Origin of the sequence: Mesorhizobium delmotii (genome assembly GCF_900149755.1) — a bacterium.
GTDB classification, from domain to species: domain Bacteria; phylum Pseudomonadota; class Alphaproteobacteria; order Rhizobiales; family Rhizobiaceae; genus Mesorhizobium; species Mesorhizobium delmotii.
This window is the reverse complement of the sequence record NZ_FUIG01000041.1, coordinates 1-54201: the sequence shown is the minus strand read 5'-3', so window position 1 is coordinate 54201 and position 54201 is coordinate 1. Positions and strand designations below refer to the sequence as shown.

Here is a 54201-nt window from a genome sequence, read left to right as displayed (position 1 = left end):
TTTAGCCATGGAGCCGCACCCAGTTTTGAATGGTGGCTGACTGGAACTGTCCACGTATCCGAGCGTGGTTTGGAGAGTGTGGATGCAATTCAGTGCTTCTTGGCGTGAGCGCGGACTTCGGCAAGCACCTCGTCGAGCAACTCAGGATTGGGCGGTAGCATCTGCGTGTCGTAGATGGAGATCATACCTTGTGTCTGGCCGGCAAGTTCAGGCAGGCCTTTCCGCGCCTTCTCATCAAATCCGTCAACATAAAACAGGAAATGCTGCCCGGTTAGGACGGGTACACCACATCCTCCCATGATCAGCGTGGTCGTAGAGATCGTACCATTCGCTTCCGGCTTGCCCTTGAACACCTCGATTGTCTCGTAGCGTACGTTAACCAGTATCCGGCCATCGCCCGCGTCGGCTGGGACATCCCCAAGCTTTGTTGAACTAAGCTCCGTGGCTGTCACCCGGCCATGGAACACCAAGGCCGCCTCTGCAAATGCTCGCTGCGGCGTCCAGCCGGCAGGCATGGAACAAGCGGAAGCGATCCCGGGCAAGACAGCCGCGCCTAGGAGCGCGTGAGCAAGAGAGGCCGGAAACCCGAAACGGTTACCCATGTCTACTCAAACCTCTCCGCAATATGATGCTCTTCGGCGAGGTCGGAGAAGCGGGTGAACTCGCCCTGGAAGGCGAGGCTGACCGAGCCGGTCGGTCCATGGCGCTGCTTGGCGACGATGACCTCGGCCTTGCCGCGCATCTCGTTCATCTCGTGTTCCCATTTGATGTATTCGTCGGTGCCCGGCTTCGGCTCGCGGTTCTTCAGATAATATTCCTCGCGATAGACGAACATCACCACGTCGGCGTCCTGCTCGATCGAGCCCGATTCACGCAGATCCGAAAGCTGCGGGCGTTTGTCGTCACGGCTTTCGACCTGGCGCGACAGCTGCGACAGCGCGATGATCGGCACGGCAAGCTCCTTGGCCAGCGCCTTCAGGCCGGTGGTGATTTCGGTGATCTCCTGCACGCGGTTCTGCGAGGATTTGGCGCTCGAACCCTGCATCAGCTGGATATAGTCGATGACGATGACGTCGAGGCCGCGCTGGCGCTTTAAACGACGCGCGCGGGCAGACAACTGAGCAATAGAAATGCCGCCGGTCTGGTCGATGAACAGTGGGATCTTCTGCATGGTCTGCGAACAGGCGACTAGCTTTTCGAAGTCCATCTCGCTGATCTCGCCGCGACGGATTTTTGACGACGGGATTTCGGTCTGCTCGGAAATGATGCGGGTGGCGAGCTGTTCCGATGACATTTCGAGCGAGAAGAAGCCGACGACGCCGCCATTGGCCGCCTTGAACGAGCCGTCGGCCTGTTGCGCCGGCACATAGGCCTCGGCGATGTTGAAGGCCATGTTGGTGGCAAGCGATGTCTTGCCCATGCCGGGGCGGCCGGCGATGATGATCAGATCGGACGGCTGCAGGCCGCCCATCCGGCGGTCGAGATCGCGCAGGCCAGTGGCGACGCCCGACAGGTGCCCGTCGCGCATATAGGCGGCGTTGGCCATGTCGACGGCGGTTTTGACCGCGTCGGTGAAGCTCTCGAAGCCGCCATCATAGCGGCCGGTTTCGGCCAGTTCGAACAGGCGCCGCTCGGCATCCTCGATCTGCTCGGACGGCGACATGTCGACCGGCGCATCATAGGCGATGTTGACCATGTCTTCGCCGACGGTGATCAGCGCGCGTCGTGTGGCCAGATCATAGATGGCGCGGCCGTAGTCGGCGGCGTTGACGACGGTGACCGCCTCAACGGCCAGCCGCACGACATATTGCGCGACCGTCATGTCGCCGACCTTCTCGTCGGCCGGCAGGAAGGTCTTCAGCGTGATCGGCGTCGCTATCTTGCCCATACGGATGAGCTCGGCGGCTACTTCAAAGATCTTGCGATGCAGTGGCTCGTAGAAATGGCCGGATTTCAGGAAGTCCGAGACGCGGTAGAAGGCGTCGTTGTTGACGAGGATGGCGCCGAGCAGCGCCTGCTCGGCCTCTATGTTGTTCGGCGCCTCCCGATAGAGTGGTGTTTCCGCCACGCCGAATTTTCGCGCTGCCTCTGCCATGATGTCCCCGATTTCGATCCCGGTCTTTCGATATCAGAACGGGATAAGTCGGTGATGACATATCTGCATCAGTCCCCGTCCAATCAGCTTTGGTGCCCGCGATTCACAGCCGAGGTTTTTCGGTGGAAAGAATCTTGATTGACTCGAATCAAGACGGCGAGCCTAGCCGTTCTCGGGCGAGAACAAAACAGGAAAATAGCTGCCAATCACTCCGGCAGCGCGTCGCCCCAGCCCAGCCGCCGGGCGGCCTTGAACACATCGCCGTCGCGCTTGGTGAACAGTTTCTCATCGGCACTGCCGTCCTTTTCGCAAAGTTTCAGCAGGACCTTGCCGGAGCCCGATTTCGGCAGTGCGATCACACGTGCCTGCGGTGGGGCAACAGCTTGGCGGGAGGCGGCGACGTAGATGAATTTCTCGTCCTCCCATGGCACGTCGGCGTCTTTGGCCAGCCGGTGCAGGCGCGAACGCGCGACGCGCTGCGAAAAATGGCACCAGTCGGGCGGCACGAGCGGGCAGGGCGCCTCATGCGGGCAAGGCGCAAGCACATGCGCGCCCGCCTCGATCAGCTGCCGGCGCACGGCAAGAATGCGCTGCCATCCGGCCGGCGTGCCCGGCTCGACGACCAGCAGCGTGTCGTCGCTCAGGTGCCAGAGCCGGTCGATGAGTTTTGGCAGCGACGCCGGTCCGATCTCGTCCAGCACATAGGCGCAGGTGACCAGCTCGGCCGGCTTGAGATCAGCAGGGTCGATGGTGACATCGCCGGCCAGCCAGGCGATCCTGGCCGTCATCGCCTCAGTGGCAAGCGCCTCGCCGACCCGGCGCACCGCGGCGCTCGCCTCGATCAGCACCGCCTGCTCGAGGTCGGGCCAGAGATCGAGCGCAGCCCAAAGCACGGTACCAGGGCCGGCGCCGACATCGAGCAGGGTTTTGGGCGCATAATCGGGCCTTGCCTCGCTGACCGCATCGAGGCTGGTACGGACGGCGGCATAGGTCGCCGGCAGCCGCGTCGCCAGATAGGCCTTGACCGCCATCTCCTCGGCCATGTGCAGGCGCCCATCGCGCAGTTCGGCGCGGTAGCGGTCCGACAGCGTTTTTGCCGCTTGCTTCAGCGTCGGCAGCGGCACTTTTTCGAGGAGGCGCTCGACGCCCTGTCGAAGCGGGATAGGCAGTTCCATAGCTCAGGCACCCCGAGGTGCGAGCAGGATGACCGAAGCGCCAACGATGCAGAGCGCGGAACCGGCGAGGTCCCAACGGTCGGGGCGAACGCCTTCCACCAGCCACAGCCATCCGAGCGAGGCGGCGATGTAAATGCCGCCATAGGCAGCATAGGCGCGGCCCGCCGCGCTGATGTCTACCAGCGCCAGCAGGAAGCCGAACAAAGCGAGCGAGACCAGGCCCGGCGCCAGCCACAACGGTGACTTTTCCAGCCGCCACCACGCCCAGATCGAAAAGCAGCCGGCGATCTCGGCAAGGGCAGCAACGATGTAGATGAGATAGGTCATGAAAAAAGGTCTCGCGGCGGCGACGAGACCTTTTTCAGCGTGCGGGCCGGCAATGGCAAGCGGCAATGGCGTGATCGCCGACAGTCTATTCCGTATCAGCCACCTTGCGGCGCCGCGAGGGCTTGGCGGCAGGGGCTTTTGGGCGATGTCCCATGTCGCGCATCTCCAGCGCCTTCTCGCATTTAGCCATATAGTCGCGAGACATCGGCAGCGTGTCGTTCTTCTTGGCAATCTGGATCTGGAAGATCACCAGATCCTGCCAGCGGAAGGCTGCTTCCGAGGCCCCCAGGTAGAACTCCCACATGCGGCAGAAACGCTCGTCATAGATCGCCTTGGCCCTGTCGCGATTGGCGGCGAAGCGCTCGCTCCAATGCCTCAACGTCTCGGCATAATGTAGCCGCAGGATTTCGATGTCGGTGACGATGAGGCCCGACTTTTCGATCGCAGGCATTACTTCAGAGAGCGAGGGTATGTAGCCGCCGGGAAAGATGTATTTGCGGATGAAGGCGCTAGTTGCCCACGGCGCGCCGGAGCGGCCGATCGTGTGCAGCAGCATGACGCCGTCCGGCTTCAAAAGCGTCGCCGATTTGTCGAAGAAGGTGCGGTAGTGGTTGACGCCGACATGCTCGAACATGCCGACCGAAACGATGCGGTCGAAGCGCTCGTTGAGCTCGCGATAATCCCTCACTTCGAAATGCACGCGGTTTTCCAGGCCCTGCGCATGGGCGCGGTCGGTGGCGACGCCATGCTGTTCGGTCGACAACGTCACACCTTGCACGTCGACGTCGAAGGACTTGGCGAGATAGATGCCGAGCCCGCCCCAGCCGGAGCCGATGTCGAGCACCGTCTGGCCGGCCTTCAGCCTGAGCTTGGCGGCGATGTGGCGCTTCTTGGCGGCCTGGGCCTCATCGAGCGTCATGTCCGGTTGCTCGAAATAGGCGCAGGAATACTGCATATCCTCGTCGAGGAAGAGCCGGTAGAGGTCGCCCGACAAATCATAGTGGCGCTGCACGTTACGGCGCGCGCGCGCCGCCGTGTTGATCTGCTGCAGGCGGCGGAAGGCGTGGCGCAGGCCCTCGATCGCCTTCGACCAGGTGGCGTCGATGCCGCCGCTACCCATGTTCTGGAAGGCGATGCGCATCACCCCCAGCACGCCGCCCTCGAGTATGTCGAGTTCACCGTCCATATAGGCTTCCGGCACCGCCAGCATCGGATCGAAGGTGATGGCGCGCTCGGCATGCGCGGTCTTGATGTGCATGTGCACCAGATCGCCGCTGCCGTCGCCGAAGATCACCGAGAGGCCTTTCGGTCCGGTGACTTTGAGGTTGCCGGTGCGCACCAGGCGGTCGAAAATGCGTTTCAGCAGAATATTCATGACCAATGTCCCCTCTCGGTCAGACACGCTGTCTTGGCGCATGACCCCGAAAATCGAAATCGATTTTCGGAAAGGATCATGCGCCAAACCAAAGTTCTACAGCATCCTTTCCGCGTCCAAAGGACGCGCGGCGCTGTAGTCTGCCTCAACATATAGGGGTTCGAAAAGTTCCTTTTGGCACAAAAATGCCCAGGCGAGGGGCCCGGGCATTGGTCCAGAAATGACTGGAAGCCGACGAAACGTTTTAAAGCGCCGCTCTGACGCTTGTGACGTGCAATCAGCCGTTGTCTTCGCCGCCTTCGAACTCGGCATTGGGGTCGAAGAAGTTGTCCGGGCGGGCATTGTCGTTGATGTCTTCGCCATAGATGGCTTCGGCGGTGGTCAGCGTCTCGCCCTTGGCTTGGCGCTCGGCTTCGTCGGCCGTGCGGGCGATGTTCAGCGTGATGGTGACCTCGACTTCCGGATGCAGCGCGATCGCCACATTGGTAAGGCCGATGGTCTTGATCGGCTGGTTGAGCAGGATCTGGTTGCGGTTGACCGAGAAACCTTCCGCCGTCAGCAACTCGGCGATGTCGCGGGTCGACACCGAGCCGTAAAGCTGGCCGGTTTCGCCGGCCGAACGCACCGCGATGAAGCTCTTGCCGTCGAGCTTTTCCGAAATCTGCATGGCTTCGGACTTGCGCTCGAGGTTGCGGGCTTCGAGCTGGGCGCGCTGGCCTTCGAATTTCTTCTTGTTGGCTTCGTTGGCGCGCAGCGCCTTGCCTTGCGGCAGCAGGAAGTTGCGGGCGAATCCATCCTTGACCTTGACGGTATCGCCCATCTGACCGAGGCGGGAAACGCGCTCGAGAAGAATGACGTCCATGGTTTTGTTCCTTCGTTTGGGCGCCAAATCGCTGGCATCGACGCCGAATTGTTTGGAACAGGTCAGGAAGCTGAGGGCGTCGCCGCCTGTGTCGCTGTCCTGCCTGTCGCGGCAGTTAGAGGTCTTCACCTCAACCCGGGATTTGATGGCAACCCCGCGGCGCCCGTCGCCGTGGGAAAAGCGGGCGGCGAACCGCCCGCTGAAAGAGTGCTAGCGAACCACGTAGGGCAGCAGGCCGAGGAAGCGGGCGCGTTTGATCGCCTTGGCGAGCTCGCGCTGCTTCTTCTGGCTGACGGCGGTGATGCGCGACGGCACGATCTTGCCGCGCTCGGAAATGTAGCGCTGCAGCAGACGTACGTCCTTGTAGTCGATCTTGGGCGCGTTGGCGCCGGAGAACGGGCAGGTCTTGCGGCGGCGGTGGAACGGGCGCCGGGTCGGGATCTGGTTGATGTCGACCATTATTCTGCACCCCCTTCAACACCTTCGCGCGGACGGCGCGGACCACGTTCTGAACTGGCGTCGCCACCGAAGCTGCGCGGCGGGCGATCGCCACGGTCGCCGCGATCGCGGTCGCCGAACGAGCGCGGGCCGCGGTCACGGTCGCCGAAGCCGCCGCGTTCCGAGCGCTCCTCGCGCTTCTGCATCATCGCCGACGGGCCTTCCTCATGCGCATCGACCTTGATGGTGAGGAAGCGCAGCACATCCTCGGACAGGCCCATCTGACGCTCCATCTCGTTGAGTGCGGCCGGCGGGCAGGTGATGTCCATCAGCGTGTAGTATGCCTTCCTGTTCTTGTTGACCCGGTAGGTGAGGGACTTCAGTCCCCAGTTCTCGACCCGGCCGACGGACCCGCCATTCGCGGAGATGACGCCCTTGTACTGTTCGACAAGCGCATCGACCTGCTGCTGCGAGAGGTCCTGCCGGGCAAGAAACACATGTTCGTAAAGAGCCATATTGTTCTATTGCCTTTCTTCGTTTCTCTCCCGGTTCCCGGCGGCAAAAGCCTCTGCAACTTCTCTGACCCGCCGATCCCTAGGGGGCGGGGAAGAAAGGAGCATGACGAGACGGTCGAGAGCGGAGACACGGGAGGCGGAAGCGCTTCTGGCTCCACACGAAGGTTTTCGAAAAAACCTCCGGCCCTCCGTTCAGCCCCCAGCAAGGACCGGCAGATTGCGGGCGTCTATACAGGAATTTGGCCGCAAGGCAAGGGCGAGCCGAAAATCCGCCGCCGCGAGGGCGACATGTCGCGGCATCTTCAGCTTGTATGCGGAACGAGCTTCTTCACCGTTTCCGGGAAGAAATCGGGCGCTGCGCGGCGCTTGCCGAACATCATGTCGTATTGCAGCAGACGGAAATCGCGAATGGCCGGGTCGATTTTCTTCTTGCGCGCCCAGTCCGGCGTGGCCTCGCCCGCCGGCGTCATCAACAAATTGCGGTCGACGACGCTGTAGCGCTTGCGCATCTGGCCGAGGAAGCCGGTGTAATAGGGGTGGCTGATCCCGGCCGTGGTCAGGACATGGTAGGGCAGAAAGACTGGACTGACAGTGCCCATGTCCGCGACCGGACCGGTGCGGTTGGACCATACGATCAGCGGTGTTCGGTGATGCAGCAGCATCTGGTCGGGCGGCTCCTTGCGTGGCGCGACGTTATCCTTGAGGAAGCCGGTCTCGACATAGACAGGACCGAGCGGCGGCAGATGGTCGCCGAAGAAGGCGATGACCGTCGGTCGCCGCCGGTTCTTCGCCCATTCGATGAGGCGCTCGAGGCTCTTGTCGGCGTCGGATGCGCCTTCGGTGAAGCTCAGCAGCGAATCCTTTGCCCACTGGCTGGTCGGAGCCTGCACCTTGTGGGTCGGATTGTAATAGCGATTCGGTTCGTAGGGTCCGTGGTTTTGCAGGCTGACGGCGAAGTAGAAGAACGGATCGTCCGTGGCGTCGGCTTCGCGGATGATCTCGTCGGTCATTGCCGCGTCCGACGCTAGCGGCCCGCGCTTTTCGAGATATGGCATGTTTTCTTCGGACTTGAAGTCATCGAAGCCGAACTCCGCATAGACCGGCGTTCGGTTCCAGAACCAGCTTGTGCCCGGATGGATGGCGCGCGTCTCATAGCCCTGGCTCTTCAGGAACGTCGCCATCGACGGCACCGGCGCGCGGACATATTGCTGGTAGGGGATGCTGCCGGCCGGCAGGAAGGCGTTGGAAAGGCCGGTCAGCGCCTCGAACTCGACATTGGCGGTCATGCCGCCGAATTCGGGCGAGAATACGTGGCCAGAGCGCAGCGCCCGCACGTTGGGAATCGGATCGGGCATGATGGTGACGCCGGGCAGTTCGGTCGGATCCCAGAAGGATTCGCTCATGACGATGATGATATCTGGCTTCTCGGTCGGTACCGATGCCTTCACATCAGGCCTTTCGATCGCCGCGATCGCCTTGTCGGAGTAGCCGGCAGGCGCGGGGACATGGGCCATCGGCACGTTGAGCGCGAAGGCCAGTGCGAAGCCGTTGGAGGCGTAATTTTCCTTCTGGTCCCACATGATCGGGATGATTTGCAGCCGGTCGCGGGTCCACGAGAACGTCGCGTAATCCATGATCGACACGAAGAAGGCGAGCAGCGGCACGGTCAGCGTCAGCCTGGCCAGCCGCCCCTTGCGACCGAGCGCCGGTACCCGGCGGCGCCACAGCCGCCAGCCATAAACGAGCAGCGAGAGGCTGCCAACGATGCCGACCGCCAGAGCGATGGCGGTTCCCGGACGTTCGCGCACCAGAAGCGGCATCAGCGCTACGATCTGGCGTGAATAGAGGAAATCGGTCGGATAGAGCGGATCGCCGAGATAAAGCGATTTCTGATGGCCGACGAAGGCCAGCGCCAGGGTCAGCGGCGCGACGATAATTAGGCTCTGGTGGCTGCGGCCGAGCACTGCGTCGAGGCCGATCAGAATCAGCGCGAAGATGATGATGGTGGTCCAGCCCGGCTTGAAGGGCTGCAGGAAGAATGCGACGGTACCGGCAAAGTCGCCGCGCACGATCAGTTCGATCGCAAAAACCAGGATGGTGGCGGCGAGAAGGCTGACGAGGCCATAACGGATAACAGGCCATTTCCGGCCCGGCAGATAGCCGGTGGCCGGATCGCCTTCCAGAAACTGTGGCGCGGCTTTGCCAGCGCCCTTCCTAGTCCTTGCCACCTTACAATTCCCCCGACCATACACAAAAGCGTCATTGAGCTGTCATCGATATGTCACGAAAAGCTAGCGCCTGTGGCTGAAATAAGAAGAGCCAGCAAACGAATCGTGAGCGATTTTCATCATGAGTGATCGATAAAAAGCCTTTTGGAACAGGTACTCGGCCAGCAATACCGAGCCGGAGTGGCCCGGGTCGGGCCGATACCGGACTTGACTTGCCCGCCCGCCTTGCGTCACAGGCAGGAAAAAATCAGCCGGTTGGGAGCCACACATGGCCGTTGCATTCACCTTTCCGGGACAGGGCAGCCAAGCTGTCGGCATGGGCAAGGACCTCGCCGACGCCTTTCCGGAATCGCGGAAGATCTTCGAAGAGGTCGACGACGCGCTCGGCGAAAACCTGTCGAAGCTGATCTGGGAAGGGCCGGAAGAGACGCTGACGCTGACCGCCAATGCCCAGCCGGCGCTGATGGCTGTGTCACTTGCCGCGATCCGGGCGCTGGAATCGCGCGGCTTCTCGCTGAAGGACAAGGTCGCCTATGTCGCCGGCCATTCGCTCGGCGAATATTCGGCGCTTGCCGCCGCCGGTTTCGTTTCGGTCGCCGATGCCGCCCGGCTCTTGCGTATCCGCGGCAATGCCATGCAGGCGGCAGTGCCGGCCGGCGAGGGCGCCATGGCGGCGATCATCGGGCTGGAACAGGCCGATGTCGAAGACGCCTGCGCTGAAGCGGCCAAAGGTTCAGCCAAAGATTCAGTTTGCCAGATTGCCAACGACAATGGCGGTGGCCAACTGGTGATCTCCGGCGCCAGGGCGGCGGTCGAACTGGCGGCGAGGCTGTGCACGGATAAAGGCGCCAAGCGGGCGCTGATGCTGCAGGTCTCGGCACCTTTCCATTCGGCGCTTATGGCACCGGCGGCCGAGGTCATGCGCAATGCGCTGGCCGAGGTCACGAAGAACGCGCCGTTGGTGCCCGTAGTCTCTAACGTGTCGGTCACCCCGTCCAGCGATCCGGACGCAATCGCCCGCCGCCTGGTCGAACAGGTGACCGGCCGCGTGCGCTGGCGCGAAACGGTGGAGTGGTTCGGCGCAAATGGCATTGCGACACTTTACGAGGTGGGCGCCGGCAAGGTGCTGTCGGGACTGGCGCGGCGCATCAACCGCGATATCGCCACCGGCGCTGTCGGCACGGCGGCGGATGTCGAGGCGGCGCTGGCGGCGCTCGCATAACCGCCGAGATTTGACCCCACCCGTGTAGGGTGTTCTCTTAGATCAGGAGACAAGACATGTTCGAATTGACCGGCCGCAAGGCGCTCGTCACAGGCGCATCGGGAGGCATCGGCGAGGCTATCGCCAGGGTGCTGCATTCGCAGGGCGCCGTTGTCGGCCTGCACGGCACCCGCGTCGAAAAGCTGGAGACGCTGGCGGCCGAGCTCGGCGAGCGGGTCAAGCTGTTCCCGGCGAACCTTTCCAATCGCGACGAGGTCAAGGCGCTCGGCCAGAAGGTCGAGGCCGATCTCGAAGGCGTCGACATTCTCGTCAACAATGCCGGCATCACCAAGGACGGTCTGTTCGTACGCATGGCGGACGCCGACTGGGATACGGTGCTCGAAGTCAATCTGACCGCCGTGTTCCGGCTGACCCGCGAACTGACCCATCCGATGATGCGGCGCCGGCATGGCCGCATCATCAACATCACCTCTGTGGTTGGCGTCACCGGCAATCCCGGCCAGACCAATTACTGCGCCTCCAAGGCCGGCATGATCGGCTTTTCCAAGTCGCTGGCGCAGGAGATCGCCACCCGCAACATCACCGTCAACTGCGTCGCTCCGGGCTTCATCGAATCGGCGATGACCGACAAGCTCAACGACAAGCAGAAAGAGGCGATCATGGCAGCGATCCCGACACGGCGCATGGGCACCAGCGCCGAAGTCGCTTCCGCCGTCGCCTACCTCGCTTCCAACGAAGCTGCCTATGTAACCGGCCAGACCATTCACGTGAATGGCGGCATGGCGATGATTTGACAGTTGCGGGAAAACACCCCTTTTCGCCTTGGAGCCAGGCCGATTTTCGTGTAATGCGGCCCGCAACCCGGCGGTTCGGGCAAAAACCGGTCCGGTGCTGTTGCGTTTCCGGCCGGACCATCTTTCAGCTTGATTAGCGGCATTCTGCCCGCTAACGAAGACAGACAAACAAAAGACGAGGATGCCCAAATGAGTGACACCGCAGAGCGCGTCAAGAAGATCGTTATCGAGCACCTTGGCGTCGATGCCGACAAGGTGACGGAGCAGGCGAGCTTCATCGATGATCTGGGCGCGGACAGTCTCGACACGGTCGAACTCGTCATGGCGTTCGAAGAAGAATTCGGCGTCGAGATCCCGGACGATGCGGCCGAAACCATCCTGACTGTTGGCGATGCGGTGAAGTACATCGATAAGGCTTCTGCCTGACGCTATTTGCAGTCATCACCGAGGAGGACCTGCGATGAGGCGTGTCGTCGTCACGGGCCTTGGGCTGCTTTCGCCCTTCGGCGTAGGCTTCGAGCATGGCTGGAAGGAGCTTCTTACCGGCCGCAGCGCAGCCAAGCGCATCACCGAGTTCGAGGTGGAGGATCTTGCCTGTAAGGTCGCCCACGTCATTCCGCGCGGTAATGGTGAGGACGCCACCTTCAATCCCGAGGCCGTTCTCGAGCCGAAGGAACTGCGCAAGATCGGCGACTTCATCCTCTACGGGCTCGCGGCCGCCGACGAGGCGCTGAAGGATTCGGGGTGGGCACCGAAGACGCATGAGGAACAGTGCGCCACCGGCGTGCTGATCGGCTCCGGCATCGGCGGCATCGAAGGCATCGCCGAGAACGCGTTGATCCTGAAGGAGCGCGGACCGCGCCGCATCAGCCCGTTCTTCATCCCCGGCCAGATCATCAATCTCGTCTCCGGCCAGGTTTCGATCCGGCATGGGCTGAAAGGCCCCAACCACGCCGTCGTCACCGCTTGCTCCACCGGCGCGCATGCCATCGGCGACGCCGCTCGGCTGATCATGTGGGGCGATGCCGACGTGATGGTCGCGGGCGGCACCGAGGCGCCGGTGACGCGGCTGTCGATCGCCGGTTTCGCAGCCTGCCGTGCGCTGTCCACCGACCGCAACGACGCTCCGGAAACGGCCTCGCGTCCCTATGACCGCGACCGCGACGGCTTCGTCATGGGCGAGGGCGCCGGCGTCGTCATTTTGGAGGAACTGGAACACGCCAAGGCACGCGGCGCCAAGATCTATGCCGAGGTCACCGGTTACGGCCTGACCGGCGATGCCTATCACATCACCGCGCCGGCCGAAGATGGCGACGGCGCCTTCCGCTGCATGGTTGCGGCGCTGAACCGGGCCAAGCTGACGCCCGCAGACGTCGACTACATCAACGCGCACGGCACCTCGACCATGGCCGACACGATCGAGCTCGGCGCCGTCGAGCGGCTGGTAGGCAATGCCGCGTCGAAAATATCGATGTCGTCGACCAAGTCGTCGATAGGCCATCTCCTGGGTGCGGCGGGCGCCGCCGAGGCGATCTTTTCGATCCTCGCCATTCGCGACAACATCGCGCCGGCCACCATCAATCTCGACAACCCGGAGCGCGAAACGGCGATCGACTTGGTGCCGCACAAGCCGCGCGCCCGCCAGGTCGACGTGGCGCTGTCCAATTCCTTCGGCTTCGGCGGCACCAACGCCTCGCTGGTCTTCCAGCGCTACAATGGCTGACCGGTCCGCCGACCGGCACGGTCTATGCGTGCCGTCAATTTTGCCATATTCGCCCCTACTGTGCCCAAGGGGATTCGTTGCACGATCAAACGGTAGGGCGCCATGAGCACAAATTCGGCGGACAATGGGGAATTCGGGCAACGGTCCGCACCGTCGGGTCCGATCATGCCGAAGACGGCCAGCGAAGCATTGCGGCCTGAAGCCGGCACGCCGCCGCCCAAGCGCTCGCGCGCCTCGCGCAGCCAGTTCGTCGTGTTTATGAACTTCGTCATCTCCTTGGTGATGCTGTTGGTTCTCACGGCCGGTTTTGCATTGTATTTCGGCAAGCAGGAATTCAACGAGCCCGGCCCGTCGGCCAATGCCGACACCTTCCTGGTCAAGCCGAACACCGGCGTCCAGGAAATTGCAGAGCAGCTCGAGCGGCGCGGACTGATCAGCGACGCGCGCATCTTCCGCCTTGGCGTGCGTGCCTTTGGCAATGATTCGGAACTGAAGGCCGGCGAATACGAGATCAAGCCGCAGGCCTCCATGCGCGACATCATGGAGTTGCTGAAGAGCGGCAAGTCGGTGATGTATTCGCTGACCGTCCCCGAGGGACTGACGGTCGAGCAGGCGCTGCAGCGCATCGCCGATCAGGCAGCGCTCGACGGCGATATGCCGGCGACCATTCCACCCGAGGGCAGCCTTGCCACCGACACGCTGCGTTTCACCCGCGGCGCGACACGCCAGCAGATGGTCGAGAAGCTTTTGGCGGATCAGAAGAAGCTGGTCGAGGATGTCTGGCAGCGGCGCGCCCCCGATCTGCCTCTGGCCAATGTCGACGACTTCGTCATCCTGGCTTCGATCGTCGAGAAGGAGACGGGCAAGGGCGACGAACGCTCACGGGTCGCCGCCGTCTTCCTCAACCGGCTGGCCAAGGGCATGCGGCTGCAGTCCGATCCGACCATTATCTACGGTCTGTTCGGCGGCAAGGGCAAACCCGCCGACCGCCCGATCTACCAGTCGGACATCAAGAAGCCGACGCCCTACAACACCTATCTGATCAATGGCCTGCCGCCGACGCCGATCGCCAATCCCGGCCGTGCGGCGCTGGAGGCGGTAGCTAACCCGTCGAAGACCGACGACCTCTATTTCGTCGCCGACGGCACCGGCGGTCACGTCTTTGCCGCGACGCTCGCCGAGCACAATGAGAACGTCGCCCGTTACCGGGCGCTGCAGAAGAAGCTGGCCGACGAATCCGCCAAGGCCGGTGCTGCCAAGGCCGACGCCGCCAAGGTGGAAGGTCAGACCGATGCGCCGGTTGACGGCGGCGATGGCGATGCGGGAGCGGCGGCGCAGTAGCGCCGGACGGTTCTGGGATCGTCCCTCCGATTCGTTGACGGCAGCAGACGTGCTGATTTTGTGATCAGGAGCGTCTGCGTCCGATCCGGCGCGAAGAGGCGCTCCGGCATTTTGAAGCCGCGCATGATCTGGCCCGGAACCGCTTCCGGGATCATGCGCCAGGGGGAAGCAAGGGCATCATGAATTTGCAGAGCATGACAGGTTTTGCGCGGGCCGTCGCCGAACATGACGGCACGTCGATCGCCTGGGAGGTCAAGTCGGTCAACGGCAAGAGCGTCGAGGTCAGGCTGCGGCTGCCGCAGGGCCTCGAGCGGCTGGAGCCGGCCGTCAGGCAGACGGTGCAAAAGCGCTTTGCGCGCGGCAATTTCCAGTCAACGCTGACCGTCGGCCGCGCCGCCGGCCAGCAGGCGCAGCCCGTGGTCAACGAGGCTTTCCTGAGGGATCTGGCCGGGCTGGCCAAGCGGCTGCAGGAGCAGTTCGGCGCAACGCCTGCGACAGCCGACGGGCTGCTTTCGCTACGCGGCGTGCTCGACATCCCCGAAACCACCGAAACCGAAGAGGCGCGGGCAGCGCTCGACAGCGCGATTCTCTCGGCGCTCGAAGTGGCGCTGGGCGGGCTGGAGCAGGCACGCCAGGGCGAGGGCGCCGCCCTGCGCTCGCTACTGTCCGGCCATATCGACGCTATCGAGGCGCTGACGCTGCGCGCCGAGGCCGATCCGTCGCGCGAGCCGGCGGTGATCCGCGAACGGATTGCCGAGCAGGTTCGGCTGCTGATGGATGCCTCCGCCAATCTCGACGCCAGCCGGTTGCATATGGAAGCGGCGTTCCTGGCCACCAAGGCCGACATCCGCGAGGAGATCGATCGGCTGAAGACGCATGTGGCGTCCGGCCGGGTGCTGCTGGCAGGCGGCGGCGCCATCGGCCGCAAGCTCGATTTTCTGGCGCAGGAATTCAACCGCGAATCGAATACGCTGTGTTCGAAGTCGAATGCCGCTGCGGTCACCGCCATAGGGCTGGAACTGAAGGCGGTCGTCGACCAGTTTCGCGAACAGGTCCAGAATCTGGAGTAACCCTGATGGTCGCCAAGGAGCCTATGGTTGCCAGGGATTTGGGTTCCCGCATTCGCCGCCGGGGTTTGATGCTCGTGCTGTCGTCGCCGTCCGGCGCCGGCAAGTCGACGATCGCGCGCAATCTTCTGGAGAGCGATTCCAGTCTCGAACTGTCGGTCTCCGTCACCACGCGGCCGCGCCGCGGCAGCGAGATCGAAGGCGTCCACTATCATTTCCGCACCATGCGTGAGTTCGAGCGGCTGCGCGATTCCGACGAACTGCTCGAATGGGCCGAAGTGCATGGCAATTGCTATGCGACGCCGCGTGAACCGGCCGAACTGGCGCTGGCACAGGGCCGCGACATGCTGTTCGACATCGACTGGCAGGGCGCCCAGCAGCTCAAGGAGAGAATGCGCGCCGACATCGTCTCGATTTTCATCCTGCCGCCCTCGATGAAAGAATTGAAGGCGCGGCTGAAGCGCCGCGCCGAGGACCAGGAATCGGTGATCGAGACGCGTCTGAAGAACGCCCGCAACGAGATCGAGCACTGGAAGGAATATGATTTCGTCATCATCAACGACGATCTCGACCGTGCCTTCGCCGAAGTGCGCGGCATCGTCACCGCCGAGCGGCTCAGACGCGATCGCCGGCCCGGCCTGTTCGATTTCGTCTCGGGGTTGCTCGACGAGAAGACGGACTAGGGGCCGGCGCAATCACACCGCGTTGGTCAGTCGCACGAATTCCTCGACGCTCAAGGTTTCCGCCCGCCGCGTCGGATCGATGCCGGCGCGGCTGAGCAGGGCTTCGCCGCCGAGGCTCTTGACGCTCTGCCGCAGCATTTTACGGCGCTGGCCGAAGGCCGCTTCGGTGACGCGGCTGAGTTTCTTGACCTCGGTGGGCAGGGGACTTGCCCGCGGCACCAGATGCACCACCGACGACACCACCTTGGGCGGCGGCGTGAACGCCTGCGGCGGCACGTCGAAAGCGATTTTTGCCTCCGTCCGCCAGCCTGCCAGCACGCCAAGCCGGCCATAGGCATCGCTGCCGGGGCGGGCGACGATGCGCTCGGCCACCTCGCGCTGGAACATCAGCGTCATCGATGTGTAGAAGGGCGGCCACTCGGCGATGGTCAGCCAGCGTATCAAAAGCTCGGTGCCGATATTGTAGGGCAGGTTGGCGACGATCCTCACAGATCCATTGCCCCCATGTGCCCCTTTGGCAAGCGCTGCAAAATCCGTCTTTAGCGCATCGCCGGCAATGGTCTCGAGCCGGCCCGGATAGTGGTCTGACACCTCCGCGAGCGCTGCCAGGCAGCGCTCGTCGCGCTCGATGGCGATGACCCGACCAGCGCCGTGGGAAAGCAGCGCCCGGGTTAGGCCGCCGGGACCCGGACCGACCTCGATCACCGTGGCGTCCGTCAGATCGCCGGCGGCGCGCGCGATCTTGCCGGTCAGGTTGAGATCGAGCAGAAAATTCTGGCCGAGCGCCTTTTTCGCCTGCAGCCCATGGCGTTCGATCACCGCGCGCAACGGCGGCAGCCCGTCGATGCTCATGCGGCGGCAGCCTTCGTCCCGGTGCCGGCAAGCCTGCCGGCGAGCCTTAGCGCCGCGATCAGGCTGTCGGCCCGGGCTATGCCCTTGCCGGCGATATCGAAGGCCGTGCCGTGATCCGGTGAGGTGCGGATGAAGGGCAGGCCGAGCGTGACGTTGACCGCCTCGTCGAAGGCCAGCGCCTTGGCCGGGATCAGCGCCTGGTCGTGATACATGCACAGCGCCGCATCGTAACCGGCTCGGGCACGGGCATGGAACAGCGTGTCGGCCGGCAGCGGCCCGAAAGCGTCGATGCCCTCTGCCCTCAGCCTGTCGATCGCCGGGCGGATGATGCGCTCGTCCTCGGCGCCCATCGCGCCGCCTTCGCCGGCATGCGGATTGAGGCCGGCAACGGCAAGCCGCGGCTTGGCGATGCCGAAGCGATGTTCGAGGTCGGCGGCGGTGATGCGGGCGGTCGCGACGATTAAGTCCGTGGTCAGCGCTTTCGGCACCTCGCGCAACGCAATGTGGATGGTGACCGGAACCGTGCGCAACTCGGGACCGGCGATCATCATCACCGGCATCGCATCTGCGCCGGTGTGGAGCGTCGCCAGATGCGCCAGATATTCGGTGTGGCCGGGGAAATGGAAGCCGGCATCGTAGAGCGGCTTCTTGGCGATCGGGCACGTGACGACTGCTGCTGCGCGGCCGCCGAGGCAGTCGTCAACAGCGCGGTCGATCGCTTCGATGATGCCGGCGGCGTTGACTGGGTCCGGCCGGCAGGGGCCGTCGACGAAGCGGGCGACAAGCGGCACGACGGGCAGGGCGCGTGTAAAGACGTGCGCCGCTTTGGCTGGCACTGTCTCCGTGATTGGCACATCGGCGCCGAGCAGGCGCGCCCGTGCGGCGATCAACGCCGGATCGGCGATAAGATAGAAGGGCGGTACACCGGCGCTGTCGCGCGCCTGCCAGGCGGCAATGGCGATTTCCGGTCCGACGCCGGATGGATCACCGGCGCTCAGCGCCAGCGGAAGCTCTGCCTCTGGCGACTTCAGCGCTCGACGATGCGGGCTTTCTTCCGCAACTCCTCGACATATTTCTTGGAGATCTCGTCGGCGTCCTTGCCGCTCGAGCCTTCGCTCTGGAACACCATCTGGGCTGCCTTGTCGTCGGACACTTCGCGCGACGAGCAGATGCCGATGAACTCGACGCCGCGGTCTGTCTCCCGCGTGGCGGTGGCACCGCCGACCTTGGTGGCCTTGATCTGGTCGGCCCAGTCCGGCGGCAATTGCGGCGCCAGTATCCGGCCGAGATCGCGAACGGTGACGTCGATCAGGCCCTTGGCAAATTCGCGCGAGGTGTTGCAGCCGTTGAAGCGGGCGCGCATGGCGTCGGCCTCGCGTTTGCGCTTGGCCAGCGTCGCGCTGCGCTCGGCCGCCGGCACAACGAAGATGACCTGCTGCAGCATGTACTCCATGGCGGTCGGCTTGGTGCCGCCATTGTCGAGCATGCGCCTGACCACGTCCTGCTCGCTCATGGCGCCGCCGCTGTCGGAGCGATGGCGCGCGGTCAGCGCCTGGTTCCAGGCCATCTGGGAGCGGATGAATTCCTTGAAATGCTCCTTGCCGACGCCGGACTGCGCCATGACGCCGTCGAGTTGCTTGAGCTGCATCTTGTTGGTCGTGGCAAAGCGCTGATAGGCGGCGTCGACCTGGGCGTCGCTGATGCGGATGCCGAGACGCTTGGCTTCGGCGACGCGCAGCGTCTGCTCGATCATCTCCTCGGCGGCGTCGCCTTTCTTGCGCTGCAGGCGCAGGAAGGCAGCCCGATGCTGGATGTCGCCGGTGGTGATCGGTACGTTGTTGACGACGTATTTGATCTGGCTGGCGAAAGCCGGCGGCGTCATCATGGTGATCGAGGCCGAGGTCGCCGCCACCAGCAGCGCGAACCCTGCCGAAAAGAGGTATTTCCTCATCGAAAGCATCCCAATTCTATCTCGGTTCCGGCCCAATTCTATCCCATTTCGAGGGAGCTGGAATCCGTGCCTGCCCTATGCGGCGAAACGATGTCGTCAGAAGCGATGTGCGTCCACTTGGACGCACAAGATACGCTCTGACACTTTGAATCGTGCTTTCCGAAAATCAATTCCCGATTTCGGGCCGATGCGTTGGCCGGCCGCCCGTTCCGCCCGTCTGTTATTAGCCAGGCGCCTGCTACTGCACAGTGTTGAAGGAGCTTTGTGTCGAGCCGAAATCGCCGAGCGTGCGGAACGACAGGTTGAAACCGATGTTCTGCGACACTTCCTTGGTGCTCAGGTCGCGGGATTCCGAGAATGTCATCAAGTAGGTGAAGCATGAATCGCTATAGGCAAAGCCGACCCCGTCCTTGACCAGGACACTTTGCTCCAGATCGTAGGTGCCGGTACCGAAGACACGCCAGTTCTCGGCAAGTTGCGTCGAGGCGCCGAGCGTGACCTCGTGGCGATCGGTCGTGAAGCCATAGAGTGGCTGCGCCTGGATGAAGGCGTATTTGGCGCTGAACGAAATCGGCAGACCGGAATAGGCTGCCTTCACCTCGGCGCGGCGATTCTCGAAGCTCTGCTCGTCGAAGCGGCCGCTGACCGAGCCGGAAAGCCCGCTGGGGCTGTTGAAGCCGACAAGGCCGACATAATCGGAGGTCGCGGTCTCAAGGCCCGAATCTTCGCCGACGTTGACCAGGTCCGGCGCGGCGAAGGAGTTCTCGCCGTCAAGCTGGTAGGATTGGCCGAACAGCGCGTTGGTGCTCCAGCCATTGTCATAGGCGCCGGAATAGCGCAGCCCGACATTGGCACGCGTGCCGCCTTCCAAGCGGTCGTAACCGGAGAACTTGTCGCGCTCGAACAATGTCGTGGCGTCAAAGACGAAGCTCTGCGCGTCCTCATTGGGGACAGCGAGGCCGCCGACATATTGCTCGTTCGGACGCACGAACACCTGCGCCATCGGCTCGAAGACGTGGCTGGAACTGGTCGAGGAGAACAGCACCGGCCAACGCATTTCCAGCCCGGCGGTCGCCATGAACCGGGCCAGCGACGATCGCATATCGTCGTCGACGCCGAGGTTAGACGCCATCTGATTGACGGCATTGAGCGATCCCGAAGAGGCATTGACATAGCCGGCGTCGCCGCGCAGCGCCAGCAGCGGCGTCAGCAGCAGCCCGCCATCGGTGGTGAAGGTGCGCTTCCATTCTGCTTCGGCGGTGAGACGGCCTGACTGGCCCTCGATGCCGCGTACACTGGTCACGGAAGCAGCGTTGTTCGGATCGGCCAGGACCCTGTCCAGCCTGTCGCGGCTGATGGCCTGCGCGTTGACATTGAACGACAACTGCCCGCCGCCCACCGCCATGTCGGGAATGTAGGCGTAGTCGAGCGAGGGCAGCACCCAGGGTTGCTTGCCGGCGCGCGCGGTCGGATCGTCAGAGAGCGTCTCTTCCTGGACCTCGAAGCGCATGGCGCGCACGTCGAAATAGTTGCGGCCGTTGAGGCCGGTCAGGTAGATCGAGGAGTGATGCACGCTGTCGTTGAAGTCATCGATGGCGTAGGTGCGCGAGAAGTTCTTGTCGGTCTGCAGCAGGACATCCCAGCCGAAGTCCCAGCGCGGATTGATGGCGAACTGGCCCTTGGTGCCCATCATGCCGCGGAACTTGTTCGGGTCGCCGGCCGCACCCGAATCGATATTGTGCCCGTCGCTGTCGATGAACTCGTCGGGATCCACTTGCCGGATGCCGGCGATCTTCAGGCTGTACTGGCCGTTGTTGAAGCGCTGGCGCCACTCGGCTTCGCCGAGAAAGCCCTGCTTGGTGTAGCCGCTGCCGGTGACGGTGAGGTCGTAGGTCGGTGAGAGCGCGAAATAATAGGGGACTTTGACGCCGACGCCGAGATCGCTCTTGTAGGCGATGCCCGGTATCAGGAAGCCGCTCTTGCGCTTGACGGTCGGGTCGGCAATCTCGAAAGCCGGCAGATAGGCGAGCGGAAAGCCGAAGAACTCGAAATTCGAATTCTCGAAGCGAACCGTCTTCTTTTCGCCGTTCCAGATGATCTTTCTGGCCTTGATGCGCCAGGTCGGCGCTTTGTCCGGTTTGTCTTCGCACGGCTCGCAGGCCGTGTAGACGCCGTTGTGGAACGTCGTCAGCACCCCGCCCATGCGTTCCGCGCTTTCGGCGGCAAAATACGCCTTGTCGACGGTTTCGACACGCAGCGCGTTGACGAAGCCGTCGGCGAAATCGTCGGTGATGTCGACGTGCTGCGAATAGATCTTGGTGCCGTCGCTGTTGATCACCTCGACATTGCCGCTGGCGACGAGCCGCTTGGTGTTGCGATTGTATTCGACTCGCTGCGCGACGAGGCGGTTGCCGCCATAATCGATCTGGACGCCGCCGACGGCCGTCACTGTCTGGTTGTCGTTGTCATAGACCAGCGTATCTGCCGCCAGCAGCATTTGCGAGCCGGCGGGGACGTCGGCTGCCATGTCGCTGATATCCTGGGCAAAAGCCGGAGTATTCGGGACGACACAAGCGAGCAGGCATGCCAAGGCGCTCGCCCCATAGAGGCGCGCCAAACCGGCCTGCCTATGGATGCGCAAAACCGCCCCCCTCACTAGCCGTCTTCCTTGTACAGCAAGAAAGTCACCCCGAAGAACATAGCCACGACAACCGGAACCCATGCAGCCACGACTGTGGGTACGAATCCCGCCACGCCGAATGCCTTGACCAGCACTGTGACGACATAAAGCAGAAACCCGGCCAGGACGCCACCCAGAATCATCGTCGCGGATTGTCCCATCCTCGCAAATCGCATCGACACCGTTGCGGCGATCAGCGTCATGGCGACGAGAAGGAACGGCAGCGCCACCAGCGAATCGAACTGCATGGCAAAGGCATTTGCCTTGAGGCCGAAGGAGCGGGCAACCTCGACCTTGCCGGGCAGATCGTAGAAAGGGATGGTTTCCGGGCGCGCCAGCCTTTCTTGCACGAATTCGGGCTTGAGGTTGGTCGGCACCCGGTCGCTTGCCACCGATTGAATGTTGCCGTCTCGGAAAACCTTGACGTCCTGCAGTTCCCAGTAGCCGTCCCGCAAAAACGCATGCGCCGCGTCCTTGCGTTCGACGATGTCGCCTTGCGGGTTGAGGACGAAGAAGACGGCGTCGGCCATCTCCAGGCCCTGATTGAGAATGGCGCGCGCGCCGATGATGGTGTCGCCGGAACTGGTTTTCTGCCGGATCCAGGGCTCGGCGTCAGCCGAGACGGTGTTCGACTTGCCGGAGCGGAGCTCAGTTTCAATTTTTTCGGACCAGGAAAACGCATGCGCGGCGATCGGATTGATGACGCCGACCGACAACACACCGAACAGCAGCGCCCCGATGCAGCACGGCAGCAGGAATTGCCATGCGGACACGCCGGCGGAACGCGCGATGACCAGTTCATATCTGCGGTTGAGCGAGACCAGCGTCGCCATCGCCGAGAACAGGCCGACGAACGGCACCGTCTGCAGCATGATCATCGGCATTCGCAACCCTGAAATGGCGAACGCTGTGCCGTAGGTGAAACCCGGCAAGCCGGTCGTGCGGCCGGAAAGTTCGGTGAAGTCGATCAGGAACACAAGCGCCAGGAGGCCGATGAAGAACCAGATGGTAATCGTCACGTAGCGGAAGAAGAAGTATCTGCCCAGAGTCCAGCCCATTAGCGTGTCCAGCCCATTAGCCGGCCCCTTGGCCAGAAGCCCTGCGCCTGGCGAAGCGGAGCTTCAGGGCGCCCCAGCCGTCACTGATGCGGCCGGCGAAATTCGTCATCCAGTCGGCCCAGGCCACCGGCAGCTCCATGGTCCGGTTGGAGACGATGAACCATGTCGCGACTGCGGACGCCACGATAGGGACGCCGTAAACCATATAGGTGTATTGCGGAACGTTGTCGGCTTTGCCGGCGGCAAAGAAACCGAGCCAGCGTACGAAAAGCGCAATCGCGATGGCCGTGATCAGCGGATGAATACGCGCCTCGCGATGGGAGCGTGCGTCTCCCGCCACCGCAAGCGCGATCAGCGCGAAAACGAGTGAATAGGACCACTCGGAAAAACGCTGGTGGAGCTCGGCCAGGTACTTGTTCGGCCTTTTCTGGAACATCTTGTCGTTCGGACTGGGATTGAGCAGGTACTGGGTCGTCCGGTCCTTCGGCAAAAGCAATACGTCCGATGAGGCCGACATGAAGGCGGACAGGTCGAAGGCATAGGAGGTGAACCGGATGACCGAAAGATCGCCGGCCAGCGTTTCGCGATGGATAACGCCGTCGTTCATCATCAGCACCCTCTCGTCGCCGCTATCGATGATGGCGCCGCTCTTGGCGTAGTAGATAAGGTTGACGCCCTCTTCGCGTGAATCGGCGACGAAAATGCCGCCAAGGCGGTTGTCCGGAAGCCGCTCGCCAATCTGCAGGAACAAGCCGTCATCGATCTTGCGGAAGGTGCCTTCCTGGATGATCAGCGACAGAAGATCGGCACGCGAAGACGCCACCAGCTCGCGGTTTTTCTGTCGTGCATAGGGGTCGACGCCGTTGTCGACGGCAAACGAAAAGATGCTGGCCGCCAGCGCCAGGAGCATGATCGGCCTGACGATGGTCCAGCGCGAAGCGCCCGCGGCGTTCAAGACGGCAAGCTCAGAATCGGAATTCATCGCGCTCAGTGTCTGGGCGACCGCGACCACCAGGGCGAATGGCACGACGATCGGGACGATCGACGGAATGATCAGCGCAGCGACTTCGAAGAAGGTCAGCGCCGACTGCCCGCTGTCGGTGACAAGGTCGATGCGGGCGAGCACCTGCGTCGTCCACACGATCGCCAGCGTCCAGATGAGCGCTGCCAGGAAGACCGCCAACGCACGACGCATGATGTAGCGTTCAACGACCTTCATGAAGGCTTTTCTCGATTTTGCCGAACGGCATCATGCCTCCAGACAAGGTAGTCGCCCGGCGACGACTCTACAACCGGTCCGTTGGCGGTTCGATCTGGTTCCCGTCCCAGATCGATATTTCCGGTGGGACGGAGTGTCGGCGGCAATGGATAAGAAAGGGCGAACATCAATGGTTAACAACACGTTGCGGCAGGAAAGCGGGGCCGTGCCGCGACGAATCGCCATCGATTCCATCCGCCATATGGGTTCGGATTCCGGCAAAGTCTTGCCAAATGCCGGAAAACGACCAAATGTCGCGCCGATCACGGTCCTGGCCGGCGTAGCTGCGACGGCGGCGAGACGAACCCGAAATTGCCCGGCCTGTGGTTTACCGGCATGCGGCCAAGCATTCGCGGTTGCTTTGCCAAACGCACGAATTCAGGCCAACGCTATCGCGCAGGAGATCGTCAGGAAGGGGCGATGATTGAAAATTGGGGTGGTGCTTCCGGTCGGAAACAGCCAAATATCTAGTTTCGCCAAGGCACTCTCCCAAAATCCAACGCCGTTCCCGAAAGCAGGACATGATGACTTCGAGACCTTCGATCGCCTTCGCCAAATTCGCAGCGCCCAAGAAGGGCAGTGTCTTCGTGCTGGCGGCCAACGATGGCGGCCTCGGCGACGCGGCAAAGGCTTGCGATCCGGCAAAGACCCTGGAGCGGGCGTTTCCAGTGGCCGACTTTTCCGGCAAATTCGCCGGCCTGGTCGAAGTGCTGGCGCCGGAGGGCACATCGCTCGACCGGCTGGTGGCGGTCGGCGCCGGCAAGGTCTCGGGGCTCGACGACCATGCCTGGCTCAAGCTTGGCGGCACCATCGCTGCGTCCCTGCGCAAGGCGACAGAGGTGGCCGTCGTGCTCGATCTGCCGGGTGCTGACGTCGGCGGCAGGCAAGCGGCACAGCTTGCCGCGGGTATTCTTCTGCGCAGCTATGCCTTCGACAAGTACAAGACGAAAAAGGACAATGGCGACGGCCAGCGCGACGGCAACAAGGCCGAGCCCAAAAAGCCGGTCAAGGTGACCATCCACACCACCGATCCGGCGGCGGCGAAAAAGGCCTTCGCCGAAGAGGCGGCGGTGATCGACGGGGTGCTTCTGGCGCGCGATCTGGTCAACGAACCGGCCAATATGCTGGGGCCGGTGGAATTCGCCGCCCGCGTCAACGAACTGGAAGCGCTCGGCGTCACGGTCGAGATCCTGGTCGAGAAGGAGATGAAGAAGCTCGGCATGGGCGCGCTGCTCGGCGTCGCGCAAGGCTCGCCGCGTGGCGCCCGCCTGGCCGTCATGCGATGGAACGGCGGCAAGGCCAAGGACAGCCCGATTGCCTTCGTCGGCAAAGGCGTCACTTTCGACACCGGCGGCAATTCGATAAAGACGGCCTCCGGCATGGAGGATATGAAGGGCGACATGGGCGGCGCGGCGGCCGTGACCGGGCTGATGCACGCGCTGGCCGCCCGCAAGGCCAAGACCAACGTCGTCGGCATCATCGGGCTGGTGGAAAATGCCGTTGACGGCCATGCGCAGCGCCCCGGCGACATCGTCACCTCGATGTCGGGCCAGACCATCGAGGTGCTCAACACTGACGCCGAAGGCCGTCTGGTTCTGGCCGATGCGCTGTGGTACTGCAACGATCGCTTCCAGCCGAAATTCATGGTCAATCTGGCGACGCTGACCGGCGCCACCATGGTCGCGCTCGGCCAGCATTATGCCGGCCTGTTCTCCAACAATGACGAATTGGCGAACAGGCTGACGAGCGCCGGGCAGGCGACGCAGGAACGTGTGTGGCGAATGCCGCTCGGCACCGAATACGACAAGCTGATCGATTCGAAAAATGCCGACATGAAGAACATCGGCGGCCGCTATGGCGGCGCCATCATCGCGGCGCAGTTCCTGCAGCGCTTCGTCAAGGATACGCCCTGGGCGCATCTCGACATTGCCGGCACCGCGATGGGCGCGCCGTCCAGCGAGATCAACCAGTCATGGGGCTCCGGCTTCGGCGTCAGGCTGCTCGACCGGCTGGTGCGCGACAACTACGAGGGGTGAGGCCTTTCAAGGCGCGATCATGGCCGACGTCCTGTTCTACCATCTGACCGAATCGTCGCTAGAGGATGCGCTGCCCGGCCTGCTCGAACGCAGTGTCGATCGCGGTTGGCGGGCCGTGGTGCAGACCGGCACCGAGGAGCGGCGCGACGCGTTGGACCAGCATCTTTGGACGTTCAGGGACGATTCCTTCCTGGCGCATGCGACGGACCGCGAATCCTACCAGGCCGAGCAGCCGATCCTTTTGACGACCGGCCATGACAATCCGAACGAGGCGCAGATACGCTTTCTGGTCGACGGCGCGGTGCCGCCGGAGCTTACCGGTTATGAGCGCGCCGTGTTCCTGTTCGACGGCCACGATGCGGCCCAGGTCGAGGCAGCGCGCACGCACTGGAAGACGATGAAGGAAGCCGGCCACGCGGTCACCTACTGGCAGCAGTCTTCAGACCGGCGCTGGGAACGCAAGGCGTAAAGCTGCCGCGTTGGCTATCCCGATGCCGCTGGCAGCTATACCCAGAATGGCGGCGTAGAAGGCGACATGTAACCAGCGAGCGATGCGCTCTTGCCCCCCGGGCGATCCCTTGATCGGAAGCGGCTTCAGATCGAACCGCCGCCACCAGACGACGCACGGAGGAAACCCGCCTTGGTGGCCGCATCCATGGCCTTCGCTGCCTGAAAGCCGGAGCCTAGCAGAGCCAGAATCAGAATGGCGCTCAGCCAGTGAATTGAGACCGCTATCGTGCCGTAGCGATCAGCTCTGCTCTTCAGCATTTTCTTCTGCTTCGAATTTCTTCCGCAGCGCCTTCATGACACGGCCGGCCGTTTCGAGATCTTCGATGGGAAGACCCTCCGCGAGCGTGTTGACCCGTGGGTTGTACAATCTGATCGCGGCGTCATAGGTCTGCTGACCCTTGTCGGTGAGCACGACAAGCTGCGCGCGGCGGTGATGCGGATTGGGTTCAAACCTGACGAGCCCTTCCTTCGCCAAATCGTTGACGATGCGCTGCACGTTCTGGCGGTTGGCGCCGAGATCGCGTGCGAGCCACGCGACCGGCTGCGGGCGTTCGGCTGCGACAATGGCGCCGAGGATCTGCCAACGGGCGCTGGTCAGCCCAAGCGGAGCCACGAGCCGATCGCCCCACGTCAAAGTCAGGTTATTGACCCTGAACAGGCTGAGAATGAGATCGGTCAAGGCTTCATCCGCCGGCGTTCGATTTGGGGTCTTCGTTGTTTCGTCCATTTGTCACCATAGGATGGTATTGACATTATGATGTCAATTATTTATGCATGCATCACACCAGATCGACATCGTATAACCAAATTGGAAAGGAACCTATCATGTCTCTTATGCGCCCACTGGACCCTGCATTCCCGATCGAACGTCAGATCGCAATCGATGCTGCTTCCGTCGTGCTCGTGAACGTATTCACGCTCGACAAGGCGGACGAACAGACCTTTCTCCGAGCCTGGCACGACGATGCGCTGTTCATGAAACAGCAGCCGGGTTTCATCTCGACCCAGCTTCACCGCGCGGTCGGCGAAAGTCCTACTTATCTGAACTATGCCGTCTGGGGATCGACAGCAGACTTCCGGACTGCGTTCATGCATCCGGAGTTCAGGGCGAAACTCTCAGTCTATCCGGCTTCGGCGGTCGCTTCCCCGCACCTGTTTCAAAAAGTCGGCGTGGCGGGCGTCTGCCTCGCGTAGGCGTGGCGTCAGCAAGAATTCGAAGTCATCAAAATCGAAAGAAAAGAAAGGCAGGAGAGATTCCGTTGCGACTCCTATTCAACATTCTCGCTATCTCTGGTTCGGCGATGTTCGCCGGCGTCATGCTGACGATCGGAGTAACGTTGGGCGGCTACTGGAAGAGCCTTCCGGCTGCCGAATTCCTCGATTGGTTTAGCCAGAACGACCGGTTCATCATAAGGACGATCCCCCTTGTCGTCGTTCCGACCCTCATAGGCCTGATCGGTTCGCTCTGGCTCAGTTGGAGCGAGGGAGGACTACGTGCACTGTGGATCGGGGCGATCGCCTGTGTCGCTGCCGTTCTGGTTCTCACTATGGCCTGGTTCCTTCCGACCAACGCGCAATTCGCCACCAAGTCGATTCCCCTGGATCAGGTGCCCGCCCGGCTAGACACCTGGCTCATGGTCCACAACGTTCGAATCCTGCTCGCCACCGTCGCGTCGGTGCTCGGGATTCTGGCAGTCGCTCGGTGAAGGGCGGGACCGGCGCTGGGAACGCAAGGCGTAGTAAAGCCTGCCATCTTGGCTATCCGCAACCCGGGTAGATCGCTGAGCAATTGGCTCGCGACGCCGAAGAAAGCATCGGACCGAAACGTGGAAGAACCCTGAAGGGGGTGGTTTGCTGATCGTTGAGACGCGCTACAACTGAAGCCGTTCAGCCAAGTCAATGAAGTCGCTGGCCACCAAATCCCAGGCCTGATCAGGATGCAAGTCCGTGGTCTGCGCTAACCCGTGCTCGGTCGGACGCGGGACAAAGGCTGTTCGCAATCCGCATGCCCGAGCCGCTGCAAGGTCGCCATTGTGGGCGGCCACAAGACAGATCTCAGCTGGCTTCATTGCCAGGACGTCAGCGGTGCGAAGATAGGCTTGCGGCATCGGCTTGTACGCCTGCACGACTTCGGCGCCGAGGATTGCATCCCAGGGGATGCGACTACGCTTCGCCATGTTGAGCATGAGGACGATGTTACCGTTCGAGAGCGGCGCGATGATATAGCGGGCCTTCAGCCGTGTGAGGCCGGCCACCGCGTCCGGCCATGGCTCCAATCGGTGCCATGCCAGGTTCAGTTCGTCCAGTTCGGACGCTGGCACCGAAGCCGGGTCGATCCCGAATTCTGGCAAAACAGCTTCCAGATTCTCCCGATGCAGCACGTCGAGCCGTGTAAAAGGCCGCCGGCCGCTGCGCACCTCCTCCATCGCTGGGGAGTAACGGCGGCGCCACGCATCCGCGAAAGCAGTAGGAATGGCGGATCCTGCTCCATGCCGCTTCAGGAACGGTTCAGCTTCGCGCGCCACGCCGCTGCGCCAATCGACGACAGTGCCGAATACGTCGAATACCAAGGCACGTACACCATCCAATGCCATCACATTCGGCTCCTCGATCCGCACAATACATGACCGTCGCATTCGGGTGGCGAGCGCCCCTTGCGGCTGTCGCAAAAATCGGTCGCGAGATACCCACTTTTGCGAGGGACATTTGCGACAGGCAAACCATTGACCGGATGGACAGGGTGAAACTATCGCGAAGCTCAAGGATATTTGCGAAAGGCGACCGGCACTACTATTCCAGAATGACGACGGCTTCCACCTCGAAGAGCATGGGGTCAATTGCAAGCTTGGGAACGGGAATCAGGGTCTGCGCCGGCAGCGCCTCGCCAAACATTTTCTTGACGTTCTTGGTCAACACCTCAAGCTTGGACATATCGTGATCGACCACGAAGACCGTGAGCTTGGCGACCTGATCCGGTCTGGCACCGAGCGCATCGAGGGCGGTGCGCAAATTTGCGTAGGCCTGCCCGACCTGGACAGCGAAGTCGGGCGACAAGGCTCCCGTGCTGTCTTGGCCGCCCTGTCCGGAGATGTAGGCCACCCGGCCATCGCGGGGCGTGATCACCGCCGTGCTGTAGCCATTCGGCGACGGGTCGTAGAGGTTTTGTGGATTGACGATGGTCAGCTTGAGATCATTCTCATTCGCTGTCGTCGCAGTGGGAACTCCCATGGTCATGATGATTAGCCCTCCGATAAGCAGATGGTTGATTGCGCGTGACATGATTTTCTCTTGGCTCTGCGAGTAACGTATCCTCGCGGCCGGCATGATTGAACTTTAACCGTATCGCCCATACGATCACTCGTGCGACGTACGAGTCATCGTATGGTACGCCGTACGAGTCAATCGTTCAAGATCGACATTCGTCGCGTTGCCGGTCAAAATCGACGTTCTGAACAGCGAGGGGAGACGGATGGCTGCCAAACGCAGCGGCGCCCGGAGCAAACGAGGGATAAATGAGCGGCTCCAGCCCGTGCAGGAGCCGCGCAGTGAACCGCCGCTCTCTCGGGAACGCATCGTGGCGACCGCGGTAGAACTGCTGGACGCCCAGGGAGTCGACGGATTGACGATGCGTCGGCTGGCCGATCGCCTCGGTTCGGGCGTGATGAGCCTATATTGGCACGTCGACAACAAAGAGGATGTCTTTGATCTGGCGCTCGACTCGGTGCTCGAATATCGCGGACCGCAAATAGTTAAGTCTCGAGACTGGCGCGGAGAAGTCGTTCATATGCTCGAAGACTGGCGCGCCAGCATGCTGCGCCATCCCTGGTCGGCATCGCTGTTGCCGCGCCGGGCGCTCGGCCCGAATATCCTCAGTCGCCTAGAACTGCTGAGCAAGACCTTGTCCAGAGCCGGGGTTGCGGACGCAGATGTGAACGTCGCGATATGGTCGCTCTGGAACTATGTGATGGGCGCCACCATCACCCGGGCGAGCTTCGACCTCTCGGACGACGACAGGGCCGCCGCGCAGCAACGCCTTACACGTCTCAGCGAACGCTACCCGACAATCGAACACTCTCGTCTGCTGTTGGATAACGATTGGGGTGGCACCTTCCGGAAAGGCCTCGGTTTCCTCCTCGATGGCCTCCTCCAGGATGAGGCTGAACGGTAGCTTTGGGCTCAAAGCGACTGTCGCAAAATCCCCGTTTAAACGACAGTTTTTGCACCTGATTTTTGCAACGTCGCAGAAGAAGCCTCTACGGCAAGGTTTAGGGTTCCACAGCGGGTCGTGAGCCGAAATGCAAACTGAGACACTGCCCAGGGCACTTGACGAAAGGCCGGCCGCGCGCAAAACTGCTAAGATGTCAGACCAATTTTGGGTGTAGGTTTACATGCGAGCGCGCGGCGAACTGCCCAGGGCATCTGCCACGCGTGTGGCAATCGCCACGCTCCCGCCATTGGATCGCGGCAAGCAGGTCATGGAAGCGCTGGCCGACTATGTCGAGCGCGCTGCGTTGAAGAGCGGTGACCGGCTTCCGACCGAACGCGAATTGATGGCCGCGCTTTCCGTCGGGCGCTCGACGATACGCGAGGCGATGGGGCGTTTCGAAGCGCTCGGCGTCACCGAGACCCGTAAAGGCAGCGGCACCTATCTGCTCAAGCCGATATCCGCCGGCACGATCCATTTGCCGCTGTCGCTCGATACGGCAGAGCTGCGCGATGGTCTCTTGCACACCCTCGAGGTACGCCGCGGCATCGAGGCCGAGGCAAGCATGGTCGCGGCGCGGCGGCGGACTGTCGACGATCTGCGGACGATCGAGGAAAAACTCATCGAGATGGAGCGCGTCCATCTCGCCACCGGCACGTCGGGTCCGGAAGACCTGGCCTTTCACCTGGCCGTCTACGACGCCACGCATAACCCGCTTTTCCGGCAGCTCCTGGGGCAGATGCGCGAAGCGTTCGAGCGCTTCTGGGACCATCCTTTCGACCGGCAGGATTTCGCGCGGCGATCGTTCCCGTATCACCGCGAGCTTTTCGATGCCATCGTCGCCAGGGACGCGGAGCTGGCGCGCGGAAAAACGCTGAAGATCCTCGAGATCGTGGAAGAGGATATCGAGGAAATGTCGAAATGAACGGTCCCGATTTTTTCGACAAGGCATCGCTGATCACCGCGCATGACGAGGGCAACGCCTTCGATGCCGTCGTGCCGCCGATCGTGCAGACCTCGCTTTTCACCTTCCCGAACTATGACGAGATGCTCGAAACTTACCGCGGCGAAAAAGTGCGGCCGACCTACACGCGCGGGCTGAACCCGACCGTGCGCATGTTCGAGGAAATGCTGGCAAAGCTGGAGGGAGCCGAGGACGCGATCGGTTTTGCAAGCGGCATGTCCGCCATCTCGTCGGCAGTGCTGAGCTTCGTCGAACCGGGCGACCGCATTGTCGCGGTCAGGCATATCTACCCGGACGCGTTCCGGCTGTTCGGGACGCTGCTCGCGCGCATGCGCATCGAGGTGACCTATGTCGACGGGCGCGACGAAGCCGCTGTCGCGAGCGCCCTGCCTGGCGCCAAGCTGTTCTATATGGAAAGCCCGACCAGCTGGGTCATGGAAGCCCATGACATCGGTGCGCTCGCCGCGCTGGCAAAGTCCCGCGGCATCCCGACCATCATCGACAACAGCTGGGCCAGCCCCGTCTTCCAGCGGCCGCTGTCGCTCGGCGTCGATGTGGTGGTCCACTCCGCGTCCAAGTATCTGGGTGGCCACAGCGATGTCGTCGCCGGCGTGGTCGCGGGCTCGAAGGGCTTGATTGGCCGCATCCGCGGCGAAGCCTATCCATATCTCGGCGGCAAGCTGTCGCCATTCGACGCCTGGCTCTTGATTCGTGGCTTGCGCACACTGCCGATCCGGATGCGCGCGCATCAGGCCTCCGGCCTCGAAATCGCACGGCGCCTACAGGATCATCCGATCGTCGAGAAGGTCTGCCATCCGGGGTTGGCCAACCTGCTTCCTGCGGGGCTCACCGGCACGTCGGGCCTGTTCTCATTTGTCTTCCGCGACGGCATCGACATCCGGACGTTTGCCGACCGCCTCAAGCTGTTCAAGCTAGGCGTGTCCTGGGGCGGCCACGAAAGCCTCATCGTGCCCGGCGAGGTCGTGCTGCAGCAGAAGGCCCAACCCAATTCCGCGATGGCGTTCGGCGTCCATCCGCGGTCCGTGCGTCTCCATGTCGGCCTCGAGGGAACCGAGGCGCTGTGGAGTGACCTGGAAGCGGCGATCGACGCTTCCGAAGAAAAGACCTGAAGCAACCAGACAAGAAGGGAACGGAAAATGAAGAAGCTTCTTATCGCCGCATTCGCCACCGTACTGATGTCGGGTGCTGCACTCGCCGACACGACGCTGAAGCTCGTCGAGGTGATCACCAGCCCCGAGCGCACCGAAACCCTGAAATCGATCGTCTCCAAATTCGAGGCTGCCAACCCGGGCACGAAGGTCGAGGTCATCTCGTTGCCCTGGGGCGAGGCGTTCCAGAAATTCGCGACCATGGTGTCCGCCGGCGAAATCCCCGACGTCATGGAGATGCCGGACACCTGGCTGTCGCTCTATGCCAACAACGGTCTTCTCGAGAGCCTCGAACCCTATCTTGCCAAATGGGAGCACACCTCGGGCCTCACCGATCGCGCGCTCGAACTCGGCCGCGACGTGAACAACACCGCCCACATGCTGCCCTACGGCTTCTATCTCCGGGCGATGTTCTACAACAAGAAGCTGTTCCAGGAGGCTGGTGTCACCGAGCCGCCCAAGACGATGGACGAGTTCGTGGCGGCGTCGGAAAAAGTATCCAAGCTTCCAGGCAAATATGGCTACTGCCTGCGCGGCGGGCCGGGCGGCCTCAACGGCTGGATCATGTTCGGCGCAACCATGGCCGGGTCCAACAAGTTCTTCAATGAAGACGGCACCTCGACGATGAACAGCGAAGGCTGGGTCAAGGGACTGACCTGGGTCGTCGACCTGTACAAGAAGGGATTGGCACCGAAGGACAGCGTTAACTGGGGTTTTAACGAAATCGTCGCCGGATTCTACACCGGCACCTGCGCAATGCTTGATCAGGATCCAGACGCGCTGATCGCGATAGCCGAGCGGATGAAGCCGGAAGACTACGGCGTCACGACCATGCCGAAGGGGCCGTCCGGCAAGACGTTCCCGACCATCGGCTATGCCGGTTGGTCGATGATGGCGGCCAGCCAGAACAAGGACCTCTCCTGGAAGCTGATCGAAACGCTCGAAGGGCCCGAGGGCAATGTCGAGTGGAACAAGCGCACCGGTGCGCTGCCGGTCCACAAGTCGGCCGAAAAGGATCCCTTCTACGCAAGCGAGCAGTTCAAGGGCTGGTTCGCCGAACTCGAGGACAAGGATGCGGTGCCGACGGTCATGCCGACCTATCTCGAGGAGTTCGCCTTCTTCAAGGACTCAATGGTCATAAAGACCAGTCAACAGGCATTGCTCGGCGACATCACGCCCGAGGAAATGGCCAACCAGTGGGCCGACTATCTGACCAAGGCGCAGCAGAAGTACCTGGCCAAGAAATAAACGGCGGACCTAGAGCATCGGAGCCGCCCATCGCCGGGTGGCTCCGATAGGTCTCGTCCATGGTCGATTGGAAGGATGGCCAATTGGAACGAAAGCGTTAGCTGATGGTTTTTGACGCCACCGCCGGGTTCCCGGAATCGCGCCGCCGGTCGCTGGTCGACCGGATCACGCGCCACGCCGAGCCATATCTTTACACCGCCCCGGCGCTGATTCTGATCGTCACCATCATGCTGGCGCCGCTGGTGCTAGGCCTGTCCTACGCCTTCCGTGACGTGCACTTGCTCAATCCCTTCTCTGGCGGGTATGTCGGGCTCGATCATTTTCGCACCCTTTATGACGACGATAATTTTTATCGGGCGCTGCGCAACACGCTGTGGTGGACCGGCGCGTCCGTCCTCCTGCAGTTCGTGTTCGGCCTGGTCCTGGCGCTGTTGCTCGACCGGCCGTTTGCCGGCCGCGCCATAGCGCAGGCGCTGGTGTTCCTGCCCTGGGCGGTGCCGACCTTCCTCACCGGGCTCAATTGGGCGTGGCTGTTCAATCCCGTCATCGGACCGCTGCCGCATTGGCTTTATGCGCTCGGCCTGATGAGCGAGCCGGCCAACATCCTTTCCAATCCGCAGCTCGCCATGTGGGGACCGATCATCGCCAACGTCTGGTGGGGCATTCCCTTCTTCGCCATCACGCTGCTGGCCGCGCTTCAGGCTATCCCACGCGACCTCTACGAGGCGGCGGCGATCGACGGCGCCGGCGCGATCAGGCGGTTCACGTCGATCACGTTGCCATTCCTGGCGCCGACCATTGCGATCACCGTGCTGTTGCGCACTGTCTGGATCTCGAACTTCGCCGACCTGATCATCGTCATGACCAGCGGCGGGCCGGCCGACCGCACGCAGATCGTCGCGAGCTACATCTTCACGCAGGCCTTCAGAGCCCTTGATTTCGGCTACGCCTCGGCCATCGCGCTGGTGCTGCTCGTCCTGCTGCTCGCCTATTCGATGCTGATCGTCATGCTGCGGCAAGTCCTGATGGATCGGTCGTGATGGGTCGGGGGATGACCAGATGAACAGGTATTCGACCTTCGGCACCGCGCTGCACCGCCTGGCGATCCTCTGCTACGTGGTCTTTGCGCTGTTCCCGCTGTTCTGGCTGTTGAAAGTATCGGTGACGCCGAACGACCTGCTCTATTCGGAGGGCGTGCGGATGTGGCCGTCGCGGATGAGCTTTGAACATTTCCGTTTCGTGCTCGCCCACAGCGCATTCCCGGTCTTCTTCAGGAACAGCTTGATCGTTGCCGGCGCAACGGCCGTGATCGTGACGCTGCTCGCGTCCCTCTCCGGCTATGCGTTGTCGCGTTTCACCTTCCGTGGCAAATACTGGCTGGTCGCGCTGATGCTGCTCACCCAGATGTTTCCATTGGTGATGCTGGTCGCGCCGATCTTCAAGATGCTCTCGCCGCTCGGGCTGACCAACAGCCTGACCGGGCTGGTGGTCGTCTACACCGCCTTCAACATCCCCTTCGCGACGTTCCTGATGCAGTCGTTCTTCGACGGCATTCCCAAGGAACTGGAGGAGGCGGCCAAGATCGATGGCGCCACGCAGTTCATGGCGTTTCGCCAGATCATCCTGCCGCTGACGCTGCCCGGCATCGCCGCGACGCTGGGCTTTGTATTCACCGCCGCATGGAGCGAGCTGCTGTTCGCGCTGATGCTGATTTCGGGCAACAGCGCCGCCACGTTTCCGGTCGGTCTGCTCACCTTCGTGTCGAAATTTTCGGTCGATTTCGGGCAGATGATGGCGGCTGGCGTGCTGGCGCTGATCCCGGCCTGCCTCTTCTTCCTGTTCATCCAGCGCTATCTGGTCCAGGGCCTGACGGCCGGCGCGGTCAAGGGCTGAGTGAGGTTTCATGGCATCGATCGACATCCGCAACGTCCGCAAGAATTTCGGCATCGTCTCCGTGCTGCACGGCGTCGACTTGTCGATAAAGAACGGCGAGTTCGTGGTGCTGGTGGGGCCGTCGGGCTGCGGCAAGAGCACGCTGCTGCGCATGATCGCCGGGCTCGAGGAGGTGACCGAAGGTGAGATCCGGATCGACGGCATGCGCGTCAATGAGCGGGCGCCCAAGGACCGCGACATCGCCATGGTGTTCCAGTCCTACGCGCTCTATCCGCACATGAATGTCGCCGAGAACATGAGCTATGGCCTGCGCATCCGGAAGGCTGCCCGCGAGAAGATCACGGCCGCCGTCAGCAATGCAGCCAGGAAGCTTGAGCTGCAGCCGCTGCTTGCGCGGCGGCCGAAGGCACTGTCGGGCGGTCAGCGCCAGCGCGTCGCGATGGGCCGCGCGATCGTGCGACAGCCCAAGGCATTCTTGTTCGACGAGCCGCTGTCAAATCTCGATGCGCGCTTGCGTGAGCAGATGCGGGCAGAGATCAAGAAGCTGCACCGCGATCTCGGCGCGACCTCGATCTATGTCACCCACGACCAGATCGAGGCGATGACACTGGCCGACCGGATCGTCGCCATGCATGAGGGCGTGGTGCAGCAGGTCGGCAGCCCGCTGCAGCTTTACGACCGCCCTGCCAACCTGTTCGTGGCCGGCTTCATCGGATCGCCGGCCATGAATTTTCTGTCGGCGCGCTATGAGGTCGGCGCAGGCACGGCCGGCGCACGATTGCCCGATGGAACGCTGATTGCGCTTTCGTCAGCCTATCAACTCGAGCAAGGCGCGGCGGTGACGCTCGGCATCCGGCCGGAGCATGTCGAGATGTCGCCGGGCTCGGAGAGCAGCCTGAGGGCGACGGTCGACCTGATCGAGCCGACCGGCTTCGGCATCATCCTGCATCTCGGCCTGCATGGCCTGCCATTCAACGTCTTCACGTTGGACAGGGCGGCGCTGACGGCTGGCCCGACGGTGACGGTGGCTTTCCCGCCGCAACATCTGCATTTGTTCGACGAGACGGGAATGCGCGCATTGGAAACGAGCCTCCAGAAGGGGAAGGGCTGATCCTCCTCATCGGGCGCTCAGATCATTCGGATTCTCCCAAATCCGGTTCCCACCTTTGGGTCCGACGCTATTGTCTATCTTGGCACCGCCGAATTCGATACGACATTTGATCTCGGCCTCGACATGGCTCTGGTACGAGATGGGACGCGCCCGCGGCGGCGCTAATACTAATATCTGGGCAAGGTAGTCGAGCGCATGCGCTTTCTGTTTCTTCTGATCCTGCTCGCCGGCATCGGCATCGGCGTCGTCTATCCCTGGGCGATGACCAATTTCTCCGGCCATGAGATCGGGACCTGGCGGGTTTACGAACAGGGCCGGTTCATGCCGGCGACGGTGCCGCTGGCCGCTCGCGACGCGCCGGTGCGGGTGCTGGTCGACCTCACCGCGAGAACCGAACGCATCGTCTCGCAACAGCGCACCGTGCTGACGCTGACCGCCGCCACCGGCGGCAGGACGGTGCTCGCCTCGACGCTGCAATTCAACCATTCGGAAAATCCGCGCCAGGTCAGCCCGCAACTGCCGGACAAGATCTTTCGCGACGAAGCCGGCCTGATCGCGAAGGTCAGCCCCGGCCCGTACCTCTTCACCCTCGGCCCGGGCGACGCCGAAGGCATCGAGATGCGGGTGGTGGACCTCGTGCTGCGTTCCGGTGTCGGCGAGATCGATCGCCGGGCGCGGCCGGTCGGCTTCTCGCTGATAGCGGCCGGCCTGATCGGGCTGCTGTTGGCGTTGCGTTTCGGCGGCCGCCGGCCGCAAAATCCGAACTCGCAGCCGCCACCGCCCCGCTGGGGCAGGGGCTCGAACTAGACCGTGAATTACCGCCACGCCTATCACGCCGGAAACTTCGCCGATGTTGTCAAGCATGTCGTGCTGAGCCGGCTCGTCGAATATCTGAAGCAGAAGGACAAGGCGTTTCGCGTCATCGACACCCATGCCGGCATCGGCCGCTACGACCTGTCGTCGACTGAAGCGCAAAAGACCGGCGAATGGCAAGGCGGCATCGGCCGACTGGTCGATGCCGCGCTTGACGCGCCGGCGGCAGCACTTCTGGCGCCTTATCTGGAAGCCGTCAGTTCGCTCAATCCTGAAGGCGGCGTGAAAAAATATCCGGGCTCGCCGCTGATCGCGCGTCATCTCATGCGCAAGCAGGACCGGCTGTCGGCGATCGAGTTGCATCGCCAGGACGCCGCGAAGCTGAGGGCGCTATTCGCTGGCGATTTCCAGACCCGGGTGATCGAGCTCGACGGCTGGCTGGCACTCGGCGCGCATCTGCCGCCGAAGGAAAAGCGCGGCCTCGTGCTGGTCGATCCGCCCTTCGAGGAGGAGGGCGAGTTCGACCGCCTCGTCGACGGACTGCGGAAAGCCCACAAGCGCTGGCCCGGCGGCGTTTATGCGTTGTGGTATCCGGTCAAGGACCGCAAGGCGGTCGCCGCCTTCCGCAAGGCGCTGGTGCAGTCAGGTGTCCCTAGGCTGCTCGACATCGGCTTCGAGATCAGGCCGCCATCGGCCGAGCCCAGCCTTGACGGCAGTGGCATGGTGGTGGTCAACCCGCCGTTCACGCTGGAGCGCGAATTGCGCACGCTGCTGCCGGCCTTGCACAAATTGCTTGTCGTTGAAAAACCGGCGCACTGGACGCTGGAATGGCTGGCGGCGTAGGGCGGCAGAGGTATTCGCGCGCCTGCCCTGGTTTGAAGGCGATTTCAGACTAGGAAACCATTGTCGCTACAACCGCTTGACCGCGCGCAAGCGAATCCGCACAGTGCACGCAGTCGACCATAAGAGGCTGCCATGACTCGCTTCGCCAAATCCGCCCTTGCCGCACTGATCGCGCTTTGCACGCCGCTCGGCACGTCACTCGCTGTCACACAGGCAGCAAAGGCAGCCGACCTTGCCGTCTATACCGAAGAAGACAGCGGCGTTTGCGGTGAGGCCTGGGTGCTGAACAAGATCACCAGCCGCTTCTCCTACCAGGTGCACCACGTGCCGAATCTGCCCGACGTCGAGATTGTCGATTTCCAGGGCATCCACCAGCATCGCTATCTGCCAGCCAACGAAACCTGGCCGATCGGCCGCCGCTATTGCGGCGCCACCGTCAGCCTGTCCGACGGCCACGCCCGCACCATCTGGTATCTGATCGAGGAAGGGCAGGGCTTTGCCTCGATCGGCGATAATGTGGAATTCTGCGTCGCGGGCTTCGACCGCTGGATGGTCTACAACGGCCGTTGCCGCGTCCTGCGCTGAACGCGTTTGCCGGGCTGCTCCGCCTCATCGAGGATGGCGCGAAGGAAGGCGGCGTGACCGCGAAAGGCGCGCCGTCCGATTGACGTCGCCTTGACTCGCGTCTGCGGTCGACGTCCGACAAACAGCTTTTCGACATCGACATAGCCCGCCGTGGCAAGCGTATCGATATGCGCGCCGAGATTGCCGTCGGTCGCATTGACGATGGCCTTCAATCGGGTGAATTCCAGCGCTTCGCGCCGTTCCAGAGAATTCAGCGCCGCCATGATCCTGAGCCGCACGCTCTGGTGGATGATTTCGTCGGCAGCCATTATCGGGCCTGCTGTGGTGTCCGGCGTTCAGTCTCACTGATCTGGGACAGCGCCGCCCGATCTTGCGCGAATGACATGCGCTTCTCCGCATACTGCAGAATACTCTGCTGAATAGAGTAATCTGTCAACCTTAGCAAAAAATTGCCCCTCTCGAACGCAGGCAAGGTCCTGGCGCAGAGCGGGCCGCGTTCTGCTTTTGCAGCTTGTGTAGATCGTCCGGTTGACAAGACGATGAGATCGTTGAAGCAGCCGCATCATGGTGTTGCCGGTCGATGATCAACGAGCAAAACGCTTGCTAACCTTCAGCGCTTCGTAGCAAGATTGGTCCGGCAAAGCGCGCAGAATGTCTGTCGCAAACCGTCGGCAAAGATCGAAGAGCAGCAACGGCATTTTGCGAAATCGGCACGAGCGTGTGTCGCCTGTAACCAAAACTTAAACTGAAAAAATCATGCTGATGCTTCGCTGGCTAGACAAGCGCGAGTCAGATATGCATTACGCGCCGGGTCATTAACGGCCGTCGGCACAACTAAGGGGCATGATATGGCTAAACAGTCATCCAAAGCGCCGGCATCCAAGTCACCGGCAAAGAAGGCACCGGCAAAGAAAGCACCAGTAAAAGCGGTGGCGGCAAAGGCCGCAGCCGCTGTGAAGAAAGCAGCACCTGCTGCCAAGCCGAAGGCCGCGGCCAAGGCAAAAGCAGCGCCGGCCAAGAAGCCGACCGCGAAAGCCGCGGCAAAACCGGCAGTGACGAAAGCAGCACCAGCCAAGGCCAAAGCAGCACCTGCCAAGAAGCCGGCTGCAAAAGCCCCGGCGAAGCCGGCAACGAAGAAAGCAGCACCTGCCAAGACTGCGCCGATAAAGAAGGCTGCACCGGCCAAGAAGGCTGCGCCGGCAAAGAAAGCGGCTGCAGCGAAGTCTTCGGTAGCAGTGAAGAAAGCAGCGCCTGCGGCCAAGCCGAAGGCGAAGGCAGCGCCCGCGAAGGCGAAAGCCAAGAAGTAATCGCGTTTCTTCGCTCGCGGAGGACAGTGCTGAAGACGGTTGAGGGCGGGTGCCGGACAGGCGCCTCGCTCGCACAGTCGGTGCTCGGGCAATAATAGAGGCGGAGGGAAGACAGCTTTTCGCAGCTCCCAGGACTTCGCCGCGCGGCGAAGTCCGGTGGGGCATTTCTCTGTGCCCGCAGAGGAATTCTCGGTGCAAGACCGGCGGCCGCGTTCGGGTCTGTCTGACCTGTTCAGATTCTCTTGGACTGCAACTGCCGTGCCGCTCATTGCCTCAAGATCGCAGAGGAACGGTCGTTCGCCGTGGCGCCCGGTTTTTCCGCCTGTGGGCTGTTGATCATGCCGGGATGCCCGGCCAACAGTGTCGCGGAAATGGACCATCCGCAAATTCTAAGTGCTACAGCATTCTTTGCGCGTCCACGCGCTATGTACTCGGCAACCAGGAACCCGATCATGCCCAGACTGCTCTACGCCTCCACGTCCCCCTACAGTTCCAAGGTGCGCATGGCCGCGCTTTATGCCGGCATCGCCGTCGATCTCGTGCCGATAAAAACCGAAGACAAGCCGGCCGACCTGATCGGTGCCAATCCGCTCGGCAAGATTCCGGTGCTGGTGCTCGACGACGGCCGCTCGGTCCACGACAGCCGCGCCATTACCCAGCATCTCAACCGCATGTCGAAGAACGCGCTGTTCCCGCGCAATCCCGACAAGCGCCTCGAGGCAGAAGTGCTGGAGGCACTGGCCGACGGCATCTGCGACTGCGCGCTGTCGATGGTCTATGAGCGGCGCATGCGCCCCGAAGACATGGTCTACCAGCCGTGGCTCGACCGCCAGTGGGCGAAGATCACCAGCGCGCTCGATCTGCTCAACGCCAATCCGCCAAAGCTGCCAAAGAAGATTACCGCCGGTCAGTTGGCGCTGCGCGCTTGCCTTGGCTATCTCTCGCTGCGCTTTGGCGGAAAATGGGAAAAGGGCCGCAGCCGGCTGGTCCGCTGGGCAGCGCGCTTCGACGAGAAGTTTCCCGAGCTGAAACCCTGCATTCCGGCGTGAGCGGCAGCCAGAGAAGGGTCACAAAAAAGCCGGGCACGAGGCCCGGCTCTTTCGTGTCGTGGCTTTGGACGACTTTAGAACTTCATACCGACGCCGAAGGTGACGCGGTTGTCGGTCGACTTGACCTTGCCGATACCGTCGAAGTCCTTGTCGCCGAAGTCGGTGTAGCGATACTCGACGCGGCCGAACACATTGTCGGTGATCTTGATGTCGGTACCGACGCCGGCCGTCCAGCCCAGCATGGTGTTTTCGTCGCTGGCGCCAGCGGCTTCGATCTCCTGGTTCTTGAGCGCGCCGCCGGCGGTACCGTAGAGCAGGATTTCCGGGGTGACGGCGTAGCCGAGGCGGGCGCGCAGCGAGCCTTCGAAGCCGCCCTTGGCCTCGACGCCACCATCGTCGCCCTCGATGCCACTATAGCCGATATCGGCTTCAGCACCGTACACGAAGTTCTCCTGCTGCCACTGGTAGCCGCCGAAGACGCCGCCGACGAATCCATCGGTGTCGACGTCGACACCGATATCCTCGGCGTCGGCATGACCGCTGAAGCCGTAGCCGACGCTCACACCGGCATAGGGGCCGGCCCAGGAAGCGACCGGAAGTTCGGCGATCGGGGCGGGTGCCGGCGGCTCTTCCGAGATGACGTCAGCAGCATAGGCGGTTCCGCCGAGGGCGAAGAGCCCAAACGCCACCGCCAGCGGTCGCGCAAATTTAAGATTGGCTTGCATTGTTCTTTACTCCTTAAGCCACAGGCACAGGCTTGCTTTTCACAAGCGCCCTCAACCCGCCGGGGGGATAAACGGGTCTGGCGCTCAACGGTTCCGAATGTCGTGTCGAAATGCGGCTGAAGCGAACCTGAACTTGGGTCATTACCGGGCACGAATGAGGCTGAATTTTGACGTTGTATCTGCGCAACAGATAGTGTCAGGAGGCTTTGCCGTGCCGCGCTGAACACCGCTTGGAGCAAGGGGTCCGGAGCCCTATATTGCGATCTGACGGCCGAGTCCCGGCCACAGTCGAAAGACCGATCCGGCCGCTTTGCCACAATGCTGCCCAAGGTCCGAACGGCATTTAACGCTTGGCCGGCCATATTTCGCCGGCTGGCTGAAATCGAAGCCCATTGAGGATTGACAGGATGAGCAAGGCCGCTGGAACGGCGCTGGTGACGGGCGGGGGCAAGCGGATCGGCAAGGCGATCGTCGAGGATCTGGCAGCGAACGGTTTTGCTGTCGCCATCCATTGCAACCGCTCGCGGGCCGAGGCGGAAGCGTTGGCCGCGCGGATCAACGGCGGTCATTTTGGCCAGGATGGCCGCGCCGCTGTGGTCGCCGCCGACCTGACCGACATGGCCGCGGTCGGCGACCTGGTCGGCCACGCCGCAGCCGCGCTCGGGCCTGTTACACTGCTGGTCAACAATGCCTCGTTGTTCGCGGACGATACGGTTCAGGACGTCGACTGGCTTGCCTGGGACCGTCACTTCGCCATCCATGTGAAGGCGCCGGCACTTTTGGCGCAACAATTCGCCCGCGCGCTGCCGGAAGGCCAGGAAGGGCTGATCGTCAATATGATCGACCAGCGCGTCTGGCGCCCGACGCCACGCTATTTCTCCTATGCGCTGTCGAAATCGACATTGTGGACAGAGACGCAGATGATGGCGCAGGCGCTGGCACCCCGCATTCGCGTCAACGCCATCGGCCCCGGCCCGACGCTGAAGAGCGCGCGCCAGGACGACAGCGATTTTACCGCGCAGGTCGACGGCCTGATCCTGAAGCGCGGCCCGGAATTGCCTGAATTCGGCGCCACCATCCGCTATCTCTGGGGCGCGCGCTCGGTCACCGGCCAGATGATCGCGCTCGACGGCGGCCAGCACCTTGCATGGCAGACGCCGGATGTGACAGGCATTATCGAATGAGTCCCATGGACCAGAAACACAAACGAGGCGGCGCCGCCGACGACCTGCCCCCCGATGTCGACCTCGAGGACGAGGCGGCGGAGGAGATCGTCGAACCGTCAGCTCCTGGTTCGGGCGGCCCTGACGTCGCCTTCACGGCCATCGATTGGACGCCGCATGCCGGCGATGCCGACGGCATGGTCGGCGCCGAAGTCATCCAGACGCTGGTCAAACGGCTGCCCAACGCGCCCGGCGTCTACCGCATGATGAATGCCGCAGGCGACGTGCTCTATGTCGGCAAGGCGCGCAGCCTGAAGAAGCGGGTGACCAATTACGCGCAAGGCCGTTTCCACACCAGCCGCATCGGCCGCATGGTGCGCGAGACGGCGACGATGGAGTTCGTCGTCACCCGCACCGAGATCGAAGCGCTGCTGCTAGAAGCCAACCTTATCAAGCGCTTGCGGCCGCGATTCAACGTGCTGATGCGGGACGACAAGTCGTTCCCCTACATCCTGTTGACCGGCGATCATGTCTCGCCCGGCATCTACAAGCATCGCGGCGCGCGCTCGCGCAAAGGCGACTATTTCGGTCCCTTCGCCTCGGCCGGCGCCGTCGGCCGTACCATCAATTCGCTGCAGCGCGCCTTCCTGCTCAGGAGTTGCACCAACTCCTTCTACGAGAACCGCACCCGGCCGTGCCTGCTGTTCCAGATCAAGCGCTGCGCCGGCCCGTGCACCGGCGAAATCTCGCATAGTGACTATGCCAAGCTGGTCGCCGAGGCGAAGGACTTTTTGTCCGGCCGCAGCCAGAAGGTGAAGACCGATATCTCCGCCGCCATGCAGCAGGCCGCGGAAAACCTCGATTTCGAGCGCGCCGCCATCTATCGCGACCGGCTGGCGGCGCTGTCGCATGTGCAGAGCCATCAGGGCATCAACCCGCAGACCGTCGACGAGGCCGACGTCTTCGCCATCCATCAGGAAGGCGGCCAGGTCTGCATCCAGGTGTTCTTCTTCCGCACCGGCCAGAACTGGGGCAACCGCGCCTATTTCCCCAAGGCCGATCCGGCGCTGGAGGCGGCCGAGGTGCTGGGCTCGTTCCTGGCGCAATTCTATGACGACAAGCCGACGCCGCGCACCATCCTTTTGTCGCATGGCGTCGAGGACCAGGAATTGCTGGCGGAGGCTCTCTCCACCCGCGCGGGCCGCAAGGTGGCGATCTCGGTGCCGCAGCGCGGCGAGAAGAAGGATTTGACCGACAACGCACTGCAGAATGCCCGCGAGGCGCTCGGCCGCCGGCTGGCCGAGACCTCGACGCAAGGGCGGCTGCTCACCGGCTTCGCCGAGACTTTTGGCCTGAAAAAACCGCCGGTGCGCATTGAGGTCTACGACAACTCGCACATCATGGGCACCAATGCCGTCGGCGCCATGGTCGTCGCCGGGCCGGAAGGCTTCGTGAAGAACCAGTACCGGAAATTCAACATCCGCTCGACAGAGATCACGCCGGGAGACGATTTCGGCATGATGCGCGAGGTGATGGAGCGGCGTTTTTCCCGGCTGCTGAAGGAGCATGGCGATGTGCCGCAGAGCGAACAGCCGGCGGACGACGCGACCTTGGCCGAACAGGGTGACGATATCGAGGACACCGGCGGTTTCCCGGCCTGGCCCGACGTCATTCTCATCGACGGCGGCCAGGGCCAGATGACGGCGGTGCGAAAAATCCTCGTAGATCTCGGCATCGAGGACCGTGTCCAGGCCATCGGCATCGCCAAGGGCCAGGACCGTGACGCCGGCCGCGAACGCTTCTTCGTGAGGGGCAGGCCACCGTTTTCGCTCCCGGTGCGCGACCCGGTGCTCTATTTCGTCCAGCGGCTGCGCGACGAGGTCCACCGCTTCGCCATCGGCTCGCACCGCGCCCGCCGCAAGAAGGAGATGGTCAAGAGCCCGCTCGACGAGATCAGCGGCATCGGCCCGGGCCGCAAGCGCGCGCTGCTCATGCATTTCGGCACCGCCAAGGCGGTCAGCCGCGCCGCGATCGAGGATCTGGTCAAGGTCGATGGCATTTCCGAGCAGGTCGCCAAGCTGGTCTACAACCATTTTCACGAGAGCTGATGATTCGGCTATTTTCGGCTGGTCCATCGACTATCATCTGTTGACCCCCCACATTCGCTTCTGATTTGAGTAGGCAGGCAGAAAGAGTTCCCAAAAATATGGCCCAGCGCGCATTCAACCTGCCCAACATGCTCACCTACGTCCGCATTCTCGCGGTGCCGCTGGTTGTGCTGTGTTTTTTTCTCGAAGGGCATCTGAAGTCGAGCGACTTCGCCCGCTGGTCGGCGTTGATCATTTTTCTGCTGGCCTCGATCACCGATTATTTCGACGGCTATCTGGCGCGCGCCTGGCAGCAGACCTCGAATATCGGCAAGATGCTCGATCCGATCGCCGACAAGTTGCTGGTCGCCACGTGCCTGCTGCTGCTGGCGGCCGACACCGATAGGCATGCCGGCATCGCCGGCTGGTCGCTGTGGGCAGCGATCATCATCCTGTGCCGCGAGATCCTGGTCTCGGGCCTGCGCGAATATCTGGCGGCGCTGAAGGTCTCGGTACCGGTGACGCAGCTGGCAAAGTGGAAGACCACCATCCAGATGGTCGCCATCGCCTTCCTGCTCGCGGGACCTGCCGGCGACAAGATCTTCCCGCTGACCACCCAGACCGGGCTGGTGCTGTTGTGGATCGCCGCGCTGGTGACGCTTTACACCGGCTATGACTACTTCCGCGCCGGCCTCAAGCACATCATGGACGAGTAGGATGTCGACGAGGCTCATCTATTTCGCCTGGGTGCGCGAGCGGATCGGCAAGCCGCAAGAGGACGTCGAATTGCCCGCCGGCATCGAGACGGTGGCCGACCTGCTGCGCTGGCTGAAATCGCGCGGCGAGGAGTACGAGCACGCGCTGCAATATCCTGACGTGATCCGCGTCGCCATCAACCAGGAACATGTCGAGCACCGCGAGAAGATATCAGGCGCGCGCGAGATCGCGCTGTTCCCGCCGATGACGGGTGGCTGAAATGCCCGGCCCGGTGGTGCCGACGGTGCGCATCCAGGCGGAGGATTTCGATGTCGCCGCCGAGATCGCCAGGATGACGCAAGGCCGCGCCGACATCGGCGCCGTGGTGACTTTCTCAGGTCTCTGCCGCGACGAGGCAGGCAGGCTGGCGGCGCTCGAACTCGAACATTATCCCGGCATGGCCGAGGCCGAGATCGGCCGCATCGCCGCCGAGGCGGTTCAGCGCTGGCCGCTGCAGGGGCTCACCGCCATCCATCGCCACGGCAGGATCGCGCCCGGTGAGAACATCGTGCTGGTGGTCGCTGCCTCCGCGCACCGGCAGGCGGCGTTCGAGGCGGCGAACTTCCTGATGGATTATCTCAAATCGCGCGCGCCGTTCTGGAAAAAGGAACACCATACCGACGGCTCGCAAGGCGGCTGGGTCGACGCCAAGGAGGCCGACGACGAGGCGGCAAGCCGCTGGAAGCAGGCCGTGCCGAAACGAAATTGATGCTTCGCGTCATCGCCGCAGGGGTGGGAATCCCATCAACCCCCGATCAGCCGTTGTCAGTGCCGATCCAGTGATCGAGCGCAATCCGGCCGGGTCCCCACGCCATGATGCCGAGCGCCATAGCCGCCCAGGTGATGTGCAGCGGCCAGCCGTCGGGCACGGTGAGCTGTATGACCAGCGTCATCACGAGCAGGCCGAATGCCGCCAGTCGTGTCGCCAGGCCGAGAACGAGAAGAATTGGCAACAGGATTTCCGCCAACCCTGAGGCGAACGCCACCAGCCCAGGTGCCGGGAAGTCGTAAGGGCCGCCGGGCAGATGCAGCTTGAGCTCCGAGGTGAAAAGCAGCACGGCGACATCGTTCAACTGCAAAAAACCGTCCCATTTGTTGACGCCGGACCGCCAGAACGGGACGGCGAGCGCGCAGCGCAGGACAAGCTGCGTCAGCGACGGTGTGGCACTCGTGCGCAGGGCGGCATTCACCCTCTCGGCGAGGGCGGCGATCCCTCGCTGCCCGGTGCTGACGTTCCGCTCATGGTTCGTCATGCTCACCCTCTCTGGTGTGCCGCGGTGAAGGCGCCTGCTTGCAGCAGGCCGGCAATGTTCGCGGCAAGGTCGAATTCGGCATGCTTCGCAAATGCTGCCGCGGCCGCTGCGCCGAGCGACTCGCCTGCCATGAGACGATCCAGAAAAACCGCGCCGCCGGGCGGCAGGCGGCGAACAACGACTTCGAGCCCGGGCCGCGTGACCAGCGCATCTTCAGGGCCGCCCGCGTCGATTCGCCCGACAGGACCGTCGCTCCGGTTTGCCGCGAAGATCGTCACGACCGGATAGCGCGAGCGTATGGCGCGCGTTGCCGGGTGCGGCACGAACACGGTATCGCCCAGTCGTTCGGGCGGGATCGACGCCAGTGCTCGGGAAGCCATCGGTTCCGCGTCGGCGGCATGATAGGCGTCGAGCCAGGCCCGTTCCATGCGCGCCACGTCGGCCAGCCACGGCATCGACTGCGCGTATTCGTAGCGCTCGATGAAATCGGGAAAGTCGCGGCCGTATTCGAACAGGAGCGGCGAGGTGGGTGGCGTTTCGCGGACATGAAAGCGCGCCATCGCGCGAAAGAAGTCCGGGCCGGTGATGCGCAGCGTCGCTGGAAAGCTGGCGGCCAGCGCATCGATCAGGCTGACCGTGACGTTGTTGCGGTAGACGGCATAGCGCTTGACCGCAGCCTTGCCGTTCGGCCCCGAGACAACGTCAGGCGGGGCTCGGTCAGGATCGAGCAAACCGGCGGTGAATGCCGCGGCATAGTCGAACCGGCGGCCGAGGTCGCCCGACTGGAGCTCATCCTGCGGCATGGGCTTTTCCGAACGTGTGATCGCTCTCAGCATGACGGTCGAGGATCGCTTGGGCGGCGGCGGCTTCCGCCTTGAGCACCGGCCAGTCGGGAATGGCGCTGTCCCATTCGATCAGCGTCGGCAGCGGTCCGCATCGGCCGATGAAGACATCGAAAAGCTTCCAGACTGCGTCGGCGACCGGGCCGTCATGGCTGTCGATGAGCAGCAGGTCGCCCTCGTCATCCTCCTGCTCGGCGTGGCCGGCCAGATGGATTTCGCCGACATGCTGAAGCGGGAAATCCGCAAGGTAGGAAAGGGCTGAATAGCCGTGATTGGTGGCTGAAACAAAGACGTTGTTGACGTCGAGCAGCAAGCCGCAACCGGTACGCCGCACCAGCTCTCGGATGAAATCCGTCTCGCTCATCGTCGATTCCGGGAAAAGGACGTAGGTCGAGGGGTTCTCGAGCAGTATCGGGCGGCCGATCGTCCCCTGCACCTCATCGATGTGATCCGCCACTCGCGAAACCGTTGCATGCGTATAGGGTAGGGGAAGCAGGTCGTTGTAATAGGTTGTGTCGTGGGTCGACCAGGCGAGATGCTCGGAAACGAGCGCCGGTTCATAGCGGTCGACGAGTGCCTTGAAACGACCGAGATGCGCTTTGTCGAGCGGCCGCGGTCCGCCGATCGACATGCATACCCCGTGCAGCGAAACGGGATAGTCGCTGCGGATGTTGGTCAGCGCATCGTGCGGCGGGCCGCCGGCGCCCATGTAGTTTTCGGCGTGGACCTCGAAGAAACCGTCCTTACTGCCGCCGGCAATGATTGCCTGCAAATGTTCGTGCTTGAAACTGGTGCCGGCAAGGCCGGCGACCGGGTGCGCCGGAAAGCGCGAGGTTTTCGACATGGGGGATGCTGGGTAAGTGGCCAGTCCGTTCATCTTCGTCTCCGCTTTCCGGGCAGGTTGCATTGCTTACGACGGGATGTCGCGGGTCAGCTCCGTGGGCGAGCCCTTGCGGTCGCCGGGCAGGTCCATCGTCGTACAGGTGCCGCCGTCGACAAACTTCCAGGCGTTGCCCTGGTAATCGACAGTCGAGGTGCCTTGGCATGTGGTTCCCGCACCTGCCTTGCAGTCGTTCTGCCCCTTCATGGCGACGCCAAAGCACTTCTCCTTGCCGGCATCCATCGCCGCCTTGACCTGTGCCTCGGTCAGCGGCGCGGCCGTCGCAAAAGAAGCAAGAGCCGTGGCAACGGCGCTGGCCAGAAGGGCCGCACTCACGGTTGATCTTGTTGACATGATTTCACCTCCGGTTGGGTTGTTGAGCGCGCCGTTCCTCAAGCGCGCATTGGTCAGTTCGGTCCGGAAGTTCCCTGTGTTACATTTTTTTGGAACACGACTTCGTGATCGCCTGGGGACCTGGCGTGAGCAATATTTCGCCTGTCACGCCAAGGGGGCTGACCACAGGGCAACGAGCCGCCGGAAGGCACCGCCGTGTGAACAGCCCGTGTGAGGCGCCACGGAACCACCGCAATCCTGCGAGACCTTTGCGACCAGTTTGCTGCGCTATGGGAGCAGGATCATGCTGGGCAGGATCGCCGAGTTCTTCATCTTCGGTCTCGTGCCGCTGGTCGTTGGTATACTGGTGGTGCCTGGGTTGTCCGACGCTGCCGAGAAGACCCTGAAGGGCGAGGTGACGTATCGCGAGCGCATTGCGCTGCCGCCCAACGCCGTGCTTTCCGTGCAGCTTGCCGATGTCTCGCTGGCCGATGCGAAGGCCGCTGTCATTGGCGAGCGCAAGGTGGCGCCGGCCGGCCAGGTGCCGATCAAGTTCGAGATCAGCTTCGACCCGTCGGTGATCCGGCCTGATATGACCTATGTGCTGCAGGCGCGCATCACCGTCGACGACAGGCTGTTGTTCATCTCCGATGAGCGCCACCAGGTCGATCCGCTGAGCGACGCGCCGCAGACCATCATGCTGAAGATGGTGACGTCGAGCGAGGAGCCGGCAGCGGCCCCGGTGTTCGGGCAGAGCTGGCTGATCGAGTATATCGACGGCATTGGTGTGATCGCCGAGCCGCAGGCGACGTTCAGGATCGACGAGGCCGGCAAGGCCGGCGGCAGCGGCCCTTGCAACGTCTACTTCGCCACCGCCAAAGTCGATGGTTCGACGATCGCCGTCAGTGACATCGGTTCGACGTTCAAGGCCTGCGCGTCCGAGATTATGGCCGAGGAAAAGGCGCTGTTCGAGGCGCTGGCCAAGGCGGCATCGTATCACGTCGACGCCGGCAAGCTCATCATCGTCGACAAAGACGACCGCGTCATCCTGCGCTTCAACGCCGCGAGCTGATAACCGGTTTCGGTTTTTGCATCATGCGCAGTTGGCGGGTGTCGGCGCCCGGCGTCCGGTGCAGGATCGCCGCAAAAAAAGGCCAGCATTGCGCCGGCCTTCTTGCATGTGACGTGGTGATGGACTTATCGGCTCAGCCGACGATCTCGGTGTCCGAGAACCAGTATTTGATCTCCTGCGCGGCCGTCTCCGGCGCGTCGGAGCCGTGCACGGAATTCTCGCCGATCGACAGCGCGTGTACCTTGCGGATGGTGCCTTCGGCGGCATTAGCCGGGTTGGTGGCGCCCATCACGTCGCGGTTTTTGGCAATGGCGTTCTCGCCTTCCAGCACCTGCACGACGGTCGGGCCCGACGACATGGACTCGACCAGCTCGCCGAAGAACGGGCGCTCCTTGTGGACGGCATAAAAACCTTCCGCCTCGCGGCGGCTCATCCACACCCTGCGGGAAGCGATGACGCGCAGGCCGGCTTCTTCGAGCATCTGGGTGATGGCGCCGGTGAGATTGCGCCGGGTTGCATCCGGCTTGATCATGGAAAAGGTGCGTTCGAGCGCCATGGGGTCGTCCTTGTGATGGAGAGTGGAATTCAGGGTGGCGGGCTCTATACAAGCCGCCCGCCGGCTTGCCAAGGGGCTGGCACTAATGCATGTCGCGCAAAAGTGCGCAGCGGTTTTGCGATAACGACATGCATAAAAACAAGAACTTAAGCGCGTCGCCGACGCGCTTTAGCCGCCGCATAGCGTGTCGCCGTCAGCCAAAACCAATGTTGTCATAACTGCATCTCGATCGTCAGGTTGGCCGTGTCGCCAGCCCGAAGGCCTTCGCGGACCCGCACCGCCGTCTTGATCGGCAACAGCAGGCTGCCGGATTTCTTGTCGGGAAACAGCGATGTCCGCCATCTGGTCTGGCCGATGACGGCTTCCACGCCAAGCGAGCCCCAGGGCCGTGCCATCCCCGCCATTGCCGTCTTGATCCGTGCCCCAAGCTCCGGCGGCAGCGTCACGAAATGCCAGCCGCCCTTGCCTGGATAGACCCAGATCTCGGCCTGCACGTCGTAGCGAAACATTTTGTGCCCTTCCTCAGATCAAGGCCGTCACGGCTGGCTTTGCCATAGTGCCTTGTTGGCAACGCCGGCGATTGGCGAAAACATCCATGATATCATTCTTCCCTGCATGGAGGAGCCATTCTTCCCCTGCAAGAGAGGATGCCATCGTCGCCGTTGCGCTACTCTTCGCATCAGCATGTTTGCTAAGGTCAGCAAACATCGGCTTGAATTCCTCGCGGTGGATATGGCGTAAGGAGCGCCGCTATCGATTGACCAGGATTCCTGCTGCCTTTGCCGCTGCTTCGAATGCCGCCCGCGCCTCGTCGCGTGTCGCCTCGCCGTGGAGCGCCTTAATCAGCATTTCAGCGGCGCGCTCGCATGCGCTTCGCCCCCAGACAATGCCGACCAAAAGTTTGCGTCGTCAGAAGCCATATCAGGACATCCTTGCTTTTGGCGGCACCGGCTCAAGCCGCGCGCTCGCGCCGACGCGCAGGGTGATCACCCAATCCATGCCGCTTCCGGCGCTGTTGGCGAACGCCTCGGCGGCGTCCGCATTCTGCGAAGCCGCGAAATCGATCACGTCGGCCATGAAACGCAGCGCTTCGGCGAGCGTTGACGGCAGCCTCGTCCGTCGCCGTCATGGTGGCCGGTCCGGAGCACCGGCGGCATCTGGAAGGACACGAACGGGGTTGGTGGGGTCTTGGCCTCGGTTCTCATGCCCCCGCGTCCTTCCCGCGAACGCTGCGCAGCGGCGTGGTGGCAAGCTCGCCGTCATCCTCCACGCCATGTGGAAGACGAACGAGCCGTTCCGCTACACCACTGCTGCAGCCTGATGAGGAGCTTTCGATCCCCTAACCCCAATTCCCGAGATGCGTCCTTGCCGGGACGCTGCGCGGATGAGGTCGCTCCCACGCGTGCGGTGCTACGGAACCGCGAACACCACTTCGACCCACTCGTTCCAACGCAAACATGCGGCGATCCTTGCGATCCACGGAGAGAACCCTGAGCCCGGCAGGGGCTGCATCAACGATGAGAAAGGAGCTCATTGACAGAGGCGATTAGAGAACTTCACGGGACGCGACCCTTGCGGACATGGCATCCTCCCGTTTTTAGGTTCCATGGCTTGCCTGTCAACGTCAACACAGTGCTCCTGGGTTCGGCAGACGTCAAATGAAAGACGCACAACGAGATCATCCGGGCGACCCGCGGCAGCGCCAAACTTTCGCGTTCGCGAACGGCAACCAAAGCTGATGGCCGATCAGCTGGAAAGCCAAAGACGTTACCCTTTGCCGCCTGGTCCGTGAGGGATGGTTTCTCGGGTGGAGGTCAGGATCGTATGGCCGGTGATGGGGTTCTCCGTCACCCGCTCCTTCAAGCTATGTGCTGGCGAAATCAAGCTCGCGCTGAACGCCGGCCGGTCGCTAGCCGGTCGGTAAGGTAGCCCTTCCACGACAATTATCGAGCCATGCTGAAGCGGAGCCACTCGTTCGCCTCTGCCCAAAGCACGGGAACTCGGCAAGCGGAATTAGACTCCAAACGGAAATCGCTTGCTGTAAGGTGCGATTGCTCAAGTGTTGTCATGTGCCGGTTGTCCTGCCATGAACGGTCCCGATCCCGTTAGACCCGTTCTCGACCCCATCGACCGTCTGTCGGAGGTAATTTTCGGACTATTGATGGCGCTTTCCTTCACAGGCACCATGAGCGTCGCGGTTGGCGAAGGCGACAAGGTGGGGGCCGTGCTGATGGCTGCCCTGGGCTGCAACCTCGCTTGGGGAATTGTCGACGGCGTCATGTTTGCCTTGACGACAGCTGTGGAGCGGGTGAAGCGCCTAAATTTCTTTGAGGCCATCCGCGTGATGCCCCTGGCAGAGGCGCGGCGCGTCTTCCTCTCCGAGTTGCCGAAGGACGTCCGCCTGGTCACATCCGAGGCCGACGCCGAAAGTATCGTCACGCGCATCAGATCTCTTCCAGCATCCGACAATCGGCGCATTGTGAACATTCGGGATGTCAGAGCTGCAGTTTCAATCTGCTTGCTGGTCATCCTATCGACGCTTCCGCCCAGCATGCCCTTCCTGTTCATCGACGATCTGCCGACGGCGATGCGCGCGTCGAACGCGGTAGCCGTCGCCATGCTGTTTTTGATCGGCGCACGGCTCGGCAAATATATGGGCAGAAGCCCTTGGCCGATGGCTCTGGCCATGGCGGCAATCGGTAGCGTCTTGGTAGTTACGACTATAGCGCTTGGAGGGTGAACTGCCGGGCGTGTGCATTGAGTCCACCCTACTAGCCGATTTGGCTCGCGGCGCTGCCGCCTAGCTTAAAAGCAGCAACGCTTGCCGGCTTCATCGCGTTTCCCCAGGCGGTTCTTGATCATCACCGTCGCCTATCCACGTGTTGAAGAGCGTATAGGCAACCGCCAGAACGAACCGTCGGGCCTATGAAAATGCCCAGTATGCCAAACGCTACCAGGCCGCCGATGACCCCGGCCAGGATAAGCAGCATAGGCAAGTTGGCGCCTCTGCGGATGAGAACAGGGCGAATAAATTGATCCATCGTCGCGGCGACGATGGTAAAGGCCAGCAACACCGTCGCCCAAAGCGTATCACCCGAATAATACATCCAGATCACTGCCGGAGCCATTACCAGGACCGGACCGAGCTGGATCAGACA

Annotated in this window: 63 protein-coding genes (1 of these 63 only partly in view); 30 read left to right on the top strand and 33 right to left on the bottom strand. The window is 62.6% G+C overall.

Translation table 11 applies throughout. The annotated features are described in order from the left end of the window. The 10 genes from radA to BQ8482_RS23455 all read right to left on the bottom strand — a co-directional run. On the bottom strand, positions 1–9 hold the beginning of the coding sequence (gene radA / locus BQ8482_RS23500; protein WP_123149773.1) for a DNA repair protein RadA. It extends 1395 nt beyond the left edge of the window; only the first 9 of its 1404 coding nucleotides appear in the window; it begins with the start codon at positions 7–9; the stop codon falls past the left edge of the window. Between the two features lie 80 nt (positions 10–89). After that, entirely contained in the window at positions 90–542 is a 453-nt protein-coding gene (locus BQ8482_RS23495; RefSeq protein WP_133254817.1) for a hypothetical protein, read from the bottom strand. A gap of 62 nt (positions 543–604) precedes the next feature. After that, positions 605–2095, bottom strand: a complete 1491-nt coding sequence (locus BQ8482_RS23490) for a replicative DNA helicase (RefSeq protein ID WP_123149771.1) — start codon at positions 2093–2095, stop codon at positions 605–607. A gap of 206 nt (positions 2096–2301) precedes the next feature. Next, entirely contained in the window at positions 2302–3270 is a 969-nt protein-coding gene (locus tag BQ8482_RS23485; protein ID WP_123149770.1) for a small ribosomal subunit Rsm22 family protein, read from the bottom strand. 3 nt (positions 3271–3273) lie between these two features. Then, a complete protein-coding gene (locus BQ8482_RS23480) occupies positions 3274–3597 on the bottom strand; it encodes a YnfA family protein (protein ID WP_091590534.1) in 324 nt (107 codons plus the stop codon). 85 nt (positions 3598–3682) lie between these two features. Beyond that, on the bottom strand, positions 3683–4972 hold the full coding sequence (locus BQ8482_RS23475; protein WP_123149769.1) for a cyclopropane fatty acid synthase: 1290 nt from the start codon (positions 4970–4972) through the stop codon (positions 3683–3685). Positions 4973–5249: 277 nt separating this feature from the next. After that, on the bottom strand, positions 5250–5834 hold the full coding sequence (gene rplI, locus BQ8482_RS23470) for a 50S ribosomal protein L9 (RefSeq protein WP_095496637.1): 585 nt from the start codon (positions 5832–5834) through the stop codon (positions 5250–5252). 210 nt (positions 5835–6044) lie between these two features. Continuing rightward, positions 6045–6293: a 30S ribosomal protein S18 gene (gene rpsR / locus BQ8482_RS23465; RefSeq protein ID WP_006203718.1), complete on the bottom strand. Its 249-nt coding sequence runs from the start codon at positions 6291–6293 to the stop codon at positions 6045–6047. Then, complete coding sequence (gene rpsF, locus BQ8482_RS23460) at positions 6293–6787, bottom strand: 30S ribosomal protein S6 (RefSeq protein ID WP_123149768.1); 495 nt, start codon at positions 6785–6787, stop codon at positions 6293–6295. The genes rpsR and rpsF overlap by 1 nt, the downstream gene beginning before the upstream one ends. 302 nt (positions 6788–7089) lie before the next feature. Further along, complete coding sequence (locus BQ8482_RS23455) at positions 7090–9015, bottom strand: LTA synthase family protein (protein ID WP_123149767.1); 1926 nt, start codon at positions 9013–9015, stop codon at positions 7090–7092. A gap of 268 nt (positions 9016–9283) precedes the next feature. Between BQ8482_RS23455 and fabD the strand changes: the two genes are divergently transcribed. The 7 genes from fabD (at position 9284) to gmk (ending at position 15845) form a co-directional block, all read left to right on the top strand. Next, positions 9284–10237, top strand: coding sequence for an ACP S-malonyltransferase (gene fabD / locus BQ8482_RS23450; RefSeq protein ID WP_123149766.1), 954 nt, complete (start codon positions 9284–9286; stop codon positions 10235–10237). Positions 10238–10293: 56 nt separating this feature from the next. Further along, positions 10294–11031 (top strand): 3-oxoacyl-[acyl-carrier-protein] reductase, encoded by a 738-nt coding sequence (gene fabG / locus BQ8482_RS23445; protein ID WP_123149765.1) that lies wholly within the window; start codon positions 10294–10296, stop codon positions 11029–11031. Between the two features lie 189 nt (positions 11032–11220). Next, positions 11221–11457: an acyl carrier protein gene (locus BQ8482_RS23440; protein ID WP_006203723.1), complete on the top strand. Its 237-nt coding sequence runs from the start codon at positions 11221–11223 to the stop codon at positions 11455–11457. A gap of 34 nt (positions 11458–11491) precedes the next feature. Next, entirely contained in the window at positions 11492–12754 is a 1263-nt protein-coding gene (gene fabF, locus BQ8482_RS23435) for a beta-ketoacyl-ACP synthase II (protein ID WP_123149764.1), read from the top strand. Positions 12755–12856: 102 nt separating this feature from the next. Next, positions 12857–14095 (top strand): endolytic transglycosylase MltG, encoded by a 1239-nt coding sequence (gene mltG / locus BQ8482_RS23430; RefSeq protein WP_123149763.1) that lies wholly within the window; start codon positions 12857–12859, stop codon positions 14093–14095. Between the two features lie 179 nt (positions 14096–14274). Further along, positions 14275–15165, top strand: coding sequence for a YicC/YloC family endoribonuclease (locus tag BQ8482_RS23420; RefSeq protein WP_123149761.1), 891 nt, complete (start codon positions 14275–14277; stop codon positions 15163–15165). Between the two features lie 5 nt (positions 15166–15170). Beyond that, the gene (gmk, locus tag BQ8482_RS23415; RefSeq protein WP_165848682.1) at positions 15171–15845 is read left to right on the top strand and encodes a guanylate kinase; all 675 of its coding nucleotides are present in this window, start codon (positions 15171–15173) and stop codon (positions 15843–15845) included. Positions 15846–15857: 12 nt separating this feature from the next. On the opposite strand, the gene rsmA is transcribed toward gmk, so the two are convergent. The 6 genes from rsmA to lptF all read right to left on the bottom strand — a co-directional run bounded on the left by rsmA (position 15858) and on the right by lptF (position 23605). Then, positions 15858–16697 (bottom strand): 16S rRNA (adenine(1518)-N(6)/adenine(1519)-N(6))-dimethyltransferase RsmA, encoded by an 840-nt coding sequence (rsmA, locus tag BQ8482_RS23410; protein WP_123149760.1) that lies wholly within the window; start codon positions 16695–16697, stop codon positions 15858–15860. Further along, positions 16694–17728: a 4-hydroxythreonine-4-phosphate dehydrogenase PdxA gene (gene pdxA, locus BQ8482_RS23405; protein ID WP_165848696.1), complete on the bottom strand. Its 1035-nt coding sequence runs from the start codon at positions 17726–17728 to the stop codon at positions 16694–16696. Before pdxA ends, rsmA begins: the two co-directional genes overlap by 4 nt. After that, entirely contained in the window at positions 17725–18657 is a 933-nt protein-coding gene (locus tag BQ8482_RS23400; protein WP_165848681.1) for a peptidylprolyl isomerase, read from the bottom strand. Before BQ8482_RS23400 ends, pdxA begins: the two co-directional genes overlap by 4 nt. Positions 18658–18886: 229 nt before the next feature. Further along, entirely contained in the window at positions 18887–21175 is a 2289-nt protein-coding gene (locus tag BQ8482_RS23395) for an LPS-assembly protein LptD (protein WP_425294126.1), read from the bottom strand. A 128-nt stretch (positions 21176–21303) separates the two neighbouring features. Continuing rightward, a complete protein-coding gene (lptG, locus tag BQ8482_RS23390; protein WP_123149758.1) occupies positions 21304–22386 on the bottom strand; it encodes an LPS export ABC transporter permease LptG in 1083 nt (360 codons plus the stop codon). A gap of 16 nt (positions 22387–22402) precedes the next feature. Further along, positions 22403–23605: an LPS export ABC transporter permease LptF gene (gene lptF, locus BQ8482_RS23385; protein WP_123149757.1), complete on the bottom strand. Its 1203-nt coding sequence runs from the start codon at positions 23603–23605 to the stop codon at positions 22403–22405. A gap of 145 nt (positions 23606–23750) precedes the next feature. On the opposite strand from lptF, the gene BQ8482_RS40680 reads away from it, so the two are divergent. From BQ8482_RS40680 to BQ8482_RS23375, 3 genes are all read left to right on the top strand, one after another. Beyond that, the gene (locus BQ8482_RS40680; protein WP_133254816.1) at positions 23751–24068 is read left to right on the top strand and encodes a hypothetical protein; all 318 of its coding nucleotides are present in this window, start codon (positions 23751–23753) and stop codon (positions 24066–24068) included. A 100-nt stretch (positions 24069–24168) separates the two neighbouring features. After that, positions 24169–25680, top strand: coding sequence for a leucyl aminopeptidase (locus BQ8482_RS23380; RefSeq protein WP_123149890.1), 1512 nt, complete (start codon positions 24169–24171; stop codon positions 25678–25680). Positions 25681–25699: 19 nt separating this feature from the next. Then, positions 25700–26149, top strand: a complete 450-nt coding sequence (locus tag BQ8482_RS23375; RefSeq protein ID WP_123149756.1) for a DNA polymerase III subunit chi — start codon at positions 25700–25702, stop codon at positions 26147–26149. Positions 26150–26274: 125 nt separating this feature from the next. Here BQ8482_RS23375 and BQ8482_RS39495 read toward each other — a convergent pair whose 3' ends face one another. Continuing rightward, positions 26275–26448 carry a hypothetical protein gene (locus BQ8482_RS39495; protein ID WP_244602943.1) on the bottom strand — a complete coding sequence of 58 codons (174 nt, stop codon included), beginning with the start codon at positions 26446–26448 and terminating at the stop codon, positions 26275–26277. After that, complete coding sequence (locus BQ8482_RS23365; protein ID WP_123149755.1) at positions 26429–26917, bottom strand: MarR family winged helix-turn-helix transcriptional regulator; 489 nt, start codon at positions 26915–26917, stop codon at positions 26429–26431. The genes BQ8482_RS39495 and BQ8482_RS23365 overlap by 20 nt, the downstream gene beginning before the upstream one ends. Positions 26918–27015: 98 nt before the next feature. Here BQ8482_RS23365 and BQ8482_RS23360 point away from each other — a divergent pair, with 98 nt between their 5' ends. Further along, positions 27016–27384 carry an antibiotic biosynthesis monooxygenase family protein gene (locus BQ8482_RS23360; protein ID WP_123149754.1) on the top strand — a complete coding sequence of 123 codons (369 nt, stop codon included), beginning with the start codon at positions 27016–27018 and terminating at the stop codon, positions 27382–27384. A gap of 65 nt (positions 27385–27449) precedes the next feature. Continuing rightward, positions 27450–27896: an anthrone oxygenase family protein gene (locus tag BQ8482_RS23355; protein ID WP_123149753.1), complete on the top strand. Its 447-nt coding sequence runs from the start codon at positions 27450–27452 to the stop codon at positions 27894–27896. Between the two features lie 165 nt (positions 27897–28061). On the opposite strand, the gene BQ8482_RS23350 is transcribed toward BQ8482_RS23355, so the two are convergent. Both BQ8482_RS23350 and BQ8482_RS23345 read right to left on the bottom strand, forming a co-directional pair. Further along, positions 28062–28784: a haloacid dehalogenase type II gene (locus tag BQ8482_RS23350; protein WP_123149889.1), complete on the bottom strand. Its 723-nt coding sequence runs from the start codon at positions 28782–28784 to the stop codon at positions 28062–28064. 196 nt (positions 28785–28980) lie between these two features. Beyond that, on the bottom strand, positions 28981–29469 hold the full coding sequence (locus BQ8482_RS23345) for a RidA family protein (RefSeq protein WP_123149888.1): 489 nt from the start codon (positions 29467–29469) through the stop codon (positions 28981–28983). Positions 29470–29659: 190 nt separating this feature from the next. On the opposite strand from BQ8482_RS23345, the gene BQ8482_RS23340 reads away from it, so the two are divergent. The 10 genes from BQ8482_RS23340 (at position 29660) to BQ8482_RS23295 (ending at position 39020) form a co-directional block, all read left to right on the top strand. Further along, positions 29660–30358, top strand: a complete 699-nt coding sequence (locus tag BQ8482_RS23340) for a TetR/AcrR family transcriptional regulator (RefSeq protein ID WP_123149887.1) — start codon at positions 29660–29662, stop codon at positions 30356–30358. Positions 30359–30578: 220 nt separating this feature from the next. Continuing rightward, on the top strand, positions 30579–31319 hold the full coding sequence (locus BQ8482_RS23335; RefSeq protein WP_123149752.1) for a FadR/GntR family transcriptional regulator: 741 nt from the start codon (positions 30579–30581) through the stop codon (positions 31317–31319). Continuing rightward, entirely contained in the window at positions 31316–32488 is a 1173-nt protein-coding gene (locus BQ8482_RS23330) for a PLP-dependent transferase (RefSeq protein WP_123149751.1), read from the top strand. The genes BQ8482_RS23335 and BQ8482_RS23330 overlap by 4 nt, the downstream gene beginning before the upstream one ends. Before the next feature lie 27 nt (positions 32489–32515). After that, on the top strand, positions 32516–33775 hold the full coding sequence (locus BQ8482_RS23325; protein ID WP_123149750.1) for an ABC transporter substrate-binding protein: 1260 nt from the start codon (positions 32516–32518) through the stop codon (positions 33773–33775). 104 nt (positions 33776–33879) lie between these two features. Beyond that, complete coding sequence (locus BQ8482_RS23320; RefSeq protein WP_123149749.1) at positions 33880–34815, top strand: carbohydrate ABC transporter permease; 936 nt, start codon at positions 33880–33882, stop codon at positions 34813–34815. Positions 34816–34834: 19 nt separating this feature from the next. Beyond that, positions 34835–35668, top strand: a complete 834-nt coding sequence (locus tag BQ8482_RS23315) for a carbohydrate ABC transporter permease (RefSeq protein ID WP_123149748.1) — start codon at positions 34835–34837, stop codon at positions 35666–35668. Between the two features lie 10 nt (positions 35669–35678). Continuing rightward, positions 35679–36779, top strand: a complete 1101-nt coding sequence (locus tag BQ8482_RS23310) for an ABC transporter ATP-binding protein (protein ID WP_123149747.1) — start codon at positions 35679–35681, stop codon at positions 36777–36779. Positions 36780–36974: 195 nt separating this feature from the next. Further along, on the top strand, positions 36975–37586 hold the full coding sequence (locus BQ8482_RS23305) for a hypothetical protein (RefSeq protein ID WP_123149746.1): 612 nt from the start codon (positions 36975–36977) through the stop codon (positions 37584–37586). 3 nt (positions 37587–37589) lie between these two features. Beyond that, positions 37590–38435: a 23S rRNA (adenine(2030)-N(6))-methyltransferase RlmJ gene (locus BQ8482_RS23300; RefSeq protein ID WP_123149745.1), complete on the top strand. Its 846-nt coding sequence runs from the start codon at positions 37590–37592 to the stop codon at positions 38433–38435. 132 nt (positions 38436–38567) lie between these two features. Then, positions 38568–39020 carry a hypothetical protein gene (locus tag BQ8482_RS23295; protein WP_123149744.1) on the top strand — a complete coding sequence of 151 codons (453 nt, stop codon included), beginning with the start codon at positions 38568–38570 and terminating at the stop codon, positions 39018–39020. Here the strand turns inward: BQ8482_RS23295 and BQ8482_RS23290 are convergent. Both BQ8482_RS23290 and BQ8482_RS38720 read right to left on the bottom strand, forming a co-directional pair. Next, on the bottom strand, positions 38990–39328 hold the full coding sequence (locus BQ8482_RS23290; RefSeq protein WP_123149743.1) for a transcriptional regulator: 339 nt from the start codon (positions 39326–39328) through the stop codon (positions 38990–38992). The genes BQ8482_RS23295 and BQ8482_RS23290 overlap by 31 nt on opposite strands. Positions 39329–39774: 446 nt before the next feature. Beyond that, positions 39775–40320: a hypothetical protein gene (locus BQ8482_RS38720; RefSeq protein ID WP_208867822.1), complete on the bottom strand. Its 546-nt coding sequence runs from the start codon at positions 40318–40320 to the stop codon at positions 39775–39777. 459 nt (positions 40321–40779) lie between these two features. On the opposite strand from BQ8482_RS38720, the gene BQ8482_RS23280 reads away from it, so the two are divergent. Next, positions 40780–41376, top strand: coding sequence for a glutathione S-transferase family protein (locus BQ8482_RS23280; protein WP_123149886.1), 597 nt, complete (start codon positions 40780–40782; stop codon positions 41374–41376). A gap of 74 nt (positions 41377–41450) precedes the next feature. Here BQ8482_RS23280 and BQ8482_RS23275 read toward each other — a convergent pair whose 3' ends face one another. Then, positions 41451–42101 carry an outer membrane protein gene (locus BQ8482_RS23275; RefSeq protein ID WP_095496609.1) on the bottom strand — a complete coding sequence of 217 codons (651 nt, stop codon included), beginning with the start codon at positions 42099–42101 and terminating at the stop codon, positions 41451–41453. Positions 42102–42508: 407 nt separating this feature from the next. On the opposite strand from BQ8482_RS23275, the gene BQ8482_RS23270 reads away from it, so the two are divergent. From BQ8482_RS23270 to BQ8482_RS23250, 5 genes are all read left to right on the top strand, one after another. Then, a complete protein-coding gene (locus BQ8482_RS23270) occupies positions 42509–43285 on the top strand; it encodes an SDR family oxidoreductase (protein ID WP_123149741.1) in 777 nt (258 codons plus the stop codon). Beyond that, positions 43282–45372 (top strand): excinuclease ABC subunit UvrC, encoded by a 2091-nt coding sequence (uvrC, locus tag BQ8482_RS23265; RefSeq protein ID WP_123149740.1) that lies wholly within the window; start codon positions 43282–43284, stop codon positions 45370–45372. The genes BQ8482_RS23270 and uvrC overlap by 4 nt, the downstream gene beginning before the upstream one ends. 98 nt (positions 45373–45470) lie before the next feature. Beyond that, positions 45471–46067 (top strand): CDP-diacylglycerol--glycerol-3-phosphate 3-phosphatidyltransferase, encoded by a 597-nt coding sequence (gene pgsA / locus BQ8482_RS23260; protein ID WP_065008950.1) that lies wholly within the window; start codon positions 45471–45473, stop codon positions 46065–46067. A 1-nt stretch (position 46068) separates the two neighbouring features. Further along, positions 46069–46326: a molybdopterin converting factor subunit 1 gene (gene moaD / locus BQ8482_RS23255; protein ID WP_023800670.1), complete on the top strand. Its 258-nt coding sequence runs from the start codon at positions 46069–46071 to the stop codon at positions 46324–46326. Position 46327: 1 nt separating this feature from the next. Further along, positions 46328–46816 carry a molybdenum cofactor biosynthesis protein MoaE gene (locus BQ8482_RS23250; RefSeq protein WP_123149739.1) on the top strand — a complete coding sequence of 163 codons (489 nt, stop codon included), beginning with the start codon at positions 46328–46330 and terminating at the stop codon, positions 46814–46816. Positions 46817–46862: 46 nt separating this feature from the next. On the opposite strand, the gene BQ8482_RS23245 is transcribed toward BQ8482_RS23250, so the two are convergent. From BQ8482_RS23245 to BQ8482_RS23230, 4 genes are read right to left on the bottom strand one after another with little or no spacing between them, the layout of a single operon-like run. Next, a complete protein-coding gene (locus BQ8482_RS23245) occupies positions 46863–47360 on the bottom strand; it encodes a DoxX family protein (protein WP_123149738.1) in 498 nt (165 codons plus the stop codon). Positions 47361–47362: 2 nt separating this feature from the next. After that, complete coding sequence (locus BQ8482_RS23240) at positions 47363–48163, bottom strand: HvfC/BufC N-terminal domain-containing protein (RefSeq protein ID WP_123149737.1); 801 nt, start codon at positions 48161–48163, stop codon at positions 47363–47365. Then, positions 48150–49079 carry an MNIO family bufferin maturase gene (gene bufB / locus BQ8482_RS23235; protein ID WP_123149736.1) on the bottom strand — a complete coding sequence of 310 codons (930 nt, stop codon included), beginning with the start codon at positions 49077–49079 and terminating at the stop codon, positions 48150–48152. The genes BQ8482_RS23240 and bufB overlap by 14 nt, the downstream gene beginning before the upstream one ends. 33 nt (positions 49080–49112) lie before the next feature. Further along, the gene (locus BQ8482_RS23230; protein WP_123149885.1) at positions 49113–49436 is read right to left on the bottom strand and encodes a BufA1 family periplasmic bufferin-type metallophore; all 324 of its coding nucleotides are present in this window, start codon (positions 49434–49436) and stop codon (positions 49113–49115) included. A 283-nt stretch (positions 49437–49719) separates the two neighbouring features. Here BQ8482_RS23230 and BQ8482_RS23225 point away from each other — a divergent pair, with 283 nt between their 5' ends. Next, entirely contained in the window at positions 49720–50487 is a 768-nt protein-coding gene (locus BQ8482_RS23225) for a YbaY family lipoprotein (protein ID WP_123149735.1), read from the top strand. 133 nt (positions 50488–50620) lie between these two features. Here the strand turns inward: BQ8482_RS23225 and ndk are convergent, their stop codons facing one another. The 5 genes from ndk to BQ8482_RS38270 form a co-directional block, all read right to left on the bottom strand. Then, positions 50621–51043: a nucleoside-diphosphate kinase gene (gene ndk / locus BQ8482_RS23220; RefSeq protein WP_095496596.1), complete on the bottom strand. Its 423-nt coding sequence runs from the start codon at positions 51041–51043 to the stop codon at positions 50621–50623. Positions 51044–51255: 212 nt separating this feature from the next. Then, on the bottom strand, positions 51256–51552 hold the full coding sequence (locus tag BQ8482_RS23215) for a DUF1905 domain-containing protein (protein ID WP_095496595.1): 297 nt from the start codon (positions 51550–51552) through the stop codon (positions 51256–51258). Between the two features lie 13 nt (positions 51553–51565). Beyond that, positions 51566–51751, bottom strand: coding sequence for a hypothetical protein (locus BQ8482_RS23210; RefSeq protein ID WP_123149734.1), 186 nt, complete (start codon positions 51749–51751; stop codon positions 51566–51568). A gap of 42 nt (positions 51752–51793) precedes the next feature. Then, complete coding sequence (locus BQ8482_RS40675; RefSeq protein ID WP_425294125.1) at positions 51794–51940, bottom strand: DUF982 domain-containing protein; 147 nt, start codon at positions 51938–51940, stop codon at positions 51794–51796. Positions 51941–51964: 24 nt separating this feature from the next. After that, the gene (locus tag BQ8482_RS38270) at positions 51965–52120 is read right to left on the bottom strand and encodes a hypothetical protein (protein WP_165848679.1); all 156 of its coding nucleotides are present in this window, start codon (positions 52118–52120) and stop codon (positions 51965–51967) included. Positions 52121–53129: 1009 nt separating this feature from the next. Here BQ8482_RS38270 and BQ8482_RS23200 point away from each other — a divergent pair. Beyond that, positions 53130–53783: a VIT1/CCC1 transporter family protein gene (locus BQ8482_RS23200; protein WP_123149732.1), complete on the top strand. Its 654-nt coding sequence runs from the start codon at positions 53130–53132 to the stop codon at positions 53781–53783. 121 nt (positions 53784–53904) lie between these two features. On the opposite strand, the gene BQ8482_RS23195 is transcribed toward BQ8482_RS23200, so the two are convergent. Continuing rightward, on the bottom strand, positions 53905–54201 hold a 297-nt coding region (locus BQ8482_RS23195; protein ID WP_208867820.1), incomplete at its 5' end, for an AI-2E family transporter.

Coding starts and splice junctions, on each gene's coding strand:
- BQ8482_RS23490 (WP_123149771.1), bottom strand. CDS start 2,095: ATGGCAGAGGCAGCGCGAAAATTCGGCGTGGCGGAAACACCACTCTAT.
- BQ8482_RS23485 (WP_123149770.1), bottom strand. CDS start 3,270: ATGGAACTGCCTATCCCGCTTCGACAGGGCGTCGAGCGCCTCCTCGAA.
- BQ8482_RS23480 (WP_091590534.1), bottom strand. CDS start 3,597: ATGACCTATCTCATCTACATCGTTGCTGCCCTTGCCGAGATCGCCGGC.
- BQ8482_RS23475 (WP_123149769.1), bottom strand. CDS start 4,972: ATGAATATTCTGCTGAAACGCATTTTCGACCGCCTGGTGCGCACCGGC.
- rplI (WP_095496637.1), bottom strand. CDS start 5,834: ATGGACGTCATTCTTCTCGAGCGCGTTTCCCGCCTCGGTCAGATGGGC.
- rpsR (WP_006203718.1), bottom strand. CDS start 6,293: ATGGTCGACATCAACCAGATCCCGACCCGGCGCCCGTTCCACCGCCGC.
- rpsF (WP_123149768.1), bottom strand. CDS start 6,787: ATGGCTCTTTACGAACATGTGTTTCTTGCCCGGCAGGACCTCTCGCAG.
- fabD (WP_123149766.1), top strand. CDS start 9,284: ATGGCCGTTGCATTCACCTTTCCGGGACAGGGCAGCCAAGCTGTCGGC.
- fabG (WP_123149765.1), top strand. CDS start 10,294: ATGTTCGAATTGACCGGCCGCAAGGCGCTCGTCACAGGCGCATCGGGA.
- BQ8482_RS23440 (WP_006203723.1), top strand. CDS start 11,221: ATGAGTGACACCGCAGAGCGCGTCAAGAAGATCGTTATCGAGCACCTT.
- fabF (WP_123149764.1), top strand. CDS start 11,492: ATGAGGCGTGTCGTCGTCACGGGCCTTGGGCTGCTTTCGCCCTTCGGC.
- mltG (WP_123149763.1), top strand. CDS start 12,857: ATGAGCACAAATTCGGCGGACAATGGGGAATTCGGGCAACGGTCCGCA.
- BQ8482_RS23420 (WP_123149761.1), top strand. CDS start 14,275: ATGAATTTGCAGAGCATGACAGGTTTTGCGCGGGCCGTCGCCGAACAT.
- gmk (WP_165848682.1), top strand. CDS start 15,171: ATGGTCGCCAAGGAGCCTATGGTTGCCAGGGATTTGGGTTCCCGCATT.
- rsmA (WP_123149760.1), bottom strand. CDS start 16,697: ATGAGCATCGACGGGCTGCCGCCGTTGCGCGCGGTGATCGAACGCCAT.
- BQ8482_RS23400 (WP_165848681.1), bottom strand. CDS start 18,657: ATGCTTTCGATGAGGAAATACCTCTTTTCGGCAGGGTTCGCGCTGCTG.
- BQ8482_RS23395 (WP_425294126.1), bottom strand. CDS start 21,175: ATGGCAGCCGACGTCCCCGCCGGCTCGCAAATGCTGCTGGCGGCAGAT.
- lptG (WP_123149758.1), bottom strand. CDS start 22,386: ATGGGCTGGACTCTGGGCAGATACTTCTTCTTCCGCTACGTGACGATT.
- lptF (WP_123149757.1), bottom strand. CDS start 23,605: ATGAAGGTCGTTGAACGCTACATCATGCGTCGTGCGTTGGCGGTCTTC.
- BQ8482_RS40680 (WP_133254816.1), top strand. CDS start 23,751: ATGGATAAGAAAGGGCGAACATCAATGGTTAACAACACGTTGCGGCAG.
- BQ8482_RS23380 (WP_123149890.1), top strand. CDS start 24,169: ATGACTTCGAGACCTTCGATCGCCTTCGCCAAATTCGCAGCGCCCAAG.
- BQ8482_RS23375 (WP_123149756.1), top strand. CDS start 25,700: ATGGCCGACGTCCTGTTCTACCATCTGACCGAATCGTCGCTAGAGGAT.
- BQ8482_RS39495 (WP_244602943.1), bottom strand. CDS start 26,448: ATGCTGAAGAGCAGAGCTGATCGCTACGGCACGATAGCGGTCTCAATT.
- BQ8482_RS23365 (WP_123149755.1), bottom strand. CDS start 26,917: ATGGACGAAACAACGAAGACCCCAAATCGAACGCCGGCGGATGAAGCC.
- BQ8482_RS23360 (WP_123149754.1), top strand. CDS start 27,016: ATGTCTCTTATGCGCCCACTGGACCCTGCATTCCCGATCGAACGTCAG.
- BQ8482_RS23350 (WP_123149889.1), bottom strand. CDS start 28,784: ATGGCATTGGATGGTGTACGTGCCTTGGTATTCGACGTATTCGGCACT.
- BQ8482_RS23345 (WP_123149888.1), bottom strand. CDS start 29,469: ATGTCACGCGCAATCAACCATCTGCTTATCGGAGGGCTAATCATCATG.
- BQ8482_RS23340 (WP_123149887.1), top strand. CDS start 29,660: ATGGCTGCCAAACGCAGCGGCGCCCGGAGCAAACGAGGGATAAATGAG.
- BQ8482_RS23335 (WP_123149752.1), top strand. CDS start 30,579: ATGCGAGCGCGCGGCGAACTGCCCAGGGCATCTGCCACGCGTGTGGCA.
- BQ8482_RS23330 (WP_123149751.1), top strand. CDS start 31,316: ATGAACGGTCCCGATTTTTTCGACAAGGCATCGCTGATCACCGCGCAT.
- BQ8482_RS23325 (WP_123149750.1), top strand. CDS start 32,516: ATGAAGAAGCTTCTTATCGCCGCATTCGCCACCGTACTGATGTCGGGT.
- BQ8482_RS23320 (WP_123149749.1), top strand. CDS start 33,880: ATGGTTTTTGACGCCACCGCCGGGTTCCCGGAATCGCGCCGCCGGTCG.
- BQ8482_RS23315 (WP_123149748.1), top strand. CDS start 34,835: ATGAACAGGTATTCGACCTTCGGCACCGCGCTGCACCGCCTGGCGATC.
- BQ8482_RS23310 (WP_123149747.1), top strand. CDS start 35,679: ATGGCATCGATCGACATCCGCAACGTCCGCAAGAATTTCGGCATCGTC.
- BQ8482_RS23305 (WP_123149746.1), top strand. CDS start 36,975: ATGCGCTTTCTGTTTCTTCTGATCCTGCTCGCCGGCATCGGCATCGGC.
- BQ8482_RS23295 (WP_123149744.1), top strand. CDS start 38,568: ATGACTCGCTTCGCCAAATCCGCCCTTGCCGCACTGATCGCGCTTTGC.
- BQ8482_RS23290 (WP_123149743.1), bottom strand. CDS start 39,328: ATGGCTGCCGACGAAATCATCCACCAGAGCGTGCGGCTCAGGATCATG.
- BQ8482_RS23280 (WP_123149886.1), top strand. CDS start 40,780: ATGCCCAGACTGCTCTACGCCTCCACGTCCCCCTACAGTTCCAAGGTG.
- BQ8482_RS23275 (WP_095496609.1), bottom strand. CDS start 42,101: ATGCAAGCCAATCTTAAATTTGCGCGACCGCTGGCGGTGGCGTTTGGG.
- BQ8482_RS23270 (WP_123149741.1), top strand. CDS start 42,509: ATGAGCAAGGCCGCTGGAACGGCGCTGGTGACGGGCGGGGGCAAGCGG.
- uvrC (WP_123149740.1), top strand. CDS start 43,282: ATGAGTCCCATGGACCAGAAACACAAACGAGGCGGCGCCGCCGACGAC.
- pgsA (WP_065008950.1), top strand. CDS start 45,471: ATGGCCCAGCGCGCATTCAACCTGCCCAACATGCTCACCTACGTCCGC.
- moaD (WP_023800670.1), top strand. CDS start 46,069: ATGTCGACGAGGCTCATCTATTTCGCCTGGGTGCGCGAGCGGATCGGC.
- BQ8482_RS23250 (WP_123149739.1), top strand. CDS start 46,328: ATGCCCGGCCCGGTGGTGCCGACGGTGCGCATCCAGGCGGAGGATTTC.
- BQ8482_RS23245 (WP_123149738.1), bottom strand. CDS start 47,360: ATGACGAACCATGAGCGGAACGTCAGCACCGGGCAGCGAGGGATCGCC.
- BQ8482_RS23240 (WP_123149737.1), bottom strand. CDS start 48,163: ATGCCGCAGGATGAGCTCCAGTCGGGCGACCTCGGCCGCCGGTTCGAC.
- bufB (WP_123149736.1), bottom strand. CDS start 49,079: ATGAACGGACTGGCCACTTACCCAGCATCCCCCATGTCGAAAACCTCG.
- BQ8482_RS23230 (WP_123149885.1), bottom strand. CDS start 49,436: ATGTCAACAAGATCAACCGTGAGTGCGGCCCTTCTGGCCAGCGCCGTT.
- BQ8482_RS23225 (WP_123149735.1), top strand. CDS start 49,720: ATGCTGGGCAGGATCGCCGAGTTCTTCATCTTCGGTCTCGTGCCGCTG.
- ndk (WP_095496596.1), bottom strand. CDS start 51,043: ATGGCGCTCGAACGCACCTTTTCCATGATCAAGCCGGATGCAACCCGG.
- BQ8482_RS23215 (WP_095496595.1), bottom strand. CDS start 51,552: ATGTTTCGCTACGACGTGCAGGCCGAGATCTGGGTCTATCCAGGCAAG.
- BQ8482_RS23210 (WP_123149734.1), bottom strand. CDS start 51,751: ATGTTTGCTGACCTTAGCAAACATGCTGATGCGAAGAGTAGCGCAACG.
- BQ8482_RS38270 (WP_165848679.1), bottom strand. CDS start 52,120: ATGGCCGACGTGATCGATTTCGCGGCTTCGCAGAATGCGGACGCCGCC.
- BQ8482_RS23200 (WP_123149732.1), top strand. CDS start 53,130: ATGAACGGTCCCGATCCCGTTAGACCCGTTCTCGACCCCATCGACCGT.